Origin of the sequence: Mesorhizobium album, assembly GCF_033977205.1 — a bacterium.
Taxonomy (GTDB): domain Bacteria; phylum Pseudomonadota; class Alphaproteobacteria; order Rhizobiales; family Rhizobiaceae; genus Mesorhizobium; species Mesorhizobium album.
Genome location: NZ_JAVIIW010000041.1, coordinates 1 through 57,671, shown reverse-complemented (window position 1 = coordinate 57,671; position 57,671 = coordinate 1). Strand labels below are relative to the sequence as shown.

44 protein-coding genes, 1 tRNA gene and 3 pseudogenes (1 of these 48 running past the window's edge) are annotated in these 57,671 nt (G+C 62.3%); 27 read left to right on the top strand and 21 right to left on the bottom strand.

What is annotated here, in order from left to right; all coding sequences use genetic code 11:
* The 7 genes from betI to RFN28_RS26875 all read left to right on the top strand — a co-directional run.
* Positions 1-164 carry the final stretch of a transcriptional regulator BetI gene (gene betI, locus RFN28_RS26905; RefSeq protein WP_320290204.1) on the top strand. Its footprint begins 427 nt before the window's first position, so the window shows 164 of its 591 coding nt (coding positions 428-591); the start codon falls outside the window, past its left edge; it ends in the stop codon at positions 162-164.
* The gene (gene betC / locus RFN28_RS26900) at positions 161-1,690 is read left to right on the top strand and encodes a choline-sulfatase (RefSeq protein WP_320290203.1); all 1,530 of its coding nucleotides are present in this window, start codon (positions 161-163) and stop codon (positions 1,688-1,690) included. Before betI ends, betC begins: the two co-directional genes overlap by 4 nt.
* Positions 1,687-2,691, top strand: coding sequence for a threonine/serine dehydratase family protein (locus RFN28_RS26895; protein ID WP_320290202.1), 1,005 nt, complete (start codon positions 1,687-1,689; stop codon positions 2,689-2,691). The genes betC and RFN28_RS26895 overlap by 4 nt, the downstream gene beginning before the upstream one ends.
* Positions 2,684-4,339 (top strand): choline dehydrogenase, encoded by a 1,656-nt coding sequence (gene betA, locus RFN28_RS26890; RefSeq protein WP_320290201.1) that lies wholly within the window; start codon positions 2,684-2,686, stop codon positions 4,337-4,339. The genes RFN28_RS26895 and betA overlap by 8 nt, the downstream gene beginning before the upstream one ends.
* A gap of 54 nt (positions 4,340-4,393) precedes the next feature.
* Positions 4,394-5,857, top strand: a complete 1,464-nt coding sequence (gene betB / locus RFN28_RS26885) for a betaine-aldehyde dehydrogenase (RefSeq protein ID WP_320290200.1) — start codon at positions 4,394-4,396, stop codon at positions 5,855-5,857.
* A gap of 68 nt (positions 5,858-5,925) precedes the next feature.
* Positions 5,926-6,183: a type II toxin-antitoxin system ParD family antitoxin gene (locus tag RFN28_RS26880; protein WP_320290199.1), complete on the top strand. Its 258-nt coding sequence runs from the start codon at positions 5,926-5,928 to the stop codon at positions 6,181-6,183.
* Positions 6,183-6,485: a type II toxin-antitoxin system RelE/ParE family toxin gene (locus RFN28_RS26875; RefSeq protein WP_320290198.1), complete on the top strand. Its 303-nt coding sequence runs from the start codon at positions 6,183-6,185 to the stop codon at positions 6,483-6,485. The genes RFN28_RS26880 and RFN28_RS26875 overlap by 1 nt, the downstream gene beginning before the upstream one ends.
* 13 nt (positions 6,486-6,498) lie before the next feature.
* Here RFN28_RS26875 and RFN28_RS26870 read toward each other — a convergent pair.
* Both RFN28_RS26870 and RFN28_RS26865 read right to left on the bottom strand, forming a co-directional pair.
* Positions 6,499-8,719, bottom strand: a pseudogene (locus RFN28_RS26870) (AGE family epimerase/isomerase).
* A 44-nt stretch (positions 8,720-8,763) separates the two neighbouring features.
* Positions 8,764-9,663, bottom strand: a complete 900-nt coding sequence (locus RFN28_RS26865; protein ID WP_320290197.1) for a LysR family transcriptional regulator — start codon at positions 9,661-9,663, stop codon at positions 8,764-8,766.
* Between the two features lie 98 nt (positions 9,664-9,761).
* Between RFN28_RS26865 and RFN28_RS26860 the strand changes: the two genes are divergently transcribed.
* Positions 9,762-10,649 carry an NmrA/HSCARG family protein gene (locus RFN28_RS26860; protein WP_320290196.1) on the top strand — a complete coding sequence of 296 codons (888 nt, stop codon included), beginning with the start codon at positions 9,762-9,764 and terminating at the stop codon, positions 10,647-10,649.
* Between the two features lie 10 nt (positions 10,650-10,659).
* On the opposite strand, the gene RFN28_RS26855 is transcribed toward RFN28_RS26860, so the two are convergent.
* Positions 10,660-12,180 carry a phosphomannomutase/phosphoglucomutase gene (locus tag RFN28_RS26855; RefSeq protein ID WP_320290195.1) on the bottom strand — a complete coding sequence of 507 codons (1,521 nt, stop codon included), beginning with the start codon at positions 12,178-12,180 and terminating at the stop codon, positions 10,660-10,662.
* A gap of 200 nt (positions 12,181-12,380) precedes the next feature.
* On the opposite strand from RFN28_RS26855, the gene RFN28_RS26850 reads away from it, so the two are divergent.
* Both RFN28_RS26850 and RFN28_RS26845 read left to right on the top strand, forming a co-directional pair.
* Positions 12,381-12,457, top strand: a tRNA-Pro gene (locus RFN28_RS26850).
* Positions 12,458-12,959: 502 nt separating this feature from the next.
* The gene (locus tag RFN28_RS26845) at positions 12,960-13,193 is read left to right on the top strand and encodes an EamA family transporter (RefSeq protein WP_320290211.1); all 234 of its coding nucleotides are present in this window, start codon (positions 12,960-12,962) and stop codon (positions 13,191-13,193) included.
* 807 nt (positions 13,194-14,000) lie between these two features.
* Here RFN28_RS26845 and RFN28_RS26840 read toward each other — a convergent pair.
* The gene (locus RFN28_RS26840; RefSeq protein ID WP_320290194.1) at positions 14,001-14,414 is read right to left on the bottom strand and encodes a hypothetical protein; all 414 of its coding nucleotides are present in this window, start codon (positions 14,412-14,414) and stop codon (positions 14,001-14,003) included.
* Positions 14,411-14,680: a type II toxin-antitoxin system prevent-host-death family antitoxin gene (locus tag RFN28_RS26835; RefSeq protein ID WP_320290193.1), complete on the bottom strand. Its 270-nt coding sequence runs from the start codon at positions 14,678-14,680 to the stop codon at positions 14,411-14,413. Before RFN28_RS26835 ends, RFN28_RS26840 begins: the two co-directional genes overlap by 4 nt.
* A gap of 166 nt (positions 14,681-14,846) precedes the next feature.
* Here RFN28_RS26835 and RFN28_RS26830 point away from each other — a divergent pair.
* Positions 14,847-15,140, top strand: a pseudogene (locus RFN28_RS26830) (TRAP transporter large permease subunit); the annotation flags it as partial.
* Positions 15,141-15,207: 67 nt separating this feature from the next.
* Here the strand turns inward: RFN28_RS26830 and RFN28_RS26825 are convergent.
* From RFN28_RS26825 to RFN28_RS26805, 5 genes are all read right to left on the bottom strand, one after another.
* A complete protein-coding gene (locus RFN28_RS26825) occupies positions 15,208-16,932 on the bottom strand; it encodes a tetratricopeptide repeat protein (protein WP_320290192.1) in 1,725 nt (574 codons plus the stop codon).
* Between the two features lies 1 nt (position 16,933).
* Positions 16,934-18,340, bottom strand: a complete 1,407-nt coding sequence (locus tag RFN28_RS26820) for an HlyD family type I secretion periplasmic adaptor subunit (protein WP_320290191.1) — start codon at positions 18,338-18,340, stop codon at positions 16,934-16,936.
* A gap of 11 nt (positions 18,341-18,351) precedes the next feature.
* Positions 18,352-20,646: a peptidase domain-containing ABC transporter gene (locus RFN28_RS26815; protein WP_320290190.1), complete on the bottom strand. Its 2,295-nt coding sequence runs from the start codon at positions 20,644-20,646 to the stop codon at positions 18,352-18,354.
* 195 nt (positions 20,647-20,841) lie between these two features.
* Complete coding sequence (locus tag RFN28_RS26810; RefSeq protein ID WP_320290189.1) at positions 20,842-24,579, bottom strand: DUF4347 domain-containing protein; 3,738 nt, start codon at positions 24,577-24,579, stop codon at positions 20,842-20,844.
* Positions 24,580-24,670: 91 nt separating this feature from the next.
* A complete protein-coding gene (locus RFN28_RS26805; protein WP_320290188.1) occupies positions 24,671-24,997 on the bottom strand; it encodes a hypothetical protein in 327 nt (108 codons plus the stop codon).
* Between the two features lie 1,084 nt (positions 24,998-26,081).
* On the opposite strand from RFN28_RS26805, the gene RFN28_RS26800 reads away from it, so the two are divergent.
* The 5 genes from RFN28_RS26800 to RFN28_RS26780 all read left to right on the top strand — a co-directional run bounded on the left by RFN28_RS26800 (position 26,082) and on the right by RFN28_RS26780 (position 34,213).
* Positions 26,082-29,903, top strand: a complete 3,822-nt coding sequence (locus tag RFN28_RS26800) for a glycosyltransferase (protein WP_320290187.1) — start codon at positions 26,082-26,084, stop codon at positions 29,901-29,903.
* A complete protein-coding gene (locus tag RFN28_RS26795; protein ID WP_320290186.1) occupies positions 29,900-30,982 on the top strand; it encodes a tetratricopeptide repeat-containing glycosyltransferase in 1,083 nt (360 codons plus the stop codon). The genes RFN28_RS26800 and RFN28_RS26795 overlap by 4 nt, the downstream gene beginning before the upstream one ends.
* Positions 30,979-32,475, top strand: a complete 1,497-nt coding sequence (locus tag RFN28_RS26790; RefSeq protein WP_320290185.1) for a glycosyltransferase — start codon at positions 30,979-30,981, stop codon at positions 32,473-32,475. The genes RFN28_RS26795 and RFN28_RS26790 overlap by 4 nt, the downstream gene beginning before the upstream one ends.
* A gap of 157 nt (positions 32,476-32,632) precedes the next feature.
* Positions 32,633-33,457 carry a hypothetical protein gene (locus RFN28_RS26785; protein WP_320290184.1) on the top strand — a complete coding sequence of 275 codons (825 nt, stop codon included), beginning with the start codon at positions 32,633-32,635 and terminating at the stop codon, positions 33,455-33,457.
* A gap of 168 nt (positions 33,458-33,625) precedes the next feature.
* Positions 33,626-34,213, top strand: a complete 588-nt coding sequence (locus tag RFN28_RS26780) for a hypothetical protein (protein WP_320290183.1) — start codon at positions 33,626-33,628, stop codon at positions 34,211-34,213.
* 151 nt (positions 34,214-34,364) lie between these two features.
* Here RFN28_RS26780 and RFN28_RS26775 read toward each other — a convergent pair whose 3' ends face one another.
* Positions 34,365-34,586, bottom strand: a complete 222-nt coding sequence (locus RFN28_RS26775; protein ID WP_320290182.1) for a DUF6471 domain-containing protein — start codon at positions 34,584-34,586, stop codon at positions 34,365-34,367.
* Between the two features lie 130 nt (positions 34,587-34,716).
* Here RFN28_RS26775 and RFN28_RS26770 point away from each other — a divergent pair, with 130 nt between their 5' ends.
* The 3 genes from RFN28_RS26770 to RFN28_RS26760 all read left to right on the top strand — a co-directional run bounded on the left by RFN28_RS26770 (position 34,717) and on the right by RFN28_RS26760 (position 36,548).
* Positions 34,717-34,854, top strand: a complete 138-nt coding sequence (locus RFN28_RS26770) for a hypothetical protein (RefSeq protein ID WP_320290181.1) — start codon at positions 34,717-34,719, stop codon at positions 34,852-34,854.
* A 462-nt stretch (positions 34,855-35,316) separates the two neighbouring features.
* The gene (locus RFN28_RS26765) at positions 35,317-36,132 is read left to right on the top strand and encodes a site-specific integrase (protein WP_320290180.1); all 816 of its coding nucleotides are present in this window, start codon (positions 35,317-35,319) and stop codon (positions 36,130-36,132) included.
* Positions 36,129-36,548: a site-specific integrase gene (locus tag RFN28_RS26760; protein WP_320290179.1), complete on the top strand. Its 420-nt coding sequence runs from the start codon at positions 36,129-36,131 to the stop codon at positions 36,546-36,548. Before RFN28_RS26765 ends, RFN28_RS26760 begins: the two co-directional genes overlap by 4 nt.
* 216 nt (positions 36,549-36,764) lie before the next feature.
* On the opposite strand, the gene RFN28_RS26755 is transcribed toward RFN28_RS26760, so the two are convergent.
* From RFN28_RS26755 to RFN28_RS26725, 7 genes are all read right to left on the bottom strand, one after another.
* Positions 36,765-38,555 carry an alpha/beta fold hydrolase gene (locus tag RFN28_RS26755; protein WP_320290178.1) on the bottom strand — a complete coding sequence of 597 codons (1,791 nt, stop codon included), beginning with the start codon at positions 38,553-38,555 and terminating at the stop codon, positions 36,765-36,767.
* Positions 38,552-41,089: a glycoside hydrolase family 2 protein gene (locus RFN28_RS26750; protein ID WP_320290177.1), complete on the bottom strand. Its 2,538-nt coding sequence runs from the start codon at positions 41,087-41,089 to the stop codon at positions 38,552-38,554. The genes RFN28_RS26755 and RFN28_RS26750 overlap by 4 nt, the downstream gene beginning before the upstream one ends.
* Before the next feature lie 38 nt (positions 41,090-41,127).
* A complete protein-coding gene (locus RFN28_RS26745; protein ID WP_320290176.1) occupies positions 41,128-42,126 on the bottom strand; it encodes a DUF1839 family protein in 999 nt (332 codons plus the stop codon).
* Between the two features lies 1 nt (position 42,127).
* Positions 42,128-43,051, bottom strand: a complete 924-nt coding sequence (locus tag RFN28_RS26740) for an amino acid--[acyl-carrier-protein] ligase (protein WP_320290175.1) — start codon at positions 43,049-43,051, stop codon at positions 42,128-42,130.
* 1 nt (position 43,052) lies between these two features.
* The gene (locus RFN28_RS26735) at positions 43,053-44,255 is read right to left on the bottom strand and encodes an acyl-CoA dehydrogenase family protein (RefSeq protein WP_430678957.1); all 1,203 of its coding nucleotides are present in this window, start codon (positions 44,253-44,255) and stop codon (positions 43,053-43,055) included.
* A gap of 2 nt (positions 44,256-44,257) precedes the next feature.
* Positions 44,258-44,503, bottom strand: coding sequence for an acyl carrier protein (locus tag RFN28_RS26730; protein WP_292232428.1), 246 nt, complete (start codon positions 44,501-44,503; stop codon positions 44,258-44,260).
* Positions 44,504-45,335: 832 nt separating this feature from the next.
* Entirely contained in the window at positions 45,336-45,653 is a 318-nt protein-coding gene (locus RFN28_RS26725) for a hypothetical protein (protein WP_320290174.1), read from the bottom strand.
* Between the two features lie 468 nt (positions 45,654-46,121).
* Here RFN28_RS26725 and RFN28_RS26720 point away from each other — a divergent pair, with 468 nt between their 5' ends.
* From RFN28_RS26720 to RFN28_RS26700, 5 genes are all read left to right on the top strand, one after another.
* Positions 46,122-46,364 carry a transposase gene (locus RFN28_RS26720; protein ID WP_320290173.1) on the top strand — a complete coding sequence of 81 codons (243 nt, stop codon included), beginning with the start codon at positions 46,122-46,124 and terminating at the stop codon, positions 46,362-46,364.
* A gap of 165 nt (positions 46,365-46,529) precedes the next feature.
* Complete coding sequence (locus RFN28_RS26715) at positions 46,530-47,186, top strand: response regulator (RefSeq protein ID WP_320290172.1); 657 nt, start codon at positions 46,530-46,532, stop codon at positions 47,184-47,186.
* Positions 47,183-48,559, top strand: coding sequence for a sensor histidine kinase (locus RFN28_RS26710; protein WP_320290171.1), 1,377 nt, complete (start codon positions 47,183-47,185; stop codon positions 48,557-48,559). Before RFN28_RS26715 ends, RFN28_RS26710 begins: the two co-directional genes overlap by 4 nt.
* 167 nt (positions 48,560-48,726) lie before the next feature.
* Positions 48,727-49,701, top strand: a complete 975-nt coding sequence (locus tag RFN28_RS26705) for a glycosyltransferase family 2 protein (protein ID WP_320290170.1) — start codon at positions 48,727-48,729, stop codon at positions 49,699-49,701.
* Between the two features lies 1 nt (position 49,702).
* Entirely contained in the window at positions 49,703-51,214 is a 1,512-nt protein-coding gene (locus tag RFN28_RS26700) for a lipopolysaccharide biosynthesis protein (RefSeq protein ID WP_320290169.1), read from the top strand.
* Positions 51,215-51,393: 179 nt separating this feature from the next.
* On the opposite strand, the gene RFN28_RS26695 is transcribed toward RFN28_RS26700, so the two are convergent.
* Both RFN28_RS26695 and RFN28_RS26690 read right to left on the bottom strand, forming a co-directional pair.
* Positions 51,394-52,332, bottom strand: coding sequence for a LysR family transcriptional regulator (locus tag RFN28_RS26695; RefSeq protein WP_320290168.1), 939 nt, complete (start codon positions 52,330-52,332; stop codon positions 51,394-51,396).
* 135 nt (positions 52,333-52,467) lie between these two features.
* Positions 52,468-53,466, bottom strand: coding sequence for a class I SAM-dependent methyltransferase (locus tag RFN28_RS26690; protein ID WP_320290167.1), 999 nt, complete (start codon positions 53,464-53,466; stop codon positions 52,468-52,470).
* A gap of 119 nt (positions 53,467-53,585) precedes the next feature.
* Between RFN28_RS26690 and RFN28_RS26685 the strand changes: the two genes are divergently transcribed.
* The 3 genes from RFN28_RS26685 to RFN28_RS26675 all read left to right on the top strand — a co-directional run bounded on the left by RFN28_RS26685 (position 53,586) and on the right by RFN28_RS26675 (position 57,340).
* Positions 53,586-54,623, top strand: a complete 1,038-nt coding sequence (locus RFN28_RS26685; protein ID WP_320290166.1) for a helix-turn-helix transcriptional regulator — start codon at positions 53,586-53,588, stop codon at positions 54,621-54,623.
* A gap of 112 nt (positions 54,624-54,735) precedes the next feature.
* The gene (locus RFN28_RS26680; RefSeq protein WP_320290209.1) at positions 54,736-55,935 is read left to right on the top strand and encodes an MFS transporter; all 1,200 of its coding nucleotides are present in this window, start codon (positions 54,736-54,738) and stop codon (positions 55,933-55,935) included.
* A 1-nt stretch (position 55,936) separates the two neighbouring features.
* Positions 55,937-57,340 carry a hypothetical protein gene (locus RFN28_RS26675; RefSeq protein ID WP_320290165.1) on the top strand — a complete coding sequence of 468 codons (1,404 nt, stop codon included), beginning with the start codon at positions 55,937-55,939 and terminating at the stop codon, positions 57,338-57,340.
* 110 nt (positions 57,341-57,450) lie between these two features.
* Here the strand turns inward: RFN28_RS26675 and RFN28_RS26670 are convergent.
* Positions 57,451-57,671: pseudogene (locus RFN28_RS26670) on the bottom strand (IS630 family transposase); the annotation flags it as partial.

The following is a 57,671-nucleotide window of genomic DNA, read 5'->3' as shown; positions in this document are numbered from 1 at the left end:
TGCCGAGGGTCGAGGCGGATCGCGTCGCCGAAGCGACCGCGGCCCTGATCGACGGGCTCTACATCCGGCGCGCGCTGAAGGACGGCGTGCCCAACGCGCAAAGCGCGATCGCGCTCGTCGAAGACTATCTCGAAACCAAGCTCAACGGACGGAGCCTACCTTGACGACCCGGCGACCCAATTTCCTGATCGTCATGGTCGATCAGCTCAACGGCACGCTCTTCCCCGATGGGCCGGTGGATTTCCTGCATGTGCCGCATCTCAAGGCGCTCGCCGCCCGCTCGGCGCGTTTCGCCAACAACTACACCGCCTCGCCGCTCTGCGCGCCGGGCCGCGCCTCCTTCACGAGCGGCCAGCTGCCGTCGCGAACCGGCGTCTATGACAATGCAGCCGAGTTCACGTCCTCGATCCCGACCTTCGCCCATCATCTACGTGCCGCCGGCTACTACACCTGCCTGTCCGGCAAGATGCATTTCGTCGGACCGGATCAGTTGCACGGCTTCGAGGAGCGGCTGACCACCGACATCTATCCCGCAGATTTCGGCTGGACGCCCGACTATCGCAAGCCCGGCGAGCGCATCGACTGGTGGTACCACAATCTGGGTTCGGTCACCGGCGCCGGCGTCGCCGAGACCACCAACCAGATGGAGTATGACGACGAGGTCGTGTTCCTGGCCGAGCAGAAGCTCTACCAGCTTTCGCGCGAGCAGGACGATCCGGGCCGCCGGCCCTGGTGCCTCACGGTTTCACTGTCGCACCCACACGATCCCTATGTCGCGCGCAAGCAGTACTGGGATCTCTACGAGAACTGCCAGGCGCTCGATCCGGAAACACCATTCATCCCGCATGACGAGCAGGACACGCATTCGCAGCGCCTGTATCGCGCCAGCGACTATGCCTCCTTCGAGATCACGCCCGAGCAGGTGCGGCGCTCGCGACGCGGCTACTTCGCCAACATTTCCTATGTCGACGACAAGCTCGGCGAGCTTCTGGACGTTCTCGAGCGCACCCGCATGCTCGACGATACCACCATCCTGTTTTGCTCGGATCACGGCGACATGCTGGGCGAGCGCGGCCTGTGGTTCAAGATGAGCTTCTTCGAGGGTTCAGTGCGCGTGCCGCTGATGATCGCCGGCAACGGCGTTCCGGCCGGCCTCATCGAGGCGCCGGTTTCCAATCTCGACGTGACGCCGACGCTTTGCGACCTCGCCGGGATCGACATCGCCGCGATCGCGCCATGGACCGACGGCGAGTCGCTTCTGCCGCTGCTTGACGGCAAGTCGCGCACAGCGCCGGTGTTGATGGAATATGCCGCCGAAGGCTCCTACGCGCCGCTGGTCGCGATCCGCGACGGCCAATACAAATTTGTCCATTGCGAGCTCGACGCGCCGCAACTGTTCGATCTCGAAGCCGATCCGCTCGAGCGTGACAACCTGGCCGACGATCCGGCGAACGCTGCCCTGGTGGCGGCGTTCATGGAAAAGGTCAGGGCGCGCTGGGACATGGCCGATTTTGATGCCGCCGTGCGCGAAAGCCAGGCGCGCCGCTGGGTTGTCTACCCGGCGCTGCGCAACGGCGCCTATTACCCGTGGGATTTCCAGCCGCTGCAGAAGGCATCGGAGCGCTACATGCGCAATCACATGAACCTCGACAATCTCGAAGAACAGAAGCGCTTTCCGAGAGGCGAATGATGGCTGACATTCTCGTTCCAACCCTCGACCACCTGAAGCAGGCCTATGTCGTGACGTCCGCGGCCACGCAGGTGACGCCGCTGCTGGAGTCGGCCGCCCTTGCCCGGGAGACGGGCGCTGCGCGCGTCTTCGTCAAACCGGAATCGCTGCAATGGGCCGGCTCCTTCAAGGTGCGCGGCGCCTATTGGCGCCTGAAGCGGCTGTCGCCCGATGAGGCGAAGAAGGGCGTCGTCGCTTATTCCTCCGGCAATTTCGCGCAAGGACTGGCAGCCGCCGGCCAGGCGCTCGGCATTCCCGTCACCATCGTCATGCCGATCGACGCTCCCGCCGCCAAACGCGACGCGACCGCCGGCTATGGCGCGCGCGTGGTGCTCACCGACCATGGCGATCGCGCCCGCGAGGAAGTTGCGGCCGACAAGGCGCGCGAGATCGCCGAGACCGAGCGCCTCACCTTGCTGCATCCCTTCGACGATCCGGAGATCGTCGCCGGCCAGGCGGGCGCAGGACTCGAAGCGCTCGACCAATTGGCGGCGAAGAAGGTGCATGCCGATCTGGTGTTCTGCTCGGTCGGCGGCGGCGGGCTCATCGGCGGCGTCTCGCTCGCCTTCCACTATCTGTCGCCGAAGACCGAGATCATCGCCGTCGAGCCCGAGGGCTTCAACGGCATGGGCTCGTCGCTGGCGCATGGCGCGATCGAGACCATGCCGATCGGGCCGAGATCGATCTGTGACGGATTGATGGCGCGCAAGCCCGGCGAGGCGCCCTTCGCCGCGGTGAGTGCCGCCGGCGTTCGCGGCGTCACCGTCGACGACGCCTCGGTGCGGCGGGCAATGAAAATCGCCTTCGAGCGGATGAAGCTGGTGCTGGAGCCTTCGGGCGCGGCGTCGCTCGCCGCGCTGCTGGGCGGCAAAGTGAATGTGGCGGGCAAAACCGTCCTCGTTGTGGCTACCGGCGGCAATGTCTCGCTCGCCGACTTTATGGCGCATATGAACAATGCTTGAAGCGGATTTCGTCATCATCGGCTCCGGCTCCGCCGGCTCGGCCATGGCCTACCGGCTGTCGGAGGACGGCAAGCACTCGGTGATCGTCATCGAGTTCGGCGGCAGCGATATCGGGCCGCTGATCCAGATGCCGTCGGCGCTGTCGATCCCGCTCAACATGAGCCTGTACGATTGGGGCTTCGCCAGCGAGCCGGAACCGCATCTCGGCGGCCGCGTGCTCGCGACCCCGCGCGGCAAGGTGATCGGCGGCTCATCGTCGATCAACGGCATGGTCTATGTGCGCGGCCATGCGCGCGACTTCGACCATTGGGCCGACCAGGGCGCGACCGGCTGGGGCTTCGCCGATGTGCTTCCCTATTTCAAGCGCATGGAGGATTCCAATGGCGGCGGCGAGAACGGCTGGCGGGGCCATGGCGGCCCGCTGCATGTGCAGCGCGGCACGCGCAAGAACCCGCTCTACGGCGCCTTCATCGAGGCCGGCCGCCAGGCCGGCTTCGAGCTCACCGACGACTACAACGGAGCGAAGCAGGAAGGCTTCGGTCCGATGGAGCAGACGATTTGGGGGGGCCGCCGCTGGTCGGCCGCCAACGCCTATCTGAAGCCGGCGCTGAAGCGCAAAAACGTGAGTCTGCTCAAGGGCTTCGCCCGCCGCGTGGTGATCGAGAATCAACGCGCCATCGGCGTCGAGATCGAAGCTAACAAACAGATTCAGTTCGTTAAGGCGCGACGTGAGGTGATCGTTGCGGCATCGTCGATCAACTCGCCGAAGATCCTGATGCTGTCCGGCATCGGCCCCGGCGCGCATCTGCAGGAAAACGGCATAAAGGTCATTGCCGACCGGCCGGGCGTCGGCGGCAATCTGCAAGACCATCTTGAACTCTACATCCAGCAGGAAGCGACCAGGCCGATCACGCTGAATTCGGTGCTCAATCCTTTCTCCAAGGCGATGATCGGCGCGCAGTGGCTGTTCTTCAAGTCTGGCCTCGGCGCCACCAACCACTTCGAGGCGGCGGCTTTCGTGCGCTCGCAGGCCGGCGTCGACTACCCCGATATCCAGTACCACTTCATCCCGGCGGCGGTGCGCTATGACGGCAAGGCGGCGGCGAAGTCGCACGGCTTCCAGGCGCATGTCGGGCCGATGCGCTCGAAGTCGCGCGGCTCGGTGACGCTGCGTTCGCCGGACCCCAAGGCCAAGCCGGTGATCCGCTTCAACTACATGTCGCATCCGGACGACTGGAGCGAGTTCCGCCACTGCATTCGGCTGACGCGTGAGATATTCGGCCAGAAGGCTTTCGACGGTTTCCGCGGCAAGGAGATTTCGCCGGGCAGCCACGTGCAGACCGACGACGAGCTCGACGCCTTCATCCGCGACCATGCCGAGAGCGCCTACCACCCCTGCGGCACCTGCAGGATGGGCCGCGCCGACGACCTCACAAGCGTCGTCGATCCGGAATGCCGGGTCATCGGCGTCGAGGGCCTGCGCGTCGCCGATTCCTCGATCTTCCCGCGGGTGACCAACGGCAACCTCAATGCGCCCTCGATCATGACCGGCGAGAAGGCGTCCGATCACATCCTCGGGCGGGCGCCGCTCGCGCCGTCCAACCAGGAACCATGGATCAATCCGCGCTGGCAGGTGGCAGACAGATAGCGCATGATCCGGCGGGGCGCCCTCCCCGCCCAGCGATTACGAACGGAGAAGACCATGCGCGCCCAGCCAACGGCATCGCATTATGTCAACGGCCGCTATATCGAGGACGAAGGCGGCGCGCCGCTGCCGGTGATCTATCCGGCGACGGGCGAGACCATCGCGACGCTGCATTCGGCGACGCCGAACGTGCTTGAGCTGGCGATCGAGGCGGCGCGCGCCGCGCAGCCGGCCTGGGCGCGGATGAAGCCGGTCGAGCGCGGACGCATCCTGCGTCGCGCAGCCGACATTCTGCGGGCGCGCAATGCCGATCTCGCCCGGATCGAGACGCTCGACACCGGCAAAGCGATCCAGGAGACGCTGGTGGCGGACGCTCCTTCGGCCGCCGACTGCCTCGAATATTTCGCCGGCGCGATCGCGGCCTTCAACGGCGAGATGATCGATCTCGGCGGCCCCTTCGCTTACACGAGGCGCGAGCCGCTCGGCGTGTGTGTCGGCATCGGAGCCTGGAACTATCCGATCCAGATCGCCGGCTGGAAGTCGGCGCCGGCGCTCGCCATGGGCAACGCCATGGTGTTCAAGCCGTCGGAGAACACGCCGCTCTCGGCGCTGGCGCTGGCCGAGATCTATTCAGAGGCCGGCCTGCCCGACGGACTGTTCAACGTCGTGCAAGGCTATGGCGATGTCGGCGCCGGCCTTGTCGGGCACGATGTGGTGGCCAAGGTTTCGGTAACAGGCTCGGTGCCGACCGGCCGCAAGGTGCTGTCGCTTGCCGGCTCGAAGATGAAGCACGCCACGATGGAACTTGGCGGCAAGTCGCCGGTGATCGTCTTCGACGACGCCGATCTCGAAAACGCCATCGGCGGTGCCATGCTCGGCAATTTTTACTCTACCGGCCAGATCTGCTCCAACGGCACGCGTGTCTTCGTGCAGAAGGGCCTGCATGACCGCTTCGTCGACCGGCTGGTCGAGCGCACCAAGAAAATCCGCATCGGCGATCCGCTCGACCCGGAAACGCAGATGGGGCCGCTGGTCAACAAGGCGCAGCAAGACAAGGTCGTCTCCTACATCGCAACCGGCAAGCAGGAAGGGGCGACACTTGCCTGCGGCGGCAACGTGCCGTCGCTGCAGGGTTTCGAGGGCGGTTTCTTCATCGAGCCGACGGTGTTCACCGGCGTGACCGACGGCATGCGCATCGCGCGCGAGGAGATTTTCGGGCCGGTGATGAGCGTGCTCAAATTCGACAGCGAGGACGAGGTGATCGAACGCGCCAACGACACCGAATTCGGCCTGGCGGCGGGTGTGTTCACGCGCGACCTGCCGCGCGCCCACCGGGTGATCGCCGAACTGCAGGCCGGCACCTGCTGGATCAATGCCTATAATCTGACGCCGGTGGAAATGCCCTTCGGCGGCGTCAAGCAGTCGGGTATCGGCCGAGAGAACTCGCTGGCGGCGCTGGCGCATTACTCGCAACTCAAGGCGGTCTATGTCGAGACGGGGGACGTGGCGAGCCCGTATTGACTTGGCAAACCCGGCTTGGCTGCTTATCATAAATTGATAAGAATGAATAGTATCCAAAGGTGAATGCCATGCCCGCAAGCTACAATATCGGCTCCCGCTACGAGGCACTGGTACGCGAACTTGTGGAAAGCGGTCGCTACGCGAGCGCCAGCGAGGTCGTGCGCGACAGCTTGCGCTTGTTAGAGGAGCGCGAGGAACAGCGGCAGGCGAAGCTTGCTGCTTTGCGTGAAGATATCCGCAAGGGGAAGGAAAGCGGCCCCGGCATTCCGGCATCGGAGGTTCTTGACCGGCTGGAGGCGAAGTACCGCGACAAAAGCCACAAGTAGTGGCTGTTACATTCTCACCTGCCGCCGCAAGGGATGTCGAGGAAATCGGCGACTATATCCATGCTGAAAACCCAGCCGCGGCTCGGCGTTTTGTGGCCGCGCTTAGTGCACGGTGTGAACGCATTGCCAACGCACCACGCGGCGGCGCACTCCGATCCTGGCTAATGCCAAACCTGCGATCAATTCCGTTCCAGCACTATGTAGTTTTCTACGTGGCTGAAGGCGATGATGTACGCATTGAACGAGTCCTGCATGGTGCTCGTGACATTGATGCCATTTTCGACCAAGATAGCGATACATAGCGCCGTTGCTGCCTCACGCCTTCTCCGCCGTCCCGTCCAGATACTGCGTCAGCGCACAGACCAGATGGTAGAAGATGCTGGCGGGCACGTCGGTGGCCAGCGAGCGGCCGCGCTCGTCGATTCGGTCGATCCACAATCCAAGCGGCGCTGGGTCGATGTGCCAGCGGAACAGCCTCCCGACGCGCGCCTCGATCTCGGGCTTGAGGTCGGGCCCGCCCGAACCGTCGAGCGCGATCGCCGCCTTTATGGCTTCGGCCTGCGGCCAGCTGCGCGAGACCGTGTCGAGCGGCAGGCCCTGGCGCGAAACGGCGCCATAGGCAAGTCCAGTGGCGCGATTGAGGCCGTTGGCGACCGCCGACGCATAGAGCTTGCGGGCTAAGCCATTGAGCTCGGTCTGGCCGCTGCGGGCGGCGAAATCGACGAGCAGCGAGGCCCATTCGAAATGATGGCCAGGCTCTGTCCATCTGCCTTTCTCGCCCGGCACCGGTTTCCAACTGTCGTCGAAATATTCACCCAGCGTCCAGCTTTCGGCGTCGAAGAAATGGCTGCGGAAGAGGTCGATGATGCGCGCGGCGCGGCGCAGATAGGCGCGCTCGCCGGTCGCCTGGTGCCAGGCAAGGAAAGCCCGGGTTGGATCGCCGCTCGCCCGCGCCGTACGAGGTTTCAAGGAAGCCGGTCATGCGGCTGTCCTCGAGGTGGGCATCGAGGAAAGCAAAAGTCTCCTCCCCCAACCGCAAAGCATCGGGGTGGCCGGACATATGGGCATGCGCCAGCGCCAGAAGCACGCAGGAATGGTCGTAGGCGTCCTCGACCGGATCGGCGACCGAGCCGTCGATGTTGAGCGTGCGCACCCAGCCGCCTCGATCCGTGCGGCCTCGGCCTGCCATGAAGTCGATGCCATGAGCGATCAGCCGGTCAGCCGGGCCTTCCCAGCCGCGCTCCTTGGCGACCGCGAAGGCATAGACCTGGCGTGCCTGGGTGCGCATGCGCTTCGGCTTCATCAGCGGGGTGGCGTCGAAGCCCAGCCCCTCGTGGAAGCCGCCATGGCGCTCGTCGACGCCGGTCGTCGACCACAAGGGCAGCGTCTCGTCGAACAGCCAGTGGCGCACGCGCCGGCGCCAGGCGCCGCTCTCGATGACGCGGTCATGCGCCGGCGTGAACCTCGTCTCGAGCCGGCCGGACTTCTCCAGCTGCTCGACGATCTTCTTGACGTGCTGGCTGTGGTTGACAGGAGCGATGAAGGTGGCGTCGGCCGTCGAGACGATGGCCACATCCTTCATGCCGATGGCCGACAGCAGACGACCGTCGCCGCGGATGTAGGAGTTCTCGCAATCGATGGCGACGACGTCGCCGACGATGATATTGCCTTGCTCGTCGGACGGGCCGACATCAAGCAGCGACTGCCAGGAGCCGAGGTCGCTCCAGCTGAAGCCGGCCGGCACCATGGCGATGTCCTTGGCTCGCTCCATGATGGCGTAGTCAATCGAGGTCGAGGGGATGGCTGCGTAGAGCTCCAGCGGCATATAGAGGCCGGATAGATCGCTGGTCGCCGCGTGATAGGCAACTTCCGTCGCCTGCCAGATCTTCGGCTCGAAGGCGGCGAAGGCGTCGCGCATAGCGCCGGCGCGAAACAGGAAGATGCCGGTGTTCCAGTAGAAATTGCCGGCGTCGATGTAGCTTTGCGCAGTGGCGAGATCGGGCTTTTCGACGAAGCGTGAAACGTCGAACACGCCCGCCTTGTCGGCCGCGACCTCTATATAGCCATAGCCGGTCTCGGGCTGAGTCGGCTTGATGCCGAACACCACCAGGCGACCTGCACTGGCCGCAGCGGCGCCCGCCTCGATGCTCTGCCAGAATTGGCTCGCGGTGGAGATCTCATGGTCGGACGGCACCACCAACACCAGCTGGTCACCATATTCGGAAAGCGTGCGCAGGCTGGCGAGCGCGACCGCGGCGGCGGTGTTGCGTCCCGTGGGCTCGAAGAGCGGTCCGCCGCCTGCGAGATCGAGACCGGCAAGGTCGGCATGGACGCGCTCGGCATGACGCTCCGAAGCGATCAGGAAGATCGGTGTGGCGCCTCCCGGCCGCGCCGCCAGCCGGCGCAAGGTCTTGGCCAGCATCGAGCCGTCGCCGGAAAAATCGTGGAACTGTTTCGGATTGTCCTCTCGCGACAGCGGCCAGAGCCGCGAGCCGACGCCGCCGCTCATGACGAAACTGACGATGCGCTGGCTCATTCGGATCTCATGCTGAAACTTGGCCGATCGGTAGCACAGATGCTTTAAGCGGTGTTTACCCGCCTGGAAATCCGCTCCGTCGCGAGATCGATGAAGGCCTTGACCAGGGGCGAGAGATGGCGGCTGCTTGGGTAAAGGACATAAAGCCCGCCCGCAGGCGTGGTGTAGTTCTCAAGAACGCGGCGCAGACGCCCCTCGCCGATCAGCGCCTCTGCCATTCCGTGGGGCAATTGAGCGATGCCTTGGCCTGCAATCGCCGCTGCAACAACCGCCTGCATCTCGTTCGCGGCGAAGCGCCCGGCCACCGTGAACGTCTCCTGGCCGCTTGGTCCGTCCAGTACCCAGTGAGCGCCGACGGCCGATGGGCCAGCAATCACGCAGTGATGATGGACGAGATCCGCCGGTGCCTCCGGCAACCCATGGCGTGCGAGATAATCCGCGCTGGCGCAGAGCAGCCTGTGTGTGGTGCCAAGCTTGCGGGCGATCAAAGTCGAGTCCTCAAGCACGCCGGTGCGGAAGGCGAGATCGATACCGTCCTCGACCAGATTGAGCTTGTCATCGGTCAGTCGCAGCTCAACCTTGGTCTTTGGGTACATCTCCAGAAACTCGATCACGGCGCGGTTGAGGAAATAGGCGCCGAAGCCGACGGGAGCGGAAATGCGAATCGTGCCCGACGGCTCCACTCTTGCTTGGGCAAGGCGTAGATTTGCTTCCTCAAGCGTGCGCAGCGCCTGGCTGCTCTGCTCATAATAAAGGCGGCCGGCATCGGTCATGCTGAGACTGCGCGTCGTGCGCTGCAACAGGCGGACGCCGACCTCGCGCTCGAGCGCGGCAATGCGGCGGCTTACCGTCGTCTTGGGCATGGCAAGCAGCCGCGCAGCCGCCGTGAAGCTGCCGGCTTCCACGACGCGAGCGAATACGACGACATCGTTGAGGTCGAACATTGTATTCACCACTGGTACAAAGTTTTCCAATTATAGGTAATTATGCATCAATGCGACAGCCCCTAACTCTGCTCCCTAGAAACCGAAGGAGCAGATAGATGACCAGCAAACGAACCATTCTCGTAACCGGCGCCACGGGCCAACAAGGAGGCGCCGTCGCGCGCATCCTTCTTTCGAGAGGCCACAGTGTGAAGGCACTGACGCGCAGGCCGGACAGCAATGCCGCTCGGCTCCTGGCATCGGCGGGCGCGAACATTGTTGCCGGCGATCTCGCCGACACGGCTTCGGTTATGGACGCCGCAAAGGGCGTCGACACCATGTTCCTGATGGGCAACAGCTACGAGGCCGGGATGGAAGAGGAAACCCGCCAGGGCATCATTGCTGCCGATGCGGCAAAGGCTGCCGGCATCGGGCATCTGATCTATTCCTCCGTCGCCGACGCCGACAAGAAGACCGGCATCCCGCATTTCGAAAGCAAGTATCTGGTCGAACAGCACGTCATTGGGCTCGGTATCCCCTACACGATCAGCGCGCCGGTCGCCTTCATGGAGAATTTCGTCGCGCCCTGGTCAATCGGAGCCCTAGCCCAAGGTACGTTGGCCTTCGCGCTGCCCGCCAAGCGTCCTCTGCAATTGGTCGCGCTGGCGGATATCGGCGCCTTCGTCACAGCCTTGGCCGAGCGGCGCGAAAGCGTGTTCGGCAAGCGCTTCGATTTCGCAGGCGACGAGCTGTCAGGCGAAGAACAGGCGAGGATCCTGTCACAGGCCATCGGCCGCCCGATCGCCTATCAGGAAATCCCGATCACGGTGGCCCGCCAGCAGAGCGAGGATGCGGCGGCGATGTTCGAATGGTTCGACCGCGTCGGCTACGACGTCGACATCGCCGGCTTGCACGGGGATTTCCCGGAGGTGCGCTGGCATAGCTTTGCCGATTGGGCGAAAGCGTTCGACTGGAGCGTCCTTGAGCAGGCTCCATCAGCCGGCTGACCGTCCCAGGCTAAAAAGTCTGGTTGTAGGCGCCGACTTCCGGACTGCGGCGCAGCACGGCGTCGACGGCTGCGAACATCTGCCGGCGCCGCTCGGACGATACCGGGCTCTCGACTACCACGACAAGCTCCGGCTTGTTCGAGGAGGCGCGCACCAAGCCCCAGGTGCCGTCCTCGGCGACCACGCGGACGCCGTTTACGGTGACGAGTGCGGCGATTTTCTGGCCGGCGAAGTTCGCTCCGTCGTGCCGCATCGCCTCGAAATCGGCGACCACCCGCTCGACCACGCCGTATTTCACCTCGTCGGCGCAGTACGGCGACATGGTCGGCGTGCCGTAGGTCAGCGGCAGCGCCCGGTAGAGATCGGCCATCGAGCTTTGCGGATTGCGATCGAGCATCTGGCAGACGGCGATGGCGGTGATCAGCCCGTCGTCATAGCCGCGGCCGATCGGCGGGTTGAAGAAGAAATGGCCGGACTTCTCGAAGCCCGCCGCGGCGCCGATCTCGGCGACACGGCGCTTGATATAAGAATGGCCGGTCTTCCAATAGTCGGTAACGGCGCCGTTTGCCTTAAGCACATGGTCGGTGGCGAACAGTCCGGTCGACTTGACGTCGACGACGAAGGTCGAGCCCGGATGCAGGCTGGAAATGTCCCGCGCCAGCATGACGCCGACCTTGTCGGCGAAGATCTCCTTGCCCTCATTGTCGACGACACCGCAGCGGTCGCCGTCGCCGTCGAAGCCCAGCCCGACATCCGCGCCGGTCTCCAGCACCTTTTCGCTGATGGCATGCAGCATCTGCGTGTCCTCGGGATTCGGATTGTAGCGAGGGAAGGCATGGTCGAGCTCAATATCGAGCGGGATCACGTCGCAGCCGATGCGCGCTAGCGCTTGCGGCGCGAAGGCACCGGCAGTGCCGTTGCCGCAGGCGCAGACGACCCTGAGCTTGCGGGCGGTGCGTTTGCCCCTGGTCAGATCGTCGAGATAGGTCTCGCGGAAGCCGGCAACGAAATCATACATGCCACCGCCGGCCAGATCGAAATCCGCCTCGAGCACGATCTTCTTCAGCGCGCTCATTTCCTCCGGACCGAAGGTGAGCGGCCGCGCCGCGCCCATCTTGACGCCGGTCCAGCCGTTCTCGTTGTGCGAGGCGGTGACCATGGCGACGGAAGGCGCGTCGAGCGCGAACTGAGCGAAATAGGCCATGGGCGACAAGGCAAGGCCGATATCCTTCACCCGCGCGCCCGCCGCCATCAGGCCTGAGACCAGCGCCAGCTTGATCGACAACGAATAGGAGCGGAAATCATGGCCGGTGACGATGTCCGGCCCGACGCCGAGGCGGCAGATCAGCGTGCCCAACCCCATGCCGAGCGCCTGGACGCCGACAAGGTTGATCTCCGGCGCTTTTGCCGAGCCCGGATGACCGAACCACCAGCGAGCGTCATATTCGCGAAAACCCGACCCCTTGATCAGCGCAGAGGTCTCGAATTCGAAGCTGTTGGGCCGGATTTCGCCAACAATCGTCAGGGTCAAGGGTTGAAACTCCAACGGCCCGGAATGCCTGCCCATAGGGGGCGTGGCTTATCACAAAAGCGCTTAAGCCGGTCTTTACCCGACGGCTAAATCCGATGTCACCCAGGGAACCTCGGCGAAAGCAAAGAAATGCGACACAAGTGCAACCATTGGCGCTTGCAGGATCGGAAAGTGGCGGCTATAAGCCCGCCGTCTGGTCGCGGAGTGTAGCGCAGTCTGGTAGCGCACATCGTTCGGGACGATGGGGTCGCAGGTTCAAATCCTGCCACTCCGACCAGAACAAACAATGGGTTAGCGATAGGGCATTTCGGCTACCCCACAGATTTCCCCACAGAAACGACCAAGAATCTAGGCGGGCAACGCCTTTGCTGGCTTGGTTTCGGGACTCGCCCGTAGGTTAGGCGACGTCGGTACGCGTTGGCCGTCAATGTGGCTATGGCCGCACAGGCGGCTCGGTTAACAAAGCAGCCGAAAGAGCGTCAGCACTTGCGCAGGCCTCCAGGGCCGGGAGGCGGGAGACCGACTGCAGCGACGAGACCGGTTAAGAGGGCAGCCGTAGGAGCGTCAGCATAGCGCCGCCAACGGCGGGACGCGGGACCGACGGCCCCCGGGGAGAAGATCGCGCGGCCGCTGCCGCCGTTGGGCGTGGCGACTCTGATGAGCGCAACCTCGCTAACGCTCACAGTACCTCGCTAACGCTCACAGTTCCATTGGGTCTATTTGTGCCGATGTTCGAGCCCGTGGTGGCGACACCGGAAGCCCTCGCCGCCACGGCCTAAATCGCGCTGTTTCCGACGGTGCTCGGTTTCTGGCTTTGGTATTCTGGAGCCTCACGCATGTCAGGCGGCGAGGCGAGCGTGTTCATGGCGGTGCTCCCGGTTTCCGCCCTTTTGCTCTCTTATGTATTTCTCGGCGAGAAACTGAGTGTCATTCATTTCATGGGTATCGCGCTGGTCATCTTCGGCATCGTCAACACCACCCTGCCTACTAGGCAGCCAGCATACAAGGACTAACCCCCGTTGTGCCACAATGAAACAAGCACAACCGTCGAGGCGAAGCCGCAACCGTCAGCCTGCGAGGTTGAGATCGGACTTTGACAGCAGCAGACCACGAAACGCCGGTGGCGCGCGAAGTTCAATTGACTCAGCCGCTGCGAGAGCTCGTTGAATCGTCGTCACCGGCGGAGCGTCGGAAGTTTGATCTGCGAGTAAGCCCTTTTGTTGTATTCGACACGACCCTCATTGTCCGCAGATAGGTCACGATCATCCCGGCCTGACCCAAAGAGGCCAGTGGTTCGAAGGGCTGTGCTTGAATCAATCTGACTCAACGAGAGAGGGCGCGGTAGCAGCGCGCTGATTGTCTTGTGGAAAGGCCGAGCAACTGATCAGGATTGAAAAATACACGGATTTCTGCCTCGGCGGCACAAAAGGCGTGGCGATCCATCTCCCATGAATCTCACGCTTTCGTGGACGGTACGATTGCTACTTGTCGGTATTGGCGCGCATCCTTGAGAATCGGGTCCGGTTCGCGGCCAGACGCACTGTGGCCGAGGTGCGCGTCGTAGATGCCTTGAATGTCAGAGCCGCCATTAAAAGCTCCATAGCGAGAAGTGACGCCGCCCGCCAACGCCTCGACGACGAAGATGCCTTAAGCCAACCCGACCTCCACGTGATGCCTGGAGGTCTCCTTGCCAAACACCGCGACCTGCCTGACGTCGTTTTGACGAGAGGTAGCGTTCCAGGCTCGTGGTCCTCTGTCCGCCGTGCCCAGCGACGATGAATAAGGCGCCCCATCGCTCTGTCGGTTCAATCCGGGTGTGGCTACCGGAAGCGGCTCACTTCGGTGAAGGATTTCCGCCGAGCAATGAATTCGCGCAGCAGCGGCAGGAAGAATGCCTTGCTGAAACGGCCGATTGGAGGATCGGGTTCGAGGTAAAAAGAACGGCCGACGATGTCGGTGTTGAACTCGTCGAGAATGATCCAGAGGCGAAGATCCTGATCAAGGCCGGCGCGCCGCTTCTCTATGGCGGGAATTTCGACGCTGAAACGGCCGGGCTCAGGCTGCTTGGTCGTGATGGAAAAGAAGAGGATCAGATCGCCATTGGAACGTGGGAGACGCACGCCGACGGCAACGGGGCGCTGCTTGCGCCCCTCGGTCTCACCGGCATTAGCCTGCCGTGCCCACAGGTATGGATAGCGGATGACGGTCGCCGTCTGGATCAGGTCGTAGCTCAAGACCGGCTGCCTTCGTCATCTTGAGCATAGCTGTCGACGGCGCTCTCGAATTCGCTGAACAAAGCATCTGGCATTGTCTCGATAGTTCCGGACATCCGATGATCGGATTGGCGCAGTAGCCGGTGGTAATCTTCTATGTTGAGCAATACGAGGCGGGGTTTGTTGCGCTGGGTAATCGTCACAGGATGCCGGAGCGCTTCAGCGATGATGTCGCCAGACTTTCGAGACAGATCGCTGGTCGAGTAGGAGTTATCGGATCGGGGCATAAGGCCGCTCCTGCATTACGAATCTGCTGCAGGATACAGCAAATTCAGGATTGCTGCAAATCCTGTGCCCTCGGACGCCGTCCTACGGGCTTGCTCGCGATGCGACGACGTGGCGCGACCGATCGGGCTACTGCTGCACCGTCCTACGTTATGTCTAGGCTGGCCGCAGCAGGTCATCATCGTGCTGATCCCGCCGCTGGCGCTGATCTTCCTGGTGCTCGGAACGATCTTCCTGGGCATCGCCACGCCGACCGAAGGCGGCGCCATGGGGTCAGTCGGGGCGCTCATCATGGCGGCGGCCAAACGCCGGCTTTCGCTCGATCTGATCAGGCAGGCGCTGACCTCGACGACGCGGCTGTCGTCCTTCGTCATTTTCATCCTGATCGGCTCGCGCGTCTTTTCCTTGACCTTCTATGGCGTGAACGGCCACCTGTGGGTGGAGCATCTCTTGGCTCTGCTGTGCTTGGCATTATCTTCGGCAATGACGCTCCTGTACGCGTTCGGCCACTACTTCGCTAATGATCGGCTCAGTTTGGCTCGAGATACGCAAGTTCATCCGCGGCTTCAGCAAGACCTTGAGCGGCAGCACGCTCAAGCCAGATACGGCCGGCAACTGGATTGCGCTCGCCGGCGTCACCATTGGAAAGGTAGCGGCCAAGCATGAGTTGGGCGTATGCGTGACCTCGTTCGGCGGCGGCAACGAACCATTTCTGCGCCGCCTTCCGATCGAGAGATATACCTTGCCCGGTCTCGTATAGAGCGCCGATCGCAAACATTGCACCAGCGTGGCCCGCAGCGGCGGCCTGCTTGAAAAGATGTGCCGCGGCCACCGGCGAGCTTTCTCCGCCCCGTCCGTTCAACAGCATTTCGGCGAACGCCACCTGCGCGTCGGTCATGCCGGCGTTGGCCGCCTGCTCGAACCAAAATCGGGCCTGCTTGAGGTCGCTGACCACGCCACGCCCATCCTGGAGCATGCGCCCGTACATGTACTGCGCATGCGCCACACCCTCCGCCGCGCGCCTCATCCATTGCACCGCCCGCTCCTGGTCCTTGCGCACGCCGACTCCCTCGGCGAAACAGAGTCCCAGATTGAAGGCCGCGATCAAGTCGCCTGACGACGCGCTCGCTACGAACCATCCCGCAACGTTGATGCCGTCTTCGCGATCGCCTGCGCCTGCGAGGACCAGATTGGCAAGGTCGAGTTGCGATGCGCGACTGCCGCCATTTGCGGCGGCGCGCAGCCAGCGCATTCCTTCCTCCGCGTCCTGGGCCACTCCATTTCCCGAGAGATAGAGCGAAGCCAAGGCACGCGCGGCTTCCTGATGACCCGCCTCAGCGCCGTGCCGATACCACAACGCCGCTTCGGCAAAGTCCGGTTGGGGTCCCTTCACATATCGTTCGCCGAGGAGGTGGGCGGCTTCTGGATTTCCAGCCAGTGCAGCCCGGCGCGCCCATGCCTCGCCGGCGACGGGATCCTGCTTCCCCAGGCTGCCCTCCATCAGTGCGAGCCCCAGCCTGAACTGTGCCGATGCGAGGCCCTTCTCCGCGGCAACCTGATAGAGCTGCAGGGCGGCCTCTTGATCGACCGGCACCCCCATTCCGTGCTCGGTGATGACCGCAAGCAGATAGATCGCTGTCGGCAGGCCAGCATCCGCGGCGCGTCGCACCTCCGCGGCAATCCTGCCACTGTGCTCGGGTAGTCCGCGTCTGGCGAGCGACAGGGCAAAGCCCAGGCATCCCTCGGGACAGCCCCTGGCTGCGGATTTCTCGTACCAGTCATGCGCGGCATCGAGATCGCGCATGTCTTTGGGACCCTCGCTGAGGATGTAGCCAAGAATTGCCTGCCCGGTCGCGGAGCCGGCCTCACCGGCTTTGCGGGCAAGGTCGAGCGCTGCCGCGAAATCTGGTCCCCGCGAGGAATCTCGTTCGAATAGGCTTTCCGAACCGGCTTCGGTTTCCTGCCCTGCAAGTCCGGCCACATGAAGCGCCGCGAGCAGAGCCTGTGCATCGCGACTGCCTCGACCAGCCGCTCGCCGCAGCCAGCGCGCACCTTCCGATTGGCTGGGCGGCACGCCTGAGCCTTCGAGATAGCAACGTCCGATTCGATATTCCGCCTCGGCGATCCCGGCGCGTGCCGCAATCGCCATCAACGCAAAGGCTTCCGCAGACTTGCCGCTGTCGGAAAGCTGAATTGCGCGGCGCAACGCCAGCGCCGGGTGGATGCGTCCAGTCAGCCGGTCCAGGATCGCCATCTTACGGCTCCCGCATCGCTTCCTGGCCAATCGGCAGCATCGCACCCAAAATGTATTTGAGGACCGTGCGGCGGCCGACCTTTACGTCCGCGGTGACCGGCATGCCTGGGCTGATCGCGAAGCCGGGAGGCACGCCATGGAGGGTGACGTCGTCTATCGAAATCTGCGCGCGATAGAACAGGTCGGAATCCGGGGGCAGCATGGCCAAAGAGCTGTTTGGGTCGCGCGCCTGCTCCCTGGCCGAGAAAGAGTCGGGGCTGACCGTGCGAATGGTGCCGTGAGCCAGGCCATATTGCGAATAGGGGAAGGTATCGAATTTTATGGCCACGGGATCGCCGACATGGACGAAGCCGCTGCTGCGGCCGACAATGTTCGTCTCCACTTCGAACACCGCATCGGCCGGGACCAGCGTGATCAACCGCTCTCCGGACTGCAGGACCGAGCCCACCGAGACAGCGGCGACCGACTGAACGGTGGCGTCGGCCTCGCTCCTCAGCTCCACCAGCTGTTTGCGCAGCTTCGCCTTGTTGAGAAGCTCGCGGGCGTCGGACATGCGCGAGTTGGCTTCCGACAGGCTCTGCGAAACCTCCGCGCGCCAGCTCTGAATGTAGCCGTCACGCTCGGCCGCGACCGCCGCCTGCTGGCGCTTGGCGGCCTCAGTCGTCTGCTCGGCATTGCTGAGCGAACGTGACATTTCCGCCGAATTGTCCTCGGCAAGCAGCGTATTGAGACGGCTCCCAACCTGTCTTTCTTCGAGTTGCTGGCGCATCTTTTCGATCGAGGCCGCTACTGCCAGCCGCTGCCGGTAGCCGTCGGCGTCGGACTGCGAGCGTGAGATGACGGAACTGAGCTCGTCTCGCTGACGGTCGAAGCTTTCCAATTTTGCGTCGTAGACGGCCTTGCGGCGATCGAATATGGAAGCCTGAAGGGTCCAACTCGGGTCCAGGCCGTCATAGCTGAAAGGCTTTCCATCGGCCTCCGCCCTTAACCGCGCCACTTCGGCTTCTAGCGTGGAGACCTGGGTGGCCAGTGCCGTGAGGTCGGCCGACGCAAAGGTGGCATCGAGACGGGCTAGCACCTGACCGGACTTCACACGCTGGCCTTCGCGCACCTCGATCGACCGGACGATCGCTGTCTCCAGTGGCTGGACGATGATGTTGGGCGATTGCGAGACGACCAGGCCTCTTGTCGTGACAACCTGGTCAACCGGTATAAATGCTGCAATTGTTATCAGCGCGACGACCAAGCTCGAGATGATCCAGACGATGCTGCGTGCAACGCGCGGAATGGGCGCATTGGCGACCGCCGTCGACGGCCACTGGAATTCGAGGATGGCAGGCGCGGTCGGATCGCGGACCGCTGCCTCGCGCCGGCGGACTGGTAGGGTTGAAAATGTGGTGCTGCTCATCGCAGTCGATCTCAAGCCAGCCGAGGCGGTACGGCCGCCAAATGGCCATGTCGGCCTTCAAGGTGTCGGTTCTGCTGGAACCAAAGCTGGCGGTAAATGCCGCACCGCTCCAGCAGGACGGAATGCGGCGCGACATCGATAACCTTTCCCTGATCCATGACCAGGATCTGGTCGCATTCGGTGAGCGATGCGAGGCGGTGCGAAACGATAATCATGGTGCGGCCGCTGGCGATACGCATCAAATTGGCGCTGACCACCGCCTCGCTCTCGGGGTCGAGCGCGCTCGTCGCCTCGTCGAGTATCAAGATGGTTGGATTGTGGATCAGCGCCCGCGCGATTGCCAGACGCTGCCTCTGGCCGCCCGAAAGGTTAGGCGATCCTTCCTCGATATAGGTATCATAGCCGTTCGGCATGCGCTCGATGAACTCGGCAGCGCCAGCCAGGTGAGCAGCACGCATGGCGTCGGAAAGCGTCAAGCCGGCACGGCCGGCGATGATATTGTCCCTGATCGAGCCGCGGAAAAGAAAATTGTCCTGAAGGACCACGCCTAATCCTTGCCGAAGATGGCGCAGGTTGATTTCCTTGAGATCGACTCCGTCAAGCTTGAGGAAGCCGCTGTAGTCGCGATTGATCCCCTGCAACAGCCGCGCAATCGTCGATTTCCCTGATCCGCTCCGCCCGACGATGCCGAACATCGTGCCTGCCGGTACGTCGAAGCTGACCCTGTCGAGCGCCGGCGTCCTGGTGCCGATATAGCTGAAGGTCAGATCGCTGAACCTGATCTCGCCAATGAGCTTTGGCCTCAAGCCAGCGGAATTCGAACTGCTTTCCAATGGGCGGTTAAGAACCGACGCGGCCTCGCCGATCGCGGCGCCGACTTCTTCATAGTCCTCGACCAGTCGAGCCAGGCCGACCAGCGGCTGGCCGACACGTTGCGCGATCATCATGAAGGCGAACAGGCTGCCCACCATGTAGCCCGACGGGTCGTTCATGGCGAGGTAAGCGCCGATCAGCATGGTTCCGATGACCATCACGCGCTCGATTGGCGTGACGAGCGTCTGCGGCCAGTTGGCGAGTTGACCGAAGGCCAGGCGCGCCTTGCCGGCGTCCGCCACCCGTTCATCCCAAAGCGCCTTGCGTTGCGGTTCGAGACCGAGCGCCTTCACGGTCTTGATGCCGACGACGGTTTCGCCGAGCGCCGCCGACTTCCAGGTCTCCGCGTCCACCACGCGCTGGTAGCCGCGCCGCAGCGGCGCAAGGAAGGCGAAGATGATCAGCATGATAACGACCGCGCAGGCGATCACCATCCAGGCAAGGGTGGCGTTGATGTAGAACATGACCGGGATCAGCACGCCAAGCGTGATCATATCCAGGAACGTGCTGAGCAGCTTTCCGGTAAGGAACTCGCGGATGCGATAAACCTGCGCGAGGTGGTACAACGTCTCGCCGGCCGGATGACGTTCGAAATAATCCAGCGGCAAGCGCAGGAGCCGGCTGAAGACGTGCAAGTTCAGCTTGGTGTCCAGGCGGGCGCCGACCACGTTGATGATTAGCCGGCGCGCGTGGCCGAGCAGAGTCTCATAGATGAACACGACGGCTATCACCGCCGTCAGTAACGCCAGGGTCGACATGCTGCTGAACTGCAGCACCTTGTTGACCACTGTCATGACGATAAGCGGAGGCAGGATGGTCAAGATGCTGAGGGTGAACGAGGCAATGCCGATGTCGCGCAAGGGCCTGCTCTCGAGCCGCACGAGATCGACCAGCCAGCCGATGGTGAAGGGCGCGTCCGCTGCGACGTAGGACCGGGCCGACCGCAACAGCACGGCCTCACCCGACCACACTTGCGACAACCGCAGTTCGTCAATGATGACGGCTTCCGCATCTTCGGGCGCGTCGACGCTCTTGAGGAAAACGACATTTTGCTCGTTGCTGGCCCCGGTAAGGATGCCCGCGCCGCCGTCGCTGAACAGCAGAACGACGGGCCCCGTGTTCTCGAAGCGCAGGAGATGCGACCAGCGGATGCGGACGGCGCGAGACCACATTCCGCCGTTCTGCGCCCATTGAGAGAGGTCGGCGGCATTTGGGATCGTGTCTGGGCTCGCGGCCTTGAATTCGCTCGGGTCCAACTCGACGCCATGGTAGCGGGCGACGCGAATCATCGCCTTGAGGCGCGGGGCGATCTGGTCGAAGCCCTCGGGCTTTCCAGGAACCCACACCGGTCCGCTCCCGCCGGGCACATTGTCGATAGCCGGTTCCGCGTGGCCGCGGATGGGGATCGGCTGGACGCCGGGTTGCACAATCATGCTCACGGACTCCCCTTTCGACGCGTAGGCAAAAGTGCATCAACGCGCCGGGCAAACTGTCCCAACCGGGACTTCCGGCGCACCCGGCGATACTCGCAAGAGGGTGGGCGAGCGAGTCCGGTTCTCACCTGGAAATGGTGAGCGCGCGGGCCCCCGTTTCTCGCAGGGTCCGCGCGCTTCTTGTTACACCAACGCTCAGTCATGCGGCTTCAGGATGTCCTTCAGAGCCTTCTTCAGCGTGTCGTCGGTCTGGGCATATCCGGCACCTTGCTTGCCCTTGTCCGACGTCAGGTCGGAGGTCGCACCGGACGGCTTGTTCTGGTTCTGACCAAAGCCCCTGACCGTGTTGAGTACGTTCAAGAGGTCGGTCGTCACCGAGCTCACAGCGAGGCTGACAAGCTGCCGGAACGAGGTATGGCTGTCCGTGGTACCGCCGGCCGACGTGGACTGCAGGAAGTACCTGGTGTCCTTGAGCCCCAGCGTGCTGGACGTGACGACGGCATTGTGACCACCGTTTCCGTTACCTTGGCCACCGGCAGAGTTGCCCTGTCCCTGGTGTATGCCGTTGTCGCCATTGTTATGGTCGCCGGAATTACCTGGCGCCGGCTGTTCACCATTGCCGTGCCCGTTATTGCCGTGAACATTATCACCGGTCTCACCGCCTGGGCCGGTCGCTCCCGTCGGGCCGGCATCACCCGTTGCGCCGGTCGCACCCGTGGCTCCCGTGGCTCCGGTATCGCCGGTCGCACCCGTGGCTCCCGTCGCTCCGGTATCGCCGGTCGCACCCGTGGCTCCGATGGCTCCGGTATCGCCGGTCGCACCTGTGGCTCCGGTGGCTCCGGTATCGCCGGTCGCACCTGTGGCTCCGGTGGCTCCGGTATCGCCGGTCGCACCTGTAGCTCCCGTCGCACCGGTGTCGCCGGTTGCTCCCGTGGCTCCGGTGGCTCCGGTATCGCCGGTCGCACCTGTCGCACCGGTGTCGCCGGTCGCACCTGTAGCTCCCGTCGCACCGGTGTCGCCGGTCGCACCCGTGGCTCCGGTATCGCCGGTCGCACCCGTGGCTCCCGTCGCACCGGTATCGCCGGTCGCACCTGTGGCTCCGGTATCGCCGGTCGCACCTGTGGCTCCCGTCGCACCGGTGTCGCCGGTCGCACCCGTGGCTCCGGTATCGCCGGTCGCGCCTGTGGCTCCCGTCGCACCGGTGTCGCCGGTCGCACCTGTAGCTCCCGTCGCACCGGTGTCGCCGGTCGCACCCGTGGCTCCGGTATCGCCGGTCGCACCTGTAGCTCCCGTCGCACCGGTGTCGCCGGTCGCACCCGTGGCTCCGGTATCGCCGGTCGCACCTGTGGCTCCCGTCGCACCGGTGTCGCCGGTCGCACCCGTGGCTCCGGTATCGCCGGTCGCGCCTGTAGCTCCGGTCGCTCCGGTGGCGCCCGTGGCGCCGGTTGCTCCGGTCGCACCTGTGGCGCCGGTTGCGCCAGTTGCTCCGGTCGAGCCTGTAGCGCCGGTTGAGCCAGTCGCTCCAGTCGAACCCGTGGCACCAGTCGAGCCTGTAGCTCCGGTCGCTCCGGTCGCGCCCGTGGCGCCGGTTGCTCCGGTCGCACCTGTGGCGCCGGTTGCGCCGGTTGAGCCAGTCGCTCCAGTCGAGCCCGTGGCGCCAGTCGAGCCGGTTGCTCCGGTCGAGCCGGTAGCACCAGTCGCACCCGTAGCTCCTGTCGAGCCTGTAGCGCCAGTAGCTCCGGTAGCTCCAGTCGAGCCCGTCGCACCAGTAGCTCCCGTAGCTCCAGTCGCGCCGGTTGCACCCGTGGCACCTGTGGCTCCGGTAGCTCCAGTCGAGCCGGTTGCACCCGTCGCACCCGTCGCGCCGGTGTCGCCGGTTGCACCCGTGGCGCCGGTCGCACCCGTCGCGCCGGTATCGCCCGTCGCACCTGTGGCTCCGGTCGAGCCGGTCGCACCAGTAGCTCCAGTCGCGCCTGTAGCTCCTGTTGCGCCAGTATCACCCGTGGCCCCAGTCGCTCCGGTATCGCCGGTCGCGCCTGTGGCACCGGTCGCTCCGGTCGCACCTGTGGCGCCTGTATCGCCGGTCGCACCCGTGGCGCCGGTGTCGCCGGTCGCGCCTGTTGCTCCAGTGTCACCCGTCGCACCCGTGGCGCCGGTATCGCCCGTCGCGCCTGTTGCTCCAGTGTCACCCGTCGCACCCGTGGCGCCGGTATCGCCCGTCGCGCCTGTTGCTCCAGTGTCACCCGTCGCACCCGTGGCGCCGGTGTCGCCGGTCGCACCCGTGGCGCCGGTGTCGCCGGTCGCACCCGTGGCGCCGGTGTCACCCGTCGCGCCTGTGGCGCCGGTGTCGCCCGTCGCACCTGTGGCGCCGGTGTCGCCAGTAGCTCCAGTCGCTCCAGTATCACCAGTCGCACCCGTGGCACCGGTGTCGCCCGTCGCGCCTGTGGCGCCGGTGTCGCCCGTCGCACCTGTGGCGCCGGTGTCGCCAGTAGCTCCAGTCGCTCCAGTATCACCAGTCGCACCGGTGGCGCCGGTATCACCCGTCGCACCGGTCGCGCCGGTGTCGCCCGTCGCACCCGTGGCGCCGGTGTCGCCCGTCGCACCCGTCGCGCCGCCAGCACCGGTGTCACCAGTAGCTCCAGTCGCTCCAGTCGCCCCAGTATCACCAGTCGCACCGGTGGCGCCGGTATCACCCGTCGCACCGGTCGCTCCGCCGGCGCCAGTATCACCCGTCGCACCGGTCGCTCCGGTATCGCCGGTCGCGCCTGTGGCACCGGTCGCTCCGGTCGCACCTGTGGCGCCGCCAGCGCCACCGGCACCAGTGTCACCAGTGGCTCCAGTCGCTCCGGTATCGCCGGTCGCGCCTGTGGCGCCAGTCGCGCCGCCAGCACCAGTGTCACCAGTGGCCCCAGTCGCTCCGGTATCGCCGGTCGCACCTGTGGCGCCGGTAGCACCGCCAGCACCAGTGTCACCGGTCGCGCCTGTGGCTCCGGTCGCTCCGGTCGCGCCCGTGGCGCCGGTCGCGCCAGTAGGCCCTGTTGGTCCCGTGGCGCCGGCCGGCGCGACAGTTACAAGGCCTCCAGTAAAGTGATCGCCATCATTGCCAGGGGCGCCTGGGTTATTGATAGCCGTGGTCGTGAAGTTATACGATGGAGGATTTGTAGGAGGGTTAACAGGAGTAAGTGTACCGTATAAGTGGAATCCGGCATCGTAGATGAGGTATGTATGTGTAGTGTCAGGAACCGTTACCGTAACAGAAAACGTAGGAACGGCGTTATTATCTGCAGATGGGAGCTGAAAACTGCCAACAACCGTGTCATCAGTAGTAATTGCTGTGCCATTCGTATCGACAAGGTAGTAGGTGTTAATATTATTACTTGAACCGGAATCTATGGTTCCCGTGAGTGTCAGATCGCCTGCCGTAAGTACACCCGTGTAACCGGCCACGCCGGCTGATGTCATGGGGGGCAAAGGTGCGGAGGACTTCGCGTGTGACAAGAGTTCCCAGGCACCGCCCAGCGCGGCTGCACCAACCAGCGAAGTGGACGCAAAAACGCTCGCGCCGACGGCCTCCTCCAGGGCTCCAACGAAAGCTTCGCCGGCATTCCCCGACGCCGTTTCGCAGGTCCAAAGCCGCAACTCGCCGTCTGGGGCAAGCGCCCTGCCGATCGCGGCGAAATCATCGGCCGCCTCTTCCACGGTCTCGGCTGACCACTCTCCGGCAGCGAATTGAACTCTGCCCGGCGCGCCATGCGCCATCACGTGCACCGCTTCGAGCCCTTTGTGACCCGCCAGCGCCGCAGAGATCTGCGACGCCGCCGGCCGGCGACTGTCGAGCAGGACAGCCCGGACTTCGGGCCGCAGGTTGCCGAGAACAGTCTCGATATCGGAGATTGAACGATCCACAAAGAGGAATTCAGATGCGCGGGCCATGACTGGCTCCTGTTGGCTTCGAATTCAATTCAGCGGGAAGCGGCCCACCAGCCTGGCTGGCGGGCGCAAGCGACAATGAGATCGGGCCCGATCATCTTGCGGACGGCCCGACGGCGCCGCCGGGATGTTCGCCAGAAGGGTCAACAGCGGGGATTTCCACGCGCAGGAAGCTCGCGACCTGGAAGGTTCCGCCCTCATCGAACGTGCCGATCGCAAGTGATCCGGCGGCGCTCGGGACCTTGACGGTGAGAGAGACAGCGAGGCTTCTCGTGACGGCGTTGGGGAGGATGACCTGACCGACGATCGTGCTCTTGGCTGTGTCCAGAATGAAATAGGTGACGTTTTCGGTCGTGTCGCCGACAGGCAGGGTGCCCCGAACGCTGACTTCCATTACGGCAAAGCCGGCTGTGTAGCTCATCTTATCCTCCTCGATTGGCGGCGAATGCGCCGCCGCGCTTCCTGTTCTTCACTTTGGTTTGCGTGATCACCGAGCGTGCATGTCCGGATGCAGCCGGTCGCTGCCCGCTCTCAAATGGCCTGCGACAGCCAAACCACTGCGCCCGCGATCCGTGCTTCGACGCTCCAACTCGCGCGTGTGAGGCCGGTCGAGCCAAGTACCCGACCACGGCGGCAGGGGTCTGGTCGGGCTGGCATTCAGGTTTTGCGGAGCCGGCCGAACGGTTGGACGGAACAACACGTCGCCGGTGACTTTGTGGATGACGGCCAAAGCCGCCGGACGCGGCGGCCATTAGTTGGCGGCCACCCGTACCGAGATCACAACCGGCGCCTGGCTGAAATTGAACTGGGGATTTGTCGCAGCGAGGGGCAGCATTGCAACGGCGGGCCGCATCGAGCCCTCTCCGGTTCGCTCGCAACAACGCTCGCACAACACTCACTCCCGTCAGGTGACACCGATCTCTCGGCGATCACTCACGAGGGAACTCGGGAATGCTAAGCCGTCTGCTTCCCGCAGGAAGTACAGACAAACGCAACCTCAAGCAGGCGCGTCAAACACCCGCCCTTCACCCATACGCGAACTGGCTTATTACCCGGAACCCTCGGGACTCTTCACACGTCTGCCGATTTCATGGCGCACTGACCGTGAGGCTTATAGCCGTCCCCCCGGCCATCGTTTAGTATTTTAGAAAATTATGAATTTGTAAACTATAAAACCGAGAGCTGGCGGAAGCGCGACAACCCCTCAAAGTGTCTCATGGCTGTAGAAAAAACTTCGAGACCTCAAAGACTTGGCTTTCGACGCGCAACCCTGCCGGCTGCGCGAAATTAGCTTGCGAAAGCCAAAAGGGGTAGGGTTAAGCGCAAGACTACGCCAAAAGATACTGGGCGACCCGACAAAACGAATGATCCGATGTTCGAATACGGAGGCTATGCTGAATTGCCGCGTGGCGCGCGGGCGATCGGACCTTTGGTGTCGAGGCAATCAGCCGCCTTTGCCGGCGGCCCAACCCAGCACCACTTAGACGGGGGTCGGCAATTCACAGATGACAAACGGCAAGCGCCTCTGCCTTAATATGATCATCAAGAACGAGATGGCAAATCTCGAGCGCTGTCTTGGTGCGGTTGCCGACCACATCGACTGCTGGGTCATTGGCGATACCGGATCGTCCGATGGAAGCCAGGATTTCATTCGATCGTTCTTTGCCGCCCGTAATGTGCCTGGCGAACTGCACGAGTTCCCCTTTCACAATTTCGAGCAAGCGCGCAACGCGGCGCTCGACTGTGCCTATGCATCGCAGCTCTCCTACGACTATCTGCTGTTCGACGATGCCGACATGGAGCTTGTCGTCGAGGACAGGGATTTCCGGGGACGGCTCCACGGCCCGGGCTATCGGCTCCTGCAACGGTCGGATTCAGGCCTTGCCTACTGGAACACGCGTCTGGTCAGGCGCGACGCCGGCGCGCGCTACCACGGCGTCACCCACGAATATATCGACGTGCCGGGCGAGGTGCAGGAACTCCGGGGTGTTTGGTACAAGGATCACGCCACGGGTTCGAACCGGGTCGACAAGTTCGAGCGTGACATCAAGCTCCTATTGGGAGCTCTCGAAGACGATCCGGAGAACCACCGATATTGGTACTATCTTGCGCAATCCTACCGTGACGCCGGGCGGACGGAGGAGGCCGCGGTAGCCTATGCCAAACGCGCGGCGATGGGCGGCTGGGACGAGGAAGCTTGGAACGCCCGCCTGCAGGAGGCGCGCTGCCTGCGCAAGCTCGGCGACGATGCCGGTTTCATCCGCCAGGCATTGGCCGCCTTCGATCAACGCCCCCAACGCGCCGAACCGCTTTATGACCTGGCACGATTCTACCGCGAGAAGGGGATGAACCCCGCCAGCGTGCTGTTTTCGGAAGCGGGGCTGGCGATCAGGCGGCCGGAGCAGGACATCCTGTTCCTCGAGGATTTCGTTTACACCGCCGGCCTGCGCGAAGAATACTCGATCGCGGCAAACTACGCGCGCGATCCCGAGCGCAAGGATCGCGGTTTCGCAACATGCAACTGGCTGGCGCTGGACCGCACGATCGCTGACGGCCCAAGGGAACTGGCACGATCGAACTTGTTCTTCTATGTCCGGCCCGCCAAGGCGGAGATGCCCTCCTTCAGCGCCCGCCCTGTCGGATACGATGTCCCCGACGGCTACCGGCCCACCAATCCGTCGGTGACACTATCGGGTTCGCAAATCGTGCTCTCGCAACCAGCCGTGAACCACCCGCTGACGGAGAACGGGCTCGAATTTGAAACGAAAGACGATGACACGATCCATACCCGGAATTTCCTTCTTCGATTGAACGATGAACTCGCGGTGGTGTCCGCCAAGGAGATCCTCCCACCTGTCGACATGCCCGAACCCGTTTACAAACGCGTGCGCGGCTTCGAGGATATGCGCCTGTTTGCGTGGAACGGCGAGGTGTGGGGTTCGGCCTGTGTCCGCGAGTTTACGCCGGAAGGATGGTGCGAGCAGGTCGTCGCGCGCATCGACGAAAGCAATGGATGCAGGCTGGCCGACTGGCGCGTCCTGCGGCCCAGCGGGCCACGCGTGCACGAGAAGGGCTGGATGCCGCAAGTCAAGCCGGCACCGCATGACGCAGGCGGCGAGCGGTTGCAGTTCATCTACGCCTGCGACCCGGCCAGGACGGTGGACGAACGCGGCGGAACCGTCGCCACGACTGAGCCCGCGATCGCAGCTCAGCGGTTCAGGGGCGGCAGCCAGGTCGTAGGCTTCGACGACGGGTGGTTGGCCTTGATACACGAAGTGCAATGGAGAGCGGCCGAAGACCGGCGTTACTACCTGCACCGCTTCGTCTGGTTCGACGAAACGAACGCGTTGCGAAAGGTCAGCCGCCCGTTCTTCTTCAACAAGAAGGGAATTGAATTCGCCGCAGGATTGGCTTGGCATCCAGACAAAAGACGTTTGCTGATTTCTTACAGTGTCGCCGACAGCGAGTCCTGGCTCGCGACCGTCGACGCGGCGGAGGTCCGCGTCCTGCTCGAGGACGTTGATCGCCTTCGCTCCGGCCTGGCCGAGGCTGGGTTCGAGTTGAAGCGGCCGTCGCAGCCCCTGACTCCGCCGTCCGCTGGTCCACGACGTATTGATCACTCGCTGGAGACCGGGGCCACGCCCGGTCGCGCCGGCGATCGGGCGGCCAATGGCAAAGGCGAGGTGAGGCTCGAAGGAGAATTCTTCGGTTCTGGCGAAGCGAAATCGGCGGAAGAAATATTTGGCGAACTCGCGCCGTTTCTGCGCGACGTCACCTCGCCCCGGGATCGCCGCGATCGATCACGGAAATTCGATGCACGGATCACGCCTTTCTTAGGCGCAGACGACGCCGCGCTTCCTCAGATCAATTGCTTTTACGAAGTCATATCCGAGGCAGCGCAGCATCGGACCCTGATAGCCGCCGTTTCGTCGATGCGGCGCGCCGGCCATCCGGTGCGGGTATGGAGCTACTCGCCCAACAAGCTTGAATTCCTGACCCCATATGGGATCGAAATCCGGGCGGCCGATGACGTCATGCCGCAATCCCTGTTCGAGCGCATCGTGGGCGGCTCCGAGATCAGATATTTCAGCGATGTCTTCCGCTATGCCGCGCTGTACGAGCATGGCGGGCTATGGATGGACACCGACGTCATCCTGCTAAGGGCCTTCCCGTTCAATGGCGATCATTTCTTCAACCTGCAATGGCGTGGATCGCACAAGGGCCATTTCATTTGCGGCAACGTCATCTATGCCAGACCTTACAGCCGCCACATAAGGGCGCTGTACGAGATGTCGATCTGGCGCTTTCATGAAGCGCGAGGAAAGGAATTCGGGGATGTCGGGCCCAAGCTGCTCTCCGATTACATAGCCTCTGATGCCGGCGCCGAGCTGCGCGATCGAGTGTTCAGTCCGATGTTCTTCAACTCGATCGACTGGACGGAGCTCGACCGGTTTGACAAGCCGATTGCAGAGCTGGCCGACCATCTGAACGATGAGCGCGTGTTCGGCGTCCACCTGTGGACGGCGCGTAACGAGGTCAAGCAAGACAACGAACGCGCCCCCTTTATCACGCAGTTGGTGAGCCCGCTCGAAAGCTTTCCCACCCTCACGAACCTCGCCGACCGCTTCAACACCGACAAGAACCGCCACACCGGCAACCGTCATTGCTACGCCAGGATCTACGATCGCCTGCTCTCGCCCCGGCGGTTGTCCATGCGGCGGCTGATGGAAATCGGCTTATGCCGCGGGTTGGCTGAAGGCAACCAGACCGAGACCCCATCCGCCTCGCTGTGGCAGAGTTATTTTCCGTTCTGCCAGGTGATCGGCGTCGACCTGACGGACTTTTCACAATCCAACGACGAAAGGTTCACGTCGTTCGTCTGCGACCAATCCAGGCAGGACGATCTGCGCCGGGTCGCGGCGAAGATCGAGCCCGGCTCTCTCGACGTGATCATCGATGACGGCAGCCATGCCTCGCACGACGAGCAGCTTACGCTGCGCGAATTCTTCCCGCTGCTCGCCGAGGGCGGCTGGTATTTCATCGAGGACCTCGACTGGCAGCCGCCCGGCGAAGACTCCGCCAGGGTCACGCTGACCAAGACGCTTCTGCGCGAGATCAAGGACCATGGACGTTCGCGCTCGCTGGACCCGTTTGGAGTTGGCGAGCTTGCTGATCAGTTCGCCGAAATCCTGTTCTTCGACAGTCACTATGAATTGGATCGCGCAAGGCTGCTGGGCGGCCTTGTGGCGATACGCAAAGTCGGCCGAGCGGATGCGGCGGCGAGGACGGATCCCGCATCAGCCGTTGGGGAAGCGGAGCGCAAGTGAAAATCGCGGTCTACACCATCGCTTTGAACGAAGCGGCGAATGCGGAGCGCTGGGCCAATTCCGCCGTCGACGCGGACTATCGGATCGTGGCCGACACCGGCAGCACCGATGATACCGTAGCACGGCTGACCGCAGCGGGCGTCACGGTGCACAAGATATCGATCCGCCCATGGCGCTTTGACGACGCCCGCAATGCCGCCATGGCGCTGCTCCCCGACGACGTCGACGTGTGCTGCACGATGGACATGGATCGGTTTCTCGAGGCCGGCTGGCGACAGAAGCTCGAGGCCGCCTGGACCCCCGCGACCACGGCTCTTTTTTGTCAGACGATATACAGATCGAGTGTCGATGACCCGACGCCGTTGCGCGGTTGGCCGACGAAGAATTTTCATCATCGCTGGGGGTATCGCTTCAGGCGTCCAGTCCATGAAGCCTTGGTCTTCACGGGAGCAAGGGAAGTCACGTCCAGTTGCGACGAGATAAAGATGTTCGAGGTGCAGGACCACTCCAAGCCCACGCGAAGCAGCTACCTGCCGTTAATGGAGATAGCGCACCAGGAAGATCCCGACGACGCTCAGATCTGCTTCTGGCTCGGACGGGACCTGATGTGGGCCAATCAGCAGGATCGGGCCGTTCATCTGCTCAAACACTATTTGGCGTTGCCGACAAGCACTTGGGGAGAAGAACGTTCGGAAGCGATGCGGTACCTGGCGCGAATGCTTCCGGACGAGAAATTGTCGTGGCTGGACAAGGCCCGCATCGAAGCGCCGCACCGCAGGGAAATCTGGCTCGACCTGGCGGAAGAATTCCACGGCAAAGCCGACTGGCTGAATTTGTTCTGGGCCTGCTGCAACGGCATCGAGAAGACGCACCGCACCGGGAGCTATCTCGACGACGCCAACTGCTGGGGTTCTCGACTGCTCGACCTCGGTGCGATCGCGTCCTGGCACCTCGACGCGATGAACCGTGCGGTGGAATGGGGGCAAAAGGCGCTCGAACTCGATCCGGGCAACCAGCGGCTCAAGGACAACCTGGATTTCTTCGTTCGGCGACGAGAAGAGGTGCGGCTACGACAATGACTACGGTCTCGGCACGGTCACCCGCACGGCTGTTCACCGCATTCGGGACGGTGTTGTATATCGCCCCCTCCACAGGCGAACTGCGCCATGGCCCGATCGAGAGCGTCCCTGCGAACGTGGTTTTCGATCCCGGGACGAATTCGGCAAGGGGCGATCGCCAAGGTCAGTTGGTCTATTCAGACAACGGTTCGCCCGAACCGATCGTTTGCCACGCCGACATCTGTCTAACCGGCTCACGGTCGCAGCGTGAAAATCGCGCAAGTGAACCCACGGTGCTGGAGTTGATCCCTCTCGAACGTGGCTTGATGGCGCTGAAATCCGGCGACGTTTTTTTGTCGGCCATACCGGATGGAAAGGTCAAACTATATGCCGAGGTCTGCAGCACATGGGAGCTTTTCCTGGCAACAGAGAGCTGGTGCACGGACATTCTCTACCAAGACACCCGCTGGTACTCTGAAACGGACAAGTTCGACAGGCAAAGAATACAGTCCTATATCGTGCACCCGACAATCAGGACGAATACCAACGCCTCCTCTAGAAAGGCTAAAGTCCTTATTTACGGATATACAAAATGGTCGCACGGTCGCGTCTATTATGATCTATCGAAGCGCCTTCATTGCGACGGGTACATAATAGACATTATCGATTGGCAAAACGACAATTCGGCGCACTTTCGAATAGTGAACGATTACTACGATCTTTTCTTGACAGCATTGGATGGAGTTTCAAACCTTGTCGACAGCTACCACGTACCATATGAAAGGATAATTGGGATATCTCACCATGAATTCGACATGCGCATGCTGATCGAACGCAAGGGCATCGACGTCTTCGGCCGGCTCGCAAATTACGGTGTGGTCAGTGAATATCTCTATTCCGCATCCATATTGCGTGGCATTGGAAGGCTTCCAAAGGTCGTTCCTCTTGGGATAGACTATCAGTATTTCTTCTCCGCTCTGCCATCAAGTTTAACAACAGTCGGCTACGCCACTTCGATGTCCCTAAAGACTTACGGCATTGAGTTGAAGCGCGGCGAACTCGCCGAGGCGGCCGCGCGAGAAGCAGGCTTGGCGTTCAAGGTAGCGGGCTCGACTGCCAATCAGATATCATTTCACGACATGCCTGAATTCTATCGGAGTGTTGACGCTGTGGTGTCGACCTCCATCAATGAGTCCGGCCCCTTGTCGGTACTCGAGGGGGCGGCGGCCGGAAGGCTCGTTATCGGGACACCAGTGGGCCACTTTCCGGTAAGGGCCTATCAGGGCGGGGGGATTGTCGCACCGATCGAACCGGAAAAATTCAAGGCCTTCACGAGTTCGACCTTGCGCTACTACAAGGAAAATCCCGCAGCCTTCGTCGACAAATGCCACGAAACGAGGGAGGCCGCGGTCAAGTTCGACTGGCAGTATATGATCGATGATTGGAAGGAATTAATCGATCGGCCTGGTTTGAACAGCAAATTGGTGCCGTCAAGCGCGTCGCCCTCCAGCTAGTCGGGCAAGCACGGCAAGATGTCAGTAAGAGATTCGGGTGACCGGATGGCGGGAGCAGGTGCGGCGTCGTGATTTCAACATAGCAGCTGCTGGTCTGGCGGCCACAACCTTTTCATCGTCTATGCGTTGGATTGGTTTGGAAGCGAGTCAAGCCACAATGCTGAAGCGCGCCTCTTCGATTGCCGTTCGCACCACCCTGCTCACCGCGCCCATCGAACTCGCGGGCGACTGGGGCAACATGCTGCCTCGCTCGGCCCGATTGGTCGTTGGGCGGACGCGGCAAGCCTGCCTGGATGGCGTGCGGCTTCTTTCCGACCGACAGCCGGCACGACTTCGTGTCGACCAGCACACCTCAGGGCAGCCGGCGATTTGGCTGCACCGGGACGGCAGCAATATGGCGTGGGTTATCGTCGACATCGGCGAGCGGGACTGGTCGAAGCTTGCCTACCAGTTCGGCCACGAACTCGGCCATGTACTAGCCAACAGCTGGCAGTTTGACGCCAAGCCCGCAGCTCCCTGCCAATGGCTCGAGGAAGCCATGGTGGAAGCCTTCTCGTTGCGTGGCTTGGGACGCCTCGCCAAGGACTGGAACCAGGACCCGCCATTCGCCGGCGACAACGCTTTCGGCGACGCCATTGCCGAGTATCGCGAGAACATCGTCAAACACTATAGCGCGCTTGCCGACAACCAGGGGCTTACCCGCGATTGTGCGAGGTGGTTCGCAGACCACCGAAGCGAGATCGAAATTCCAGGTCTCAATCCGTTCGCGCAGGCAATGTGCCCGACCATTCTCGCCGAATACGAACAGGTTCCCGATTGCGTTGAGGCACTTGGCGCACTCAACCGCTGGCCTGGCCGCAGCGGAATTCCAGCCAGTGAATATCTGCAGCGTTGGAAAGAGAGCTGTGCCGAGCTACGCGCGTCCGCGCAGCTGCCGCTCCGACTAGTCGAACTTTTGGGGATTCTGCCCCGCACTAAGTGAGGCGTGGCCCGACGTGCCATTACAATTGTTTCTGAGGCAATATGGGGTGCGCGGCTCCTTGATGGTCAAATCGAGCCTGACACTCTGGCAGAGCGCGCGGGTTCATACCTAGTCATCAGGGCGTGGAGTTAGGGCGAAGTTTTCGCGCGACGCTGAGACCTTGCGTCCTTGCTTGCAAGCCATGATCTCCCACTGGCGTCCGGCTGGTATTCCGAAGAACTCGCCGACCGCAGCGCTGCCGAGGAAATCGAGGCGGTTGCTCATCACGCCGGTCCCCTGCACGCGATGGACTGTCGGGTGATGGTGTACGCGACTGGCGATGCCCTTGCGCAGTCGCTCGAGCAAATGAAGAAGCCGACCCGGGCTGCGCTCCTCGACACGGTCTTCAATATGCACAAGTGGGACAATCCGCTGCTGCTGGGTGGGATCAAGCTGAACGCCAAAGCCGGCGCCGACATTTCCCCGATCGAGGCCCTGCAGCCTACCAGTTCGACGGCCAGAAATATGTTCCGGTTGGCAAGCTCCTGGATTTCGAAGGCAAGACGGAAGAATAGCCAAGCCGATCAGCACGGATCGATCGGGGGTTCGCGACCAGGCCCGCCGATGGGGCGGGCCTGCACCTCCCTCCTCCGGCCATGCAATAGGTGGATAATCGTCCGATGGGATCACACACGAAGCCACTCCGACGAACTGCCCCCGGCGCTTAAACCAGCTGCTGAAACAAACGGCGTCCACAACGTTTTTGACCTGGCGTAGGCGCGCTATAGTGGCAAGCGCCTTTGCGGCAATAGCCTGGCCGCCAGCCCCTGAACCCGAGACAGAACCCGATCGCGAAGTGCTAGTGAGGCGCGACCACTGTTTCAGCGTCGCGGCGCGGACGAGGCGCAGTCGCGACCTTCTCACACACCTAGTCGAACTTCAGTCTCTGTGATCCTATCGCCTTGAGGCACTGGGCGAAGAAGACGGCGCTAAAGCGTCCGCGTGACAGCTTGTTGCTGATGTTCGCCTCTTTCTCCTCGACCCCGATGGCGGCCAGCTTTTCAACCAGATCGGCATAGCTGAGGCCCTGAAGCTTCAGCTCGGCCTTCAGGAGCCCGCTAACTAGCCGTTCCCACTTGGTCTCCGTCATCCGAACATTCTCCGCCAAAATTTCGCGCAGTGCATTGCGTTCTTTGTCTTCGTATATATCTTAATCAGTAGATTTCTGTTAAATTTCGATATCTATCCACTTTCAGTCAAACCGACTATGAACCCACGACATGACGACCGACCAGACAACGGCGAACGTGCTGACGGATTTCCTGCGCGAACTCTCCTCGGAGCTGGACCTGCACTGCGACGACGCGGATCTCCACGCGCTCAAGCCAACGAAAAGCAGCGACGTGCAGCTACCCTGATGACGGACGCCGGCTACGAGGCCTCCAAAGTCTACCACCATATCGTGGGCCGTTTCGAGCGGACGACTCGCCCTAACATTAGCGTTCCGACAGTAGAAATTCCACGGCACCCAACCACCTCTCTCCACAGGGCTTTTGAAAATGACTCATCCTTTCAACGCGTCCATCTCGAGGTCCGAGTATCCGGCTCTGGCGTGTGTGCGCCACCGCACATCCAGACTGGCCGAGGAGCTCGCACGGATGCAGGACTTCGACAAGCAGCGCGCATCGTGTTCCCGGACGGTGCGATGGGCGCACCCGGCCTCCGCAAGGAACGGGATGCCTGACGACTAGTTACCGAAATGATCGCACGAAAGAATACGTCACCTTGGCCGCGATCACCGATATGAGGAAATGATGTCAAGGACTTCGAAAGGGGCACGCCTTGTCTGGCGCGATGAAAGCAGGAAGCAGAACGGAGCCTTGCGCAGCCGGGCCGGTTGGTTCATCCGCGACGGCAGCACCTTCATCAGCGCTTGCGGCGGCACTGGCGGCCGCGAACGCGCTGAAAGGCGGCTCGCCAGTTACATTGCCGAAAAGTACCAGCCGATCCGCGAGCGCGGTCGTGATCCGACAACCATCGCGATAGCTGACGCCGTTGGTGTCTACCTGACAGACGTCGCGTCCGGCCACGCCAAGCCGAAAGAAACCGCTAGGCGTATGGTCGCGGTGCTGAACTGGTTCGGCGACAAGATGATTGGCGACATCGACGGCAAGATTTGCCGTGACTATGCCAAAGCGCACGGCGGCGGTGCCGCCGCCAGGCGGCAGCTAGAGGACTTGCGTGCAGCGCTGAACCACTATCATCGAGAAGGCTATGTAACCTCGACGCCGGCAATCATACTGCCGCCGAAGTCCGCGCCAAGGGACCGCTGGCTGACCCGTGATGAGGCCGCAGCACTGCTTCGCGCTGCTTGGCGCATGCGTCAGTCCTGGAAGGGCCAGCCTAGCGACCGTCGCACGGGACGCCACGTCGCGCGCTTTATCCTCGTTGCTCTATATACCGGCACTCGTTCGGCTGCGATCTGCGGCGCCGCCGTCCGACCCACGGAGCAGGCCATGTCGATCTCGAACGCGGCGTTTTCTATCGTCGTGCACCTGGTCGCCTCGAGACGAAGAAACGGCAGCCGCCGATGCGCCTGCCCGATCGCCTGCTTGCCCATCTACGGCGATGGGCGGTCACGCCGCTGGCGATCAAGACCAGGGGTCGCGGCAAAAGCGCAAACATCGGCCGAATGATCGCCCACGACTACGTCGTGGAGTGGAACGGCAAGCCCGTCCAGTCGATCAAGAAAGCTTTCCGCTCAGTGGTCGAGGCGGCCGGGCTTGGCTGGCACGAAGATGTCCTAGCGCCTGACGGCAGCATCAAGCGTGTGTTCCGCACGGACGTGACGCCGCACATATTCCGCCACACGGCAGCTACCTGGCTGATGCAACAGGGTTCCGATCCCTGGGCGGCTGCCGGCTTCCTCGGGATGACCGTCGAGATGCTGATCCAGACCTATGGCCACCATCACCCTGACTTCCAAGCGGATGCCGCCGAAGCGATCGTCTCCAAGGCGCGCCCGCGAAGCCACCTAAAAATCGTCGGGAGACTGGCGGAGAGACAGAAGGCGAACGCCCCCGCCGCTCCCCACAGAAGACTCCACGGTTAAGTCGTAAACAAAGGTGAACAGAAGTCGCCAGGCATGACAAGAAATGCCGGAAATCCGGGCTTTTGCTGGCCGCTCCCCTCGGGGCGTCGCAGATTCAAATCCTGCCACTCCGACCAGTCCGGAGTTTCCCGACACGACCGCTGTTGGTGCTGCGCTGGCGGGGCTCAGACAGATGTCGCCACACGTGCCAATGCCGCAGCCGAATCAGCGACGGCCCTATGGCGCCAGCAAGGACGGGCTTGTCGTCGCGCGCACCGGCTCGGCGCGAGCATAGCCGTCACGCCTGATGCCGCCATGATCGATCAGGCGGGCGATCACGGCGCGCCGCGAGTGATACGGCGTCAGCGTGTGGTCGGCATTCGGCAGCGAGACCCTGGTCACGCCGCGAATGCTGCCGAGCCGTTCTTCCTCCGAGCCAAAATGGCGGGCGATCTCCTTCAGGCTCAGGTCCCCTTCCGAGGTCACCAGGAGAACCCGCACGCCCCGGCCGCAAAGGTCGCGCATCCAGCGTTCCACCCGCCGCTGTCCCAATAGAGCGGCCGGATGCAGCATCGACACCGTGGACTTGATCGCCTCGAGCCCGCGCCGGACAACCAGCCGGGCGTGGCGCGAAGCGATCCCGCGCCATGTCGGGGCGGCCGGACCGCGGCTCTCGTGCATGGCGGCAGCGTTCTGCCCGAGCACGGCCTTGGACGTCTCGTAAGTCTTCCAGACCGCCATCTCCAGCGCGTAGGAACTGTTCCAGGCGAAGCAGAGCGGGTTGATCATGGTCAGTGTCCGCACCCGCCGATCGTTCCGTGCGGCGTGAAAAGCCTGGAATGCGCCGGCGCAGGTGCCGACCAAACCGACAGCGGGATAGCCGGCTCGTTCCATCCAGTCGATCGCGCGGCTGACATCATGGCGCGTGCGCCCGTCATAGAGGAACAGGCGCCCGTCCTCGGCCTGATCGCTGAGGCCAAGTCCGGGCAGGTCGATGCGCAGCGAAGCTACGCCTTCCGCCGCAAGGTCCCGCGCCGCTTCCACCGTGCCACGCGCCCAGCCGACATGCGGCACGCCACCAGCATTGAGGAAGATCACCGGCTCGGCCGCTGCCTGGCGTCCGCGCGGTCGGCAAAACACGCCGCAGATCATCGGCTCCGGCCCGATCAGGACAGGTTTTTCCGTGTAGTGCGGACCGTCCAGGGTCTCTGACGCATCGTGCGGCATGGCCTTTCTGGCGATCGCTTCGCCGGCGTGATCGGCTATCCAGGCCGCGCAGCGATCAAGAACGGCGGCCGGAATCCGGTTGGCGGTCGGGTCGCACATCAAGAGAGGATAGCCATCGAATTCGGCCGTGGTGATCTCCGCAGCACCTGCTCCTCGCCCTTGAATTTCGTCGGCGGCAAGCGGCTTGCCGTTTGCAAGCACCAGCATCGGAAGGGATGGAAGGCTTGCCGCGGCATGCCGCCAGTCGAGCGCCGAAAGATCGGCCAGTGTCTCATGCGAAATCCGGAACCCGGCGGCCTCGCGTCCCTCGGTGAAAAGCCCTTCGCCCGCCGAACGGCTGGCCAGCGGCGCGTCGATCATGCGCGACATGGCTGTGATCTCGCGGACATAGGCCTTGCCGGAGGACGGCGGCGCGAGCAGCAAGAGACCGGCCACATCGTCGCGTCCGGCCGCCGCCAGCGGCGCCAGCAGAGCGCCAAGCCGGAAGCCGACCAAAATGACGTCCGCCACGCCGCAATCCTGCTTCAGCCGATCGATCGCAGCGCCTATGCCCCCCGTCCACCGTTGCACCTGACCGGGCGTTGAATGATCCCCGGCGGCATTGCCGCAGCCGGGATAGTCGAACTGCAGCGCCGGCAGATCGTTTTCGGCCAGCTTGTCGGCCAGCAGCCTCAGGAAACGGCGGCTGCACAGATCCTCGTGGCCATGCGCACCGGCGATGACGACGCCCCGGCCGCGCCGCGCGGTGCCCTTGCCTTCATGGAGCCAGCCGATCGTGTCGGCGAAGACTATCCCCCTCATGCCATGCTCCTTGCGGGTTCCAACGCCCGCATGATCTCTGCCCCGGTTTCTGAATTGTCCGCTTGCGGCGCATCGTAGGCCACGTCGCGGTCGCCATTCAGCGCAGTCACGACGCCGGCCGGCGTGGCCGAGGCCGGCCCGTCCAGCCCAATGTCCTTCACCGCGCCCGGCATCAGGTGGAAGCCGTTCTCGCGCGGGAGGAACAGTCCATCCTTGATGGCGACGTGATAGGCGGCTCGCCTGCAGGCGAGCCGCAGGCGCCAGCCGTCGTCTGCGCGCACCAACCGCGCCGACAGGCCGACATCGCGTCGCGCGATCATGGCGCCGGGAAGCACATGAAAGGCTTCGGCCAAGATCTCGCCGTCATGGCCTTCCAGCCGTGCCACGGTTACCTCATGGCCCGCCGGGCCGAAGCGATAGGCATATGACAGGTCGAAGAAGGCGCCGAGCAGCGAGAACGCCGACAGGGACTGCGCCCCGCGTGGCTGCAGGGCGACCGGCTGGCGCGCGCTCACCACCGGGGTGACGCCATCGCGCAGGCAGGCAAGCGACAGCGTCGCCTCGACGGCCTTTGCCCCGTCATTGACGAGATGGATGCCCAGCCCGTTGACGCCCTCATCGCTCAGCGTCAGCCTGAGCGGCGCGAAGGCGCGCCTCAGCGCATGCCAGACCGATTTCGGCCGACCGGTGGAATCCACGATACCCCACCCTGCGCCCAGGCGCAGATCCTTCCAGAAGAACAGCAGCGCACCCGCCGTCGGCGAGGCTGGTCTGCGCCATTCATCGATCGTGCGCTCAACCACCTCGGCGGTGACGGCGCGCGAGACGTCGAGATAGCGCGCCGGATCCTCCATGCGCAGGCGGCGCGCATCGACGCCGAACAGCGCCTCCAGATAATGCTCGCGCACGTCCTCGAAGTCCCACGACGCGCCTGCGTCGCGCGGCACGCCAGCCTTCCAGCGCGGATCGTGGCCGGGCGGAACGGGCAGATGCTCATCCAGCGTCGCCTGTTCCGGCACGTTGGCGAAGGCGAGGCACTCGGTGGCGAAACGCACCTCCGCGCGACGCGCGTCCTCCAGCGGCCGGCAATAGGCGCCGACGCCGTAATAGTGCGTCGGGCCGCCATCGGCGGCGAAGGGCAGGCTGCCGCCGGAAGGCGACGAGGACACCAGCGCGAGATCCGGCAGGATCGCCTGCGCGGCCGGACGCACGACCGCGTCGAACCAGGGTGTCGGATCCATCGCTGCCGGCATGCCGAGCATCGCAGCCTGCTGCGCCACCTCGCTGCCACCGCACAGCACCGCCAGCGACGGCGAATGCCGAAGCCGCTTCAACAGGTTTTCCACCTCGCGAGAGAGCGCAGCCCGCCAAGCCTCGCTTTTCGCCGGATAGTCGAAATTGGCGAGCATCAAGTCCTGCCAGACGAGAATGCCCATCTCGTCGCACAACTCGTGGAAGGCATCGCCCTCATAGGCGAAGGTGCCGCCGACCCGCAGCATGTTGACGCCGGCTCGGCGCGCGAGGTCGAGGTCGGGCTCGATTTCGGCGCGCCCGCATGGCAGCCGCACAGGATCGGAGGGCGTCCAGACCGCGCCGTGGCAGAACACCGGCACGCCGTTCACGACCAGGCGGAAATCGCGTCCGTCGGCGCCGCGATCGATCTCGATGCGGCGGAACCCGACCCGGCCCAGCCGGCTGCGTACCGTGCCGAGTGTCGCCATCACCTCGTGCAGCGCCGGCTCACCATGACTGTTCGGCCACCATGGGGCGACATCGGCAATGTCCAGTTCCGCCGTCAGCCGGGTGGGTGTCTCGACCTTGAGGCGCGCGCGCACACCAGCGCAGCTGACATGCGCCGTTTGCGCATCGTCGAAGGGTTGAGCGAGGGTGATCGCAACGACAAGGTGTCCGGTCGCACCGTCGAGCCTGGCGCGCATGTCGGCATCGAGGATGCGCTGCCCGCCAAATTCGCGGATCAACTTGACGGGACGCCACGGCCCGACGACATCGAAGTTCGGACACCAGCCCGGCATGTGGCCGATCAGGGTCGTGCGCACCAGCCGCAGGCGCTGATCGTCGATCATGCGAGGACGCCAGCGGGCGCGTGGACCGGCCGCCGTTTCCAGATGGCGGTCGAGACTGCGCAAGACGATGGCGAGCTGCTCGCCACCTGCAAGGGTTACCGCAGCTTCATGGCGCTCGAACATCGAGGTCGAGGTGAGCAGCAGCCGGTCGTCAAGCCAGACCTCAGCGATAGTCGCCAGACCCTCGAACACCAGCCGCACCGGACCGATCGCATCGAGCGTGCGGCTGTACCAGACATCGCGGTCGTGCAGCGGGGTCGGCTGCTTGCGGTCCCAGCGGCCATGCCTTTCCAGCGTGCCCGCCGCCGTGCCGGGACAGGCCGCGTCCAGCCATTCGACGCTTGCGTCGAAATCGTCCGGCGAAGCCCAAGCGCCGGCCGCTGAGGAGGCCATCCGCCAACCCAGATCCAGCAACTCGGCAGTGCCGGCGATCGACACCGTGGCGTCCATTCCCCCACCCATGCTCAAAATGCGCCTCGGCCGGCCCGCTAGGCCGCCTTGGAGGCGACACCCGCCATGCGGGCGTCCAGCACGTCCATCAGCGCGTCGTAGGCCTGCGCCATTGGCGCGATTGCCTCGGCCAAGCCGTCGAAGCGCTGCCGCGCCATCGCGCGGGCGAGCTTGAACTGCATGACCTTTGCGCCATCGGCAATGTTGCCGGCGGCTTGCGCCGCCTCGGCGAGGCAGGTCTCGCCGTGCTGCCCCAGCCATTCGAGATGACTGCCGAGGAGTTCGAAATTCGCGCCGACCTGACGCAGCGTGTTGAAGGCATAGGTATGGAAATAGTCAGGCGAGCGCGTCGCCAGCCCTTCAGCGTGTCGGCCGAACGCGGCCGCATAGGCGCCGAGCGCATTGCGCTTAGGCCGCCGCTTCAGGTGATGCGCAAGCAGCGCCGCCGCGCTCCCGACCGCGTCACGGGCCGGGCGCGTGGCGTCGAACTTCACGAATTCGGCGTAAGGAAACAGCGGCAGGTCGCCGGCCGACACACCATCCCATTGGCCGAAGACGCCGTCGTAATCATCGCCCTCGAGCGCGAAGTAGCCATCGTTGTGGAAGTAGCGCATCTGCCGTCGCTCGGGATCGAGCGCATTGATGCCGACCGTGGTCTTGGAATGGCCGCTGCGATAGGTGATGCCCCTGGTGTCGGGCAGGAAGAAGGCGTCGACCTCGACCAGCGGCAGCCGGCCGAGTTCGACTTGCGCGAGAACATGCGTCTCCAGCCGGTCGAAGATCGCCAGTTCCTGGATGTCCAGTCCCGCCAGCCGCTGCAGGTCGGCGGTCGGGAACTTGAAGAAGGTGAACTGATCGCCCTCGAAATCCTGCGCCACGGTGAAGCCGAGTGCCGCGACCGGATCGTGACCGGTCGCGTGCAGAACCTCGATCAGGAGATCGACATAGCAGTTGGTCTGCGGCCAGCGCCTTTGCGGATCGTGCAGCCAGTGCGGCCGGTAGCTGGCCGGATCGAGGCCGGCGATAGCTCTCAGCATCTCACACGCTCCACAGCACGTCGCGGACCGCCGCCGGCCAGGCGTCCGCGTCCGGCCCGTGATGGCGGAACAGCGCCAGCGCCACGCGCTCCAGCCCGAAGCCGACGCAGGCCGAATGGCAGAACGCCCCGTCGGCGAACTTCAGACCCCAGGTCCGGCCAAAATGGTCCTGGTGGTAATTGAAGCTCAAACAGGCGGTCGGCTTCTCGATGCTGGTCACCGGGATCAGCAGCTCGAATTTCAGGCCCTGATCGCGCTGGTTGTTGGCCATCATCTTGCCGCCGCGACCGAAGAACGGATCGTTGGCAAGATCGACCTCGCAGGGCAGGTCGAGCGTTTCGATCAACTCCTTGCCGCGCTTCAGCCAGCTTTCGCGGAACGAGCGCACCTGCTCGGCCGTGCCGATCATGACGAACTCGCGCATGCGGAAGAGCTGCATGCGTGCCGGGTCCTTCGACGGCTCATGGCGGAAACAGTAGGAGGAGAGCTCGAACAGCAGGCCCTGCGCCGGCACCGGGCCGCGCGCGGCGACGGTGGGATAGAGCGGATAGCAGGCGGCCGGTGTCAGTGCCACGTCCGTCGCCTTCTGCAGCTCCGTCCAGTCTCCGCCATCTGCCATCATGCCGAGCAGTTGCGCATGCTCCGGCTCGCCGCCCATGAAGGAATGCACACAGCCGGCAAGCTGCGGAAAGCTCTTCATGTAGCCGCTCTTCTCCAGCGTCGCGCGGCTCATACCCGGCGGAAAATGGATGCGGGTGGCTTTGTCGGGCGCGCCGAGCCGGGTGACGAGACGCTCGAACCGCTCGATCACTTCCTCGAATGTGCCCGAACGGCCATAGAGGCCGTCGATGCCGGATTCGAACAGGATGCCGTTCTCGAACAGGCTGTCGAGCAGCGACTTGGAGTCGAAAGTCTTGGCGTCCATCTCAGCCCCCCAGGCCGGTGTCGAAGCGGCTCATCAGCATGAGCGTCGCGGAATTGGAAAGGATGCGGTCGTTGGAGATCATCACCGGTGCCGAGGTCACGTCGCGCAAGTGCCGGCCGACGCTGAACGGGGTGCCGTTCTTGTAGCCAAGGATGCCGTTGACCAGCATGGCCAGACGCACCACGGCGCCGGCCTTCTCGCTGGCCGCGACCTTCAGCGCGTTGATCTCGGCGGCGAAGCCGATCGAAGACAGCGCGTCATCGTCGCCCGCGGCCGCTTCGAAGCGGTGGATGGCGGCCGTCAGGTGCCCTTTCATTTCCTGCAAAAGCGCGGCCGCCTCGGCCAGCCTCAGCGCGCCCGGCGGCATGGCGTCGGGCTGCTTGCGCGCCGCCGCCTTGACGAAGGCCTGCGCCCGATTGAAGGCGTCGGCGGCGATGCCGAACCAGGTCGCCGCCCAGAAGATGTGCGAGCTGGCCAGCATCGACTGCGCCGCGATCTCAGAGAACGGCTTCGGGAATATCTGCGTCACCTCACCCGTGGCAACCAGATGAAAGCCGTCGGAGCAGGTGCCGCGCATGCCGAGCGTGTCCCACACCGACGTGCGTTCCAGCGTGCGGTTGCCATCGGCCGGGATTACCACCATCACCTGATCGGAGCTTGCCGCATCGGGGGCGCGACGCGCCGTGGCGAGGATGGCGTCGGCATAGTTGCCATAGGAGATGACGGTGGCTTCCTTGGTCAGCGCGAAGCGCCCGCCGGCGACCTCGACCGCGCAGATCGAATTGCGCAAATTGCCGCCGATGCCGGCCTCGGTCGTCGCGGAAGCCATCACAAGCTGCTCGTCGGCGATGCGCCGCATATAGGCGCTGTGCCAGTCGCTGGCGCCGCCGTGAGTGACGAAGCTCGACGTCTTGATCTGATGCATGGCATAGATCATCGCGCTCGAGCCGCAGGCCTGGCCGAGCTGGACGATGAGGTCGGCAATTTGCATCGTGCCGAGCCCTTCGCCTCCATGCTCGATCGGGATCGCCACGCCGAGCAGGCGCTCGCGCTTCAGCGCCGCGATCGTCTCCGCCGGGAAACGGCCTTCCTTGTCGACTGGATCGGCATGGTCGGCGGCGATCTCGGCGACGCGACGCATGCGTTCGGTTGCGGCTTCCGGCGCCTGCGCGACCGAAGCCTCTATCTTTCTCAACACGTTCATGGCTACGCCGCCTTGCGCGTCAATTGCGAAACGGCGTCCGCGATGTTGGCAAGCGAAGAGAAGGTGCGCCGCGTCAGCATCGTCTCGGGGAATTCGATGTCGAACTCCTCTTCGAGCGCCAGCATCATCTGGACCGAGGCGAAGGAGGTCAGCCCCGCGTCGTACAGATTGGCGTCGTCGGCGAGCGCGCCGAAATTCAGCGGAATCATCGGATGCTGCTCGAGCAGCGAGCGAATCTGGTCGATCATGGAGGCCCCACCCCTTGCATTTATATGCTGTGCAGGCGGCTATATCGCAGAAGCAGCGCAACCATGGCGTTAACGCCGCCTGCCAGTTTCAACCATGCCTAAGGATCGGTAACGGACCGCAGTACAATTTTATAGTTTTCGGATACGACGGGAACAAACGAGAACAAGAGTAGTCGACCGCCACGAGCAATGCCGGAAATCTATTGCGGCTGTTGCGCTCCTCCTGGCAGCACAAGCGCGCCCTGGTCAGGTTTCGAATATTCAAAACCGATAAAGAAAGCCGCAAGAATCAACAAGCAGATAACCGCAACCACTGCCACTGCGGTTCTGGACGAGGATCTAGGTGGTTTGGGATCCTGCAACATCGATCATGCCGTTCGCATCCATCGATTGATCGCACCGGCCGGGTGGCCGAAATCCGTCTTTGTTGCCTCTGGGATGGCCTCCTGGTCAGGGGCTACGTCGATCATCCGCGCGAGCAGGTCCTAGAACATGATGCAGCAACCGATGTCCAGATTAACAGAAAGCGCGATTTCCCGCACTATTCTTGGCGAGTCGCAATCTCAAATCCTGGTGCTGCGACCTCGCAAGCTGTCCCTCCATCTGTCGACGATGTCTGCCGGCAGATGGCTTTGACGAGACAGCCGCCCATTTTACCTTGATATTAGGATAGAAGACGCGGTGTTTGCGAGGTTGCAGGGTTGCCGCCCTATCCTGGTGTCGCGCTTTTGCACGGCATATCGATTTTCGACACTCGTGCCAGGATGCCGGGCGGCCCGCGACATAGACGAGATCGGCGGCCTTCGGCTCTACGCCTTGCCGGCGGCGCTCCTCAAAACCTGCCCAGCGTCTTCGCGCAAAAACTGACCGATGCGCGGACGGCGTTGGCAATGTTCTCGAATGCATCGGAAATCCTCGCCCGACGAACTGATAGATCGGGTCCGCAGTGCGCCTTACGCTGGCTGTAAGGATCCTCTTCCAGCGATTGGCGGGCGGCATCGTCATCCGGCGTCACGTAGGCCGCCGACTTCAGGAGGTCGCGGACCAGGATTGATTTCCCGTCTTGCCGGGGGCCGACTACGTTTACGATCCGGCTGTTTGCCAGGGCATCAGACAGACGGGAGGAGAGGTGGCGAGGCGTTAGAGCCATGGCATGTCCAGCAGAAATTGCGGTTAGGCCGCTCGGGAATCTGCGATTAGACCATCTGGGAATCTGCGATTAGAGAACGTGGGAAAATGCTATTAGCATGGTCGCGAGATTCCTATTAGATGAGTACGACCATAACATGCTGATTTAATGGAGAAATAGATAGGTCGGCCGCTTATGTTCGGAAACAGTTAACCAATCCACCATTTCCCCGATCGACGCCCGCATTCCAGGTACGAGCCCGCCTCATGTTCAGGACGACGCTCATACAGCTGTAACCTTCCCGGGTGGCCATTCGGTCGCCGCGGACCGCTATATGCCCGCGAACCTGGAGCCTGAACATGAGCAATCCATACGCCATCTCATTCTCTTCCGCGCAGCCTGCCGCCGCGGTGCTGCACGTCCCGGTCCCGTCCGGAGGCTTGGAAAGCCGCGGCTCAGCCGCCTTCCAAGCCAAGGAGGGACTGAGCCGTGGCGAAGTCCAGACGAAGAAAGAAAGGACAGCACTTCCTGCTGTCGCCGGAATGCCGGATGCTCACCGTCATGGACCTGGCCAAGGTCCGCGAGGAGACGGCCTATGGCTGGTTCAGGAAGATGCGCTGGCCCGAGACCGAAGGAGAGCCGTATTGCCCGAAATGCGGCACGCTGCGCTGCCATGCGATGAGCCGCGGCCGCTTCAAGTGCTCTGAGAAGGTCTGCAAGGCCGACCTCTGACACATGTACAGCCTGTCCACCCGTTTACGATTGCTCTCGGAACTGTGACCGGCCGCGCCGGCCGCGACCTGATTCTGCCCGCAAAAATGCCGCGATGGCGTCCCTTGATTCGCGACCGGATCGGAAAATCAGCCGGTTCATAGCAACCGAAAGGCATCGCAAGCCATGCGCCTGCTCCTGGTTGAGGACGATTTGATCCTCGGCTCTTCGCTGAAGAAGGCTCTCGAAAAGCATGCCTATGGGGTGGACTGGATGAAGGATGGCGAAGCTGCGATCGCGGGGCTCGAGGATCTCGCCTTCGACGTAGTCGTGCTCGACGTCAACCTGCCCGGGGTGAACGGGATTGAGGTCCTGCGCTCGGCGCGGAAGAAACGCAACGCCGTGCCGATCCTTCTGCTCACCGCCCGCGATACCTCCCTGCAAAAGGTCGAAGGGCTGGACAACGGAGCCGACGATTATCTGGTTAAGCCGTTCGACCTCGATGAATTGCTAGCGCGGCTGCGCGCCCTTATACGCCGGCGGGAGGGCCGCACCGACATCATTCTCAAAAGCGGCGATATCGAAATGGATCCGGCGGCAATGGTGGTGCGCGGCGCCGAGGGCCAGATCGCGATGACCGCCAAGGAATTCCAGCTGCTAAAGCTCCTGATGGAGCGGGCGGGCAAATACGTCACCAAAAGTGACATCGAATACGCGCTCTACAGCGCCGACAGCGCGGTGGAAAGCAACACGACCGAGGTCATCATCTACAATCTGCGCAGAAAGCTCGGCGCCGAGTTCATCCGCTCCATCCGGGGCGTCGGCTACATGATCGAGCCATGAGGCGTCTGACCCTTACCTGGAAGCTCTTTCTGCGGATAACACCGACGATCCTCATCGCCATCGCAATCATCGGGGTCCTTGCCTTCCGCTCAGCCAGGCGTGAGATCGACAACATCTACGACGCCAAGCTGATCAATGACGCCAACGTGCTCTGGACGCTGCTGGAACATCAGATCGAAGAGCCAGGCAACGACCCGCCCAAGCAGGTCAAGGACATGGACTTTGCCATGGGCAACCAGCTCGCCATGAACGATCAGGCGGACGACTACGCCGACGCGCACATATTTCGCCTGTGGAAGGACGGCAGGATCCGGATATTCACCAACGGCGCCTTCCCAGAGAGCGTTCCCGCCCAAAGGGCCGGCTTCACCGAGCTGAATTATGCCAACGAGCTATGGCTCATCTATTCGCTGCCGATCCCGAACACCGGCATCGTCGTGGAAGTTGGCGAAAAGCGAGCCCTTCGCGACGCTCTGGTGTCGAACATCATGCTCAATCTGTTCTTTCCGCTGCTGGTGCTGGTACCGGTCATCGGGCTGCTGCTCTGGTACGGCATCAGCGACGGCCTGCGACCCATTCACGGCTTGGTCCGCCAGATCCGCAGCCGTTCGCCCGACGACCTTTCGGTCATTGCGATGGATGCATTGCCAGGCGACCTGCATCCGCTGGGCATGTCGGTGAACCAGTTGCTCAGCAAACTCGACCGGTCGCTGACGGCGGAAAGGCGCTTCGCCGACCTGGCAGCGCACCAGCTGCGAACACCTCATGCCGGGATAAAGCTTTTGCTGCAGATGCTGGCCCATGCCGACAACGAAAAGGAGCGGGAGACGATCCTCGCCGACCTCATGGCCAGCAACGAAAAGGCCACCCGCCTCGTCAAGCAGATGCTGGAGGCGGCACGCATCAGCCATCAACCGGTCGAGCTGAGAGTGGTCCGGCTCTATGATGTCACCGCGTCGGTGATCGCCGAGTTCGGCACGATCATCACGCTTAAGCGGCATGATGTCTCGCTCGACGGAGACGAGGCGGCCAAGGTCAAGACGGACGAGCCCATGCTCCGTCTGTTGATAGGCAATCTGATCGACAATGCGATCAAGTACACGCCGGCTGGCGGTAAGATCAAGGTCTCGATCTCGCCGAAACCCGGCGCTTGGGCGCTTTCGATCGCCGACAGCGGCCCAGGCATCGCCCCCCAGCATCGCGAGGCGGTGTTCCAGCGGTTTTATCGCGTAAATGTGCCCGAGGTGGAGGGAACCGGACTGGGCCTCGCCATCGTCTCGGGTATCGTCGAGCGCCTTTCAGCGAACATCGCCCTCAGCACGCCCTCGCCCAACGGCGGCCTTCACGTTGCGGTGACATTGCCGCAGGCCTGAAGCCACTATCCAGCCGATCGCAAGGCGCGAGGCTTCGGCCTCGATTTTCAGTTTCACTTCATCGCCACCTAATCCCGGCCTCAGCGACGGCTGCTAGGCAGGTGCGGCTTTTCCAAGAACCCGGGAATTGGCGGGATCCACCGGGTTCGCTTCCCCAGAGGTGCCGGATGACCGCGAATTCTCACATCCTTGCCCAGAAACCGCCCTTTGCACATCGTACTGTTTCGGTCTTGATTGCCGCCTACAACGCGTCTCCGTTTCTCGAGCGCGCCATCAATTCCGCAGTGGCACAGGGGGACGCAGTTATAGAGATCATTGTCGTCGACGATTGCTCGACCGACGCAACCCTAGAGGTTGCCGGAGCAATGTCTCGGAAGGACGGCCGCGTCAAAGTCGTTCACCTGCCCAGGAATGCCGGCCCTTCAGCCGCCCGCAATACCGGCCTGGAGGTCGCTAGCGGAGACTGGGTCGCAATCCTGGACGCCGACGACGCGTACGCGCCGGGGCGGGTCGAGCGGCTTGTCGAAATTGCCGCAGCACAAGACGCCGATATCGTCGCCGACAAGTTCTCATACTACGATCCGGCAACCGACGCCTCCAGTCCCGCGAACATCGGGTTCGCCGACGACATGACGCTGATCGACATCGAGACGTTCCTGGCGCATGCGAGGCCCTTCGGCATCGACACAGACTGGGGCCTGCTTAAACCGATGTTCAAGCGAAAATTCTTAGCGGATCGATCGCTGCGCTATCCCTCCAATTCTCGCCATGGCGAGGATTTCCTTTTTGTGACGGATGCGCTGCTCGAAGGGGCAAAGTATGTGGCCAGCAACTTTCTCGGTTACCTGTACACCCATCGAGGCGCCGGTTGGAGCAGGACGAAGGTAGACTACGACGGTCAGGTCGATCAGTCGAAAGCGCTTTTGCTCGATCGACGACTGTCTGGCAATTCTCGACTTGTTTGCCTCCTCAAAGAGCGCATTCGCGCAATGAAGCGCTTGTCGGCCGAGTACAAGACCCAGGCACTGATCGCCGAGAGGAGGTTGTTGCCGCTTGCGACCGCCGGGGTGACGGATTGGCGGATTGCCGCGTCGATCCTGAGCAAGGTCAAAAACAAGGTCACGACTGTTCGAGCTGCTTGAGATGGCCGCGGCTAATAGATTTGCATTTTCCGACAACCGGATGTCACGGACCGAGCTCAAGGTGGCCTCGGTGAACGGGGCGGCTATCAATTTCGGGTCGCAGGCGCTGAAGTTCCTGATGCAATTCTGCTACCAGATCCTCGTTGCCCGCCTTCTCCTGCCCGAGGATTTCGGCATTGTGGCGATGGCGGCGCCGTTGTTCGCGTTCGCGGCGCTTTTCTCGGATTTCGGCTTGACCCAGGCCACCGTCCAGAGGGAAGAGATCAACCAGGAGCAACTCAGCTTCGTTTTCTGGGTCAATGTCTGGCTCAGCGCGGCTATTTGCCTGACCGTGATAGCCCTTGCCCCGGCAGCAGGTGCTTTCTTCAGAGAGCCTCGGGTCGTGCCCATCGTGATAGGCCTCAGCGCGACCTTTGTGATCGGCGGTCTCTGCGCCCAGCATTTGGCCTTGCTCAATCGGCAGCTTCTCTTCGCGAAAATCGCCCTGGTCGAGTTGTTCAGCTTTCTGGTTGGCTCCGTGATATGCCTGCTTTTCGCCTGGAATGGCTCCGGCTATTGGGCCCTCGTCTACAGCCAGATCGCGACGTCGCTGACCACACTTTTGCTGGCCTGGTGCTTTGCCAGATGGGTTCCGAGCAGGCCTGCCCTGCAAAGGCAGAATTTCCATCTGTTGAATTTTGGCGCCAACATAACGTCCTTCAATTTCCTGAACTTTTTTGCCAGGAATTTTGACAACATATTGATCGGCCGCTACCTCGGCGAGATGCCTCTCGGCATTTATGACCGGGCATACAAGCTGCTCTTGCTGCCGCTCAGCCAGATTACCACACCAATAGCGAAAGTCGCACTTCCCTCGCTTGCAAGAACCCTGAACGAGCCGGAAACATACCGCCGTTTCTATTTCCGAATGCTGGAATTGATAATTCTCGCCACCTATCCGGCAGTGATATTTGCCATCATCAACAGCCAGCTGCTCATCGTGACGCTGCTTGGGCCTAGGTGGTCGGAGGTATCGGAGGTATTTTCCATTCTTGCCTTTGGCGCCATCTTCGCGCCGATCAGCAGCAGCACCGGTTGGCTCTTCATCAGCCAGGACCGGACCGGGGAAATGCGGAACTGGGGCGCCTTGAGCTCCACCCTGTTTGTCGCGTCATTCGTGTGCGGATTGCCATGGGGAATAGGCGGGGTCGCCGCCTTCTACATAGGTGTGGGCACCATCCAGGGACCGATCCTGTGGTGGGGGGCGACAAGGCGCGGCCCACTAAGCTTCAGGCAGTTGCTGGAGGTTCTGTGGCCGTACTTTGTCTCGGCGACGATGACCAGCGTGCTAGAATTTGGCCTGAAAGCATCGCTGTCAGGCACTTTCGTGACACTGTTGCTCTCTCTCGTCGCGTCCTATGTCATTTTCCTGGGCATCGTCATGGTATTCAGCTCGAGCCGCAAAGGGATCATCGAGCTGGCCTTTGAGGCAAGTGTGATGGGAGGCCGCTTCTACCGAAAGTTCGCTCATTGAGAGTGATGTCTCAGTCGCATTGGCTGCGACGGCGCGAGCATCTCACGAAGTCGGCGTCGCAGAGGCGAGGTATGCCTCTGGAGATCTAAGTCAGCCTCTCCGATATAGTGGCCAGTGAGATCGGTCCGATCTTTCGCTCGCCCGCATCCAGGCGAGGTTCGCTTGGTCCTGCTCCGCACCTAGCGAAAGCTTGCGCCTTGCGAGTGTGCCGGACTCGGAATCGTATTCGCCATCTTTCTGGCAAGGCCAATCAGGCGAAAAACAGCACGTTTCGGATTCGTTTCAAGCCAGAAAGCTTTGATCGAAAAGAGATTGTGGTGGCCATCAAGCGGTTTCCATGCCGTCGCATCAATGGCGACATTTCGCGCGAAGCTCTCTCCCGCTAGCGCAATGCCTTGGCCTAGCTGCACATTGAAGATGACGCTCGCTTGGCCACCTTGGCACATGTTGACAGTTGGGCGGCAACCGTCGGTAACGATGCCTTCCAGCGCCGGGAAATCCAACAGCGGTCCGCTCGTTCCGTCCGGCACGAGCAGTTGCATGCCCGCAAGATCTGCCCACGTGACCACCCGCTTTTCGGCGAGCGAATGACCCGCAGGTATCAGAACGAAGATACGCTCCTGCCAGAACATCTCGGCGCGGCAAGAGGTGACTTTGCCAAGCTCTGGCGCAAAGATGATGTCGAAGCGCCGACGGCGTACGGCCTCCAGGCATTGTTCATGCCGAACATCCTCAATGGCCAAACTGACATCTGGATAGGATTTGCGGAAGCGATCGATGAGGCGCTTCAGGAATTCTCCACCCCCCACTGCGCACAGCCCAATCCTGAGCGTCTTTGCGTCCCTATTGTCGCGGGCGGCGTCCCGAAAAGCCTCCTGCAAACCTTCGTAGTATATCCGAACCAGGTCGGTCCAGGCTCGCCCTGCCTCGGTCAAACGGACGCCGCGAACGTCGCGCTCAAACAGCTGCATCTCCAAAAGCTGTTCGAGTTTAACGACGTTGCGACTTACACTGGATTCACAGACCCTCAGCGCCGTTGCAGCCTGCCGCAGACTACCACAATCCGCGGCCGCAAAAGCGTAGGCCAGGAAGCGAAGGGCATTGCCGTTTTGCGTCATGAGGGCGCTCTGCGGATATCGTCACGATCATGTCTGTTTCGGCAAAACGTGTTCGGGTCCTCCCAACGCATTGCGCTCAATGAGAGTAAATTCGCCTCTATGACTCGGCCGGTCTGGAGGGGCATCACTGGAGCATCACTTTTGCTGCAAGACGGCAGCGTAGTCGGCGTTGGCCTGATATACGCTGGACTCATAGACGTATTCTTTTGGAATGGCGGGGGCTTCCAACTGCGAAAGGTACAGGTTGAGATTTTCCCTGCTGTTGCTCGCCGCAAGGCTGCAGAAATTTCCGCTATTCCACGTCATGACGCAGTGATTGAAATGCGCGCCCGCGGCGTGAAACATCCCTTCCAACGTCACCTCATTGTTGAACATCGTCTTGAGCACCGCGGTTTTCTTCTTCTCGATCTCGTCTTGTGGAAAGTACCGCGCCTTAAATCCGAAATCCTTCTGCCACTCCCGGCGCACGTAGTCGTATTCGTCAACCGCCCGAAACTTTTCGACGAAGACGAAGATGCCTCCTTGCTTGAGGTGCTGCATCACAAACTCGATCTGCTTCACTCTGTTGGGCGAGTACATCTGGAAGGTGGTATCCTCCAGAATGAAATCGAAGCCGGACGCGAACTTTGCCAGCCGAACGTCTGAGCTAAGAACGTCCTTGGTCAGCCGATGAAAGGGCCCAACGAAGAACTCGGCAGCCGGCGGTTCGCCATATGCCATGAAGCACTTGTAGTTTTCCGCGTTGGGGCTGCACGAGAGGCTACGGATCTTTCCGCCGGATAGCTCGGACAGCGTCCTGGCCATGGTGCCCTCCGCTGTCCCAAGGCTGTATAGCGACAGCGGGGCTTCACGGTACCGCGCATATTTCAGCACGGCGTATGCCATTCGGCATTCCTCCTCCAACCGATAAGGAATGCTGCCGTGATAGTGCTGGTCGAAAAAGCCTTGTCGAGCCGCATGCAGGCCGACCAGATCGCGAAGAAGGTCGTCGCTGGGCAGCAGCCGAGTATCTGCCGCTGGCTTGCGGATAGGCATTCCGCTTTGGCCGGCGGCGGTCGCCGCAAAGAAGTCTTTCAGTTCGTTGATCCGTGGACCACGGTCGCATTCAGCCAGAAAATCATCGAGTCCCCGCATTGCAGTGTGCCTCCACAACCGTTTATCGGTGAGACGCCTAAAGCTCGACGGAGATATAAAGTTAGCGCGACTTAATATTCCACGCAGTCGAGTATAGGCAGGAGGACGGATAGACCCGCATGGTACAAACGTCTTTCATTCGGTTGCCGTTTTTTCTCTATAGCCACATCTTCTACCAACTCAGAATTATTTGTGATTTGTCTGACAACCTATGGTTCGGCACAAGGCACGAGGCGAGCTTCTCGCAACACGGAGGCCGTTTCGATTTGGCGGAGACCTTTTGCCTGGACCCGAACAAGATGCGCTCTTCACGACACCAGACGCTGTCTCATCAATATGAGAGCTGGGGAAACATACGAGCGGACCTCATTGGTCGGACAGGTCTGGAACGACAGGAGACAAGGATTTCGCATCCCCGGCATATGTTCCTGATGAACCTGAAAGGTGCTGCGCGTCGCGGAGAAGACTTCATCGATGGACGCCGGATTTCTTTCTCAGCAAGGCGGCCTGGCTCGATAATCTACATCCCTGCCCAGAGCGAGTGGACTGGCTGGGATGAGGGCGATGCAATAGCATCCTACCTGCTGGTATCGATCGAACGGGAATTCGCTGAACAGACTTTTGGGGGATCCGGCTTCTGCCGCCTGGCGGAACTTCCACCATGGATCGGTTTTCGTGACAGCACCATAGAAGCGGCGCTGCAGACAATAGCCGACGAGCTCAGATGTCCCGATCCGATCAGCGTGACGATGGTGGAGAGCCAGGTCGCGCAATTGTTCGTGCAACTGGTCAGGTTGAAGCGAACCTACCATCAGCCGGCAAAAGGCGGTCTGTCGGCTTTCGATCTCAAACGCGTGATGGCAATGATCGAGGCGATGTCGGACGAAAGGCCCACGCTAGCCGACCTCGCAAGAGAGCTTGGTATCAGCCGATTTCATTTCGGCAGGGCCTTCAAGCAGTCGACCGGAATGACGCCGCATGCGTTCATCGCACGGCGTCGACTGGAGCAGTCCGCGGATATGCTTCGCTCGACCAACTTGTCGGCGACCAGAATTGCGATGGAATGCGGCTTCGGCAGTTCGAGCCATTTCACAATCGCTTTCAAGCGGGCGTTCGGCGCCAATCCGATCGAATTCCGACGCAAGTGCAAGACATAGACGCCGACGGTTTGGCGGATTTGAGCAAGGAATTGAAAAGTCCGGCATCGCTGTAAAGCAAGCTTGGCAGCAGCATGTATGACAGGTGGCCGTATGGTTGGACGCGCCGCCCATGTCAGAGGCATGCCGAATTTATTGTGACCAAAGACCGACAGCCCAGTCCCGGGTGTTCCTCCGATTCCTGGCTAGCACGTTGTCGGCGGCTGTCGGACGAAACGGCTATTACATTGCATCCGCTTGGATCCTTGTCGACGCCGGGTATGGAAGCACCAGCGTGGCGACGGTGCTTGCGATCGTCAGTATGGTTGAACTCGTCGCGAGCCCTCTGGTCGGCGTGGCGGCGGATCGATTTGACCGACGCCGGTTGGTGATCGCGGCGGACCTCACACGCTTTGCCACAATGCTCGCCACAGGTTGCGCACTTCTCTACAAGGACGCGTTTCTAACAATCTGCCTCTCAGCGGTCCTCTTCGCATTTTGTGACCGTGTCGCTCTTACAAGTTCGCAGTCGGTGATCCCTGTCATGGCGCGGGGCGGCGATCTTGCGGCCTCAAATTCCACTGTCTTCTTCGTCATGCAATTCGGCTGCCTCGGGGCGGCCCTGCTTTTTGGGCCTTTGCTCAGTGATCGCTCCCCTGCCCTGGCGTTCAGCGTCCTTGCTGTGTTCTTCCTTGTTTCAGCAATCAGCCTATCCTCGAAGCGATTCGGCTCGATGTCGGGCAGCGTCGGCAGGCCCGACAGCTTCGCCCTTAACATTGACCCGGGGCTATTCCGCATCTTCGCCGTCTACGCGCTTCTCTACGGTGGCGCGGTGCTGGTCAGCGTGATGGGATCAGCCTTTGTTTTAGAAGAACAGAAAGGTAGCGCCGTCGATTTCGGCCACCTCGAAGCGACCTGGTCGGTAGGCTCGCTGATCGGAGCTGTTCTTGCCGTTAAGCTGACGCGAACAATGTGTGCTCGTAGACTGGATTTCGTCCTTTTGGGCCTATCTGCGTTGTTGCTGATGGCACTGCTATTTATGCCCCTGCCCTGCTCGCTGATTATCTTTGCCGCTCTTGGATTTTTATACAATCTTGGCCGTATCAGCGTTGAGGTCACATTACAGTCGCGGGTATGCGATAGTGCATTGGGCAGAGCCAAGGGTGTCATGCATAGTTTCGCTGTGGCGCTTGGATTGTTCATTTTCAGCATCACTGCGGTTTTGGGAGACCATGTATTTCCTTCGACGATCTTCTTCAGCTTCGGAGTGGTGCTCCTCATCAGCGTTTCTTTTCTGAGCATAGGTGTCGCGCAGCAAAAGGGAGAATTGTGAGGTGGACGAGCCGGCAACAGACGCAGATGCCAAACAGGCGATCCTCGGGTCACTGGCAGCGCTCTACCCGTGGACGAAACGCTTTCAATCCCGACCGGTCCGAGACTATGCGTTCCGCGTCTTTGAGGCGCCCGCCCCGGGTCCCGCGCCAGAAATCCGGCCCCGGTCCTTCGCCAAACTGCTCGCCGCCATCGCGAAGGCCGCACGGCGAAACGGACTATCGACCGACACCGCCGCGGAAATCTGCAGGGATTTCGAAAAGCGCCGCGTGTTGCAGACAGGCCCACATTTGTTTCTCCTCACGGAGCCTGAAGCCTACTATACGCATCTCTTCAGCCTCCTTGGCCTCTCGGCCCACGGCTGCTCGACCTACGTTTCCTATGCCGTTTCGACTGTGAACCTCGTTGAAAAACCGCGCAAGGGGCCGGGCTGGCTGACCGTCGACGGAAAGCCAATCAACGTCTTTGGCCTCAGCCGAAGCCGGATGATCGGATACAGCCTTTTGGCCGGGCAAGGACCCTACCGTTTCGAGATGGTTCCTGTGGAACCAAACGCTGAAGGAGAGGCACTTGCGCTGCTTCGCAGCCTTCTGCCGCAATCGCAATTCGAGAGGCCGGCGCATGCCATCAAGGCAGCCAATCTCAGCCTTTGGCCGAAACTGTTCGGAGGCCGCATTGCCTTCCTGCAGATCGACGACGAGGACATCGCCGACTTGGTAACAGATCATCTTTCAGACGCGGATTCCTGGCTACGAACGAGGCTGATTGAACACCCCAACCTCGCTTCCAACATCCTTGACGAGATCGACAGGCTGGCGGCCAGCCCCTGGAGCGGCTGGCTCGCACGCGGTACCGATTTCTTCTGGCTTTATGAAAACGGCAAGCGCCTGCCGCTGCGGCTGCGGGCGGGGGAACTCGTACAATTGGCGACGGGAATGAAGGTGTCCCGATTTGCGGCAACAGACATCCTTGAAGGACTTGCAAACCGCAGGCTGATCCCCAACCTGCTCCTCGTATTCCTTGTCTTGTCGATCCTACCCGGCGTGCGAGCGCTCGGAGGAAGTCATCAGCCAATCTACTATCCTCTGATGCGCTACGTTTTGTGCCGCGCGCTCGAAGCCTCGAGCGCCGATCCGGATCTTCGACATGCGCTCGCAACGGATGATTTGCCGGGAGCTTGGGGGCACAGGGTAATTGAATGCGAAGATGATCCGTTTGAGTCTTTCGACCGAAACTGGAACGGGACCAGCGATATGATTGAGCGGATCGGTAATGTCTCGCTGTCGAAGGTTTGCGGAAGCATGAGGAGCTTTGTTTCCGATCCTTCTTGGCTCGAACTTCACAGTCGACTTCGAGATCGAGCGATCGCACCTACTGATGCGGAATGGCGGTTTGCGGCATCCTGATGAAGGTTCCTTTCCTGCAGAGGTTTGGCAGGAATTGGATCAGATTATCGGTAAGCACACGACCACGCTGTCCTGACACTCCATCCCATTCATGCGAGATGTCCTCTATCCTAGTGGATTGAATCTAACACTTGGTGCCCACGTTTGACGGCGGCGATGATTTTGTCGGGGTCAGCGGTCCAGGTGAAGGGTTTGGGTTGTCGATTGTGCTCGGCGAGGAAGCGGTTGATGGCCGCCTGCAGGTCGACGACAGAATGAAAGACGCCTCGCTTGAGGCGTCGCTTCGACAGCTTGGCGAAGAAGCCCTCGACGGCGTTGAGCCAGGAGCAAG

Coding starts and splice junctions, on each gene's coding strand:
- RFN28_RS26705 (WP_320290170.1), top strand. CDS start 48,727: ATGACCGCGAATTCTCACATCCTTGCCCAGAAACCGCCCTTTGCACAT.
- RFN28_RS26800 (WP_320290187.1), top strand. CDS start 26,082: ATGACAAACGGCAAGCGCCTCTGCCTTAATATGATCATCAAGAACGAG.
- betA (WP_320290201.1), top strand. CDS start 2,684: ATGCTTGAAGCGGATTTCGTCATCATCGGCTCCGGCTCCGCCGGCTCG.
- RFN28_RS26710 (WP_320290171.1), top strand. CDS start 47,183: ATGAGGCGTCTGACCCTTACCTGGAAGCTCTTTCTGCGGATAACACCG.
- RFN28_RS26825 (WP_320290192.1), bottom strand. CDS start 16,932: ATGGCGATCCTGGACCGGCTGACTGGACGCATCCACCCGGCGCTGGCG.
- RFN28_RS26680 (WP_320290209.1), top strand. CDS start 54,736: ATGTCAGAGGCATGCCGAATTTATTGTGACCAAAGACCGACAGCCCAG.
- RFN28_RS26775 (WP_320290182.1), bottom strand. CDS start 34,586: ATGACGGAGACCAAGTGGGAACGGCTAGTTAGCGGGCTCCTGAAGGCC.
- RFN28_RS26805 (WP_320290188.1), bottom strand. CDS start 24,997: ATGAGCTACACAGCCGGCTTTGCCGTAATGGAAGTCAGCGTTCGGGGC.
- RFN28_RS26815 (WP_320290190.1), bottom strand. CDS start 20,646: ATGATTGTGCAACCCGGCGTCCAGCCGATCCCCATCCGCGGCCACGCG.
- RFN28_RS26860 (WP_320290196.1), top strand. CDS start 9,762: ATGACCAGCAAACGAACCATTCTCGTAACCGGCGCCACGGGCCAACAA.
- RFN28_RS26790 (WP_320290185.1), top strand. CDS start 30,979: ATGACTACGGTCTCGGCACGGTCACCCGCACGGCTGTTCACCGCATTC.
- RFN28_RS26740 (WP_320290175.1), bottom strand. CDS start 43,051: ATGGACGCCAAGACTTTCGACTCCAAGTCGCTGCTCGACAGCCTGTTC.
- RFN28_RS26895 (WP_320290202.1), top strand. CDS start 1,687: ATGATGGCTGACATTCTCGTTCCAACCCTCGACCACCTGAAGCAGGCC.
- RFN28_RS26760 (WP_320290179.1), top strand. CDS start 36,129: ATGATCGCCCACGACTACGTCGTGGAGTGGAACGGCAAGCCCGTCCAG.
- RFN28_RS26725 (WP_320290174.1), bottom strand. CDS start 45,653: ATGGCTCTAACGCCTCGCCACCTCTCCTCCCGTCTGTCTGATGCCCTG.
- betB (WP_320290200.1), top strand. CDS start 4,394: ATGCGCGCCCAGCCAACGGCATCGCATTATGTCAACGGCCGCTATATC.
- RFN28_RS26755 (WP_320290178.1), bottom strand. CDS start 38,555: ATGAGGGGGATAGTCTTCGCCGACACGATCGGCTGGCTCCATGAAGGC.
- RFN28_RS26880 (WP_320290199.1), top strand. CDS start 5,926: ATGCCCGCAAGCTACAATATCGGCTCCCGCTACGAGGCACTGGTACGC.
- RFN28_RS26715 (WP_320290172.1), top strand. CDS start 46,530: ATGCGCCTGCTCCTGGTTGAGGACGATTTGATCCTCGGCTCTTCGCTG.
- RFN28_RS26700 (WP_320290169.1), top strand. CDS start 49,703: ATGGCCGCGGCTAATAGATTTGCATTTTCCGACAACCGGATGTCACGG.
- RFN28_RS26810 (WP_320290189.1), bottom strand. CDS start 24,579: ATGGCCCGCGCATCTGAATTCCTCTTTGTGGATCGTTCAATCTCCGAT.
- RFN28_RS26695 (WP_320290168.1), bottom strand. CDS start 52,332: ATGACGCAAAACGGCAATGCCCTTCGCTTCCTGGCCTACGCTTTTGCG.
- RFN28_RS26735 (WP_430678957.1), bottom strand. CDS start 44,255: ATGAACGTGTTGAGAAAGATAGAGGCTTCGGTCGCGCAGGCGCCGGAA.
- RFN28_RS26835 (WP_320290193.1), bottom strand. CDS start 14,680: ATGCCCCGATCCGATAACTCCTACTCGACCAGCGATCTGTCTCGAAAG.
- RFN28_RS26745 (WP_320290176.1), bottom strand. CDS start 42,126: ATGCTGAGAGCTATCGCCGGCCTCGATCCGGCCAGCTACCGGCCGCAC.
- RFN28_RS26865 (WP_320290197.1), bottom strand. CDS start 9,663: ATGTTCGACCTCAACGATGTCGTCGTATTCGCTCGCGTCGTGGAAGCC.
- RFN28_RS26685 (WP_320290166.1), top strand. CDS start 53,586: ATGGTACAAACGTCTTTCATTCGGTTGCCGTTTTTTCTCTATAGCCAC.
- RFN28_RS26770 (WP_320290181.1), top strand. CDS start 34,717: ATGACGACCGACCAGACAACGGCGAACGTGCTGACGGATTTCCTGCGC.
- RFN28_RS26730 (WP_292232428.1), bottom strand. CDS start 44,503: ATGATCGACCAGATTCGCTCGCTGCTCGAGCAGCATCCGATGATTCCG.
- RFN28_RS26750 (WP_320290177.1), bottom strand. CDS start 41,089: ATGGACGCCACGGTGTCGATCGCCGGCACTGCCGAGTTGCTGGATCTG.
- RFN28_RS26690 (WP_320290167.1), bottom strand. CDS start 53,466: ATGCGGGGACTCGATGATTTTCTGGCTGAATGCGACCGTGGTCCACGG.
- RFN28_RS26820 (WP_320290191.1), bottom strand. CDS start 18,340: ATGAGCAGCACCACATTTTCAACCCTACCAGTCCGCCGGCGCGAGGCA.
- RFN28_RS26785 (WP_320290184.1), top strand. CDS start 32,633: ATGCTGAAGCGCGCCTCTTCGATTGCCGTTCGCACCACCCTGCTCACC.